Raw genomic sequence first — 57,671 nt, 5'->3', positions numbered from 1 at the left:
TCATTGGCTTCCAAATCAATATTATTATATTCAGCATGTTCTTTTGGAGGATATTCTTTCGTTTTATAAACTGTCCATAACACACTTAATAATAAAATTGTTCCTCCAATATAAAATGACCAAACAACCGAATCGGCAACTTTTTCACCTTCGGCAGGTATATTAGCCACATTCAATTTTGAGAGAATGTATGGTAACAATGAGCCGAAAACAGCCCCAAAATTTATCAAAGCACTTTGAACTGAATAGCCCAAATTTTTCTGATCATCGTCAACCATATCGCCCACTAGGGCTCTAAAAGGTTGCATGGTTACATTAAAAGAAGTGTCCATCAAAAGTAACATGATGGCACCAAATGCTAAAGCAGGGAGTAAATCAGTAAAGTATTCTGCATTAGGCATAAAATACATTGCTAAGGCCGAAATAATTGCACCGCCTAAAATAAATGGAACACGTCTTCCTAATCTAGTCCAAGTTTTATCACTTGATAATCCAATGATGGGTTGTACAAATAGACCGGCTAAAGGAGCTGCAAGCCAAAAAAAGCCGATGCTGTGAACATCTGCACCTAAAGCTTCTAAAATTCTACTGGTATTACCATTCTGTAGAGAGTAACCTATTTGAACTCCTAGAAATCCAAAGCTCAAATTCCAAATTTGCCAAAAACTTAATTTGGGTTTTTTCATTATCGTAATTGTTAATTAATATTACGATAAGCTATACTGCTTATCAAAACTTATGGGTTCGAAGTAAAAAATATAAGTCTTGATAATTAATTACAAATATAGTTTTTTTTTAAAGCGAAATTATTTTTTATAAAAAATTTTGAAAGTTATCTTTTGTAGTTAAAATTTTGAAAGTCAATAAAATCAATGGTTTGCGTGAACTATAACGTTGGCGTAGATTCTCGTTCAACTAAATGAGTTTCGATAACTTCCGTTCTGTAGTGCTCATCATCTTCGTCTTCACTCTCTAATCTTTCGATAAGCATTTTGGCTGCTTTTCCGCCCATTTTTATTCCGTTTTGACCCACAGTAGTGATGCTTGGAGTGGAGTATTTGGAGATGATTCCATCGGTAAATCCAATTATAGATAACTCTTCCGGAATTTTTATTCCTTTTTTAAGAGCGGCCTTTATTGCGGTTACGGCAAAAAGTTCATTTACGGCAAAAATGGCATCAATGCTTTGGTTGTTAACTAAGTTTTCTATTACTTCATCACAATTGTCAATGTCTTCTATTTTTAATATTAAATTGTCATCAACTTTGATATCATTTGCTTTTAAGGCTTTTATATAGCCATCTGTTCGCAATTTCCCTACACTCACATAATCAACGGTTGTAATAAGAGCTATTTTTTTTGCCCCCTTTTCAATTAAGGCTTGAACGGCTTGAAAAGCAGCTGAATTATCATCAATAATGACTTTGTCACAGAGAATATCGTTGGTAACTCGATCAAACATAACCACCGGCATACCCTGATTAATAACCTCTGAGATATGATGAAAATCTTTCTTTTGCTGAGTTTCTTTGGACAAAGACATGATAAAGCCGTCAATGCTTCCATTGGCCAGCATTTCCATGTTAATGACCTCTTTGTCAAAAGATTCGTCTGATAAACAAACGATAACGTTATAGCCATGTTCATTCGCAACATTTTCAACACCACTAATTACGGTTGCAAAAAAATGATGTACAATTTCCGGAATGATAATTCCGATTGTTTTCGTTTTCTTGTTTTTTAAACTTAAGGCGATATTGTTGGGCTTGTAGTTGTATAACTTGGCAAAAGCTTGTACTTTTTGACGGGTATCTTCGCTAATTTCAGAACTGTCTTTAAGTGATTTTGAAACGGTTGAAATGGATACATCTAATTCCTTAGCAATTTGTTTTAAAGTAACTTTTCTTTTCATGTTGTATTTAAGTCATTAGTAATTTGTGAATAAAGATAATTTTATTTTTTTAGAATCGGAATTTTTGACCTTAAAATAGCGAATATTGTAAAAGTTTTCAACACGAAAACGTTTTCGGAGCCTATTTAATAGGTCTTTGTTCAAAACATCATAAAATTTCCTTAATTTTATACCTCGAAGTAAAAAATATAAGCTCAAAACACAATTTTTAACCTAAACAAACTGTATGAAAACAATTTCTAAAAAGTTGTTATTTTTATTGCTTCTACTGCCCCTTAGCGTGCTGGCTCAGAGCACAGTAAGCGGGGTTGTGACTGACAAAGGATCAGCTCAACCAATGCCGGGAGTAAATGTAATTATTAAAGGCACCACTAAAGGTGCTACAACTGATTTTGACGGGAAGTATTCGCTGTCAAATGTAAAAAGTGGCGATGTGATTGAATTCTCTTACGTAGGATTCAAGCCAGTAGATGTGACGTATACTTCACAAAAATCAATCGATGTTTCTTTAGAAGAAGAATCAGCAAAACTGGAAGAAGTAGTTTTAGTTGGTTACGGAACTGTTAAGAAAAAAGATGCAACAGGTTCTGTAGTTCAAGTAACTACAAAAGATTTTAACAAAGGTGCTAACGTAACGGCGGAAAACCTATTAAATGGTAGAGTTGCCGGGGTGACTATTAACACTAGTGGACAGCCGGGCTCAGGATCTGCTATTAGAATTCGTGGTGGTTCCTCATTAGGTGCTTCTAACGATCCGTTGATAGTAATTGATGGTTTGCCAATTGGTGAAGTAGCCGGAGGTGCAACTTCTGTATTAGCATCTATCAATCCAAATGACATCGAGAGTTTTACCGTATTAAAAGATGCTTCTGCAACGGCTATTTACGGTTCTCGTGCATCTAATGGGGTGATTATTATTACTACTAAAAAAGGCGGAAAAGAATTAGCAGTTGAATATAATTTTCAATATGGCTCAGGTGAAGTAGCAAATAAGGTGGATGTTTTCTCTGGAGAAGATTATTATAAAATGGTGGAAGCAAACAGACCACAGTTTTTAAACAGATTAGGTGTAGATGATCCCAACAATCCTGGTGAAAAAATTTATTATGATACCGATTGGCAAGATGAAATTTACAGAAGAACTGATTTAGTTGAAAATACGTTAACAGTGAAGGGTTCATTATTCAAAAAAATCCCAACTCGTTTATCTGTAGGTAATACGTATCAGGAAGGTCTTCGTTTAACCAGTTCATATAACAGAAATTCGGCTAATTTAGCAATGAACCCAAATTTCTTTGAAGATCATTTAAAATTAAAATTAAATGCTAACTTATCGAATGAAAATAACAGGTTTGCAGATGGTGTAGAAGGTGGTGCAATTCGTTTTGATCCTACAAAACCTGTTTATGATTCAAATTCTGCTTATGGTGGTTTCTTTCAGTATACTGATGCAAATGGTCTTGCTTTAAATGGTGTAAACCGTAACCCGGTGGCTGCTTTATTACAAAGAAAGAACATTACAGAGGTAAATCGTATTTTTGGAAATTTCGAATTGGACTACAAATTACATTTCTTCGAAGATATGAGAGCGGTAGTAAATGTTGGATGGGATAAAAGTAAAGGTAGCGGCTCAAATGAGTTGTCTAAAGAAAGTCCTGATGGTCAACGTAATGGAAATACGGAAGCAATCTTAACCAATGGTAGCTATACTGAATTTACCAGTGAAAGAGAGAATACATTGTTAGATGCCTATTTAGTATACAGTAAATCATTAGAAAATTTCAGAGCTGAAGTAACAGGTGGTTATTCTTATCAAAAGTTTACCGGTTCAAGTTTCAGTTCAAAAGATTACAGAAGATATAATGATGCAGGGAATCAAAATAATTACTACACGGAAACTGATGTTGTTTTAATTGGTTTTTTTGGTAGAGCTAATTTAACTTTTAATGAGAAATATTTAGTTACCTTGTCATACAGAAGAGACGGTACTTCTAGATTCTCTGAAGACAATCGTTGGGGTAATTTCCCGGCTGCTGCTATTGCATGGAAAATGAAAGATGAATCATTCTTGAAAGATTCTAAAACTTTTTCTGATTTAAAATTAAGAGCAGGTTGGGGTATTACAGGTCAACAAGACTTAGGAGCGAGTAGATTTGATTATTTATCTACTATGTCGACAGGTCAGCCGGGTAATGATTATATGTTTGGTGGACAACCTATTGTTCCGGGATTCCCGAACTATACAAACCCTGATTTGAAATGGGAAGAAACAACAACTTATAACGTGGGTATCGATTACGGGTTCTGGAACAACAGAATTACAGGAGCTTTAGACTTTTTCTACAAACAATCAGATGACTTATTGGCAAGAGCTCCAGTGCCGGATGGTTCAAACTTTAGTAACGTTGGATCACAAAATATTGGTGCATTTACTTCTCAAGGGGTTGAGTTCGCTATTAATGCCTCTCTTTATCAAGGAGATGGTTTTAATTGGGATGTGAATTTTAATGCTGCCCATTTTAATACTAATATTGATAAACTAGCTGCCGGTATTGATATCGAAGTTGGTGGAGTTGGTTCAGGTACAGGAGGAACTATTCAAGTTCATTCAGAAGGATATACACCTTATTCATTCTTTGTTTACAAACAACTTTATGATACTGCCGGTACACCTATCGAAGGAGCATATGCTGATATTAATCGAGATGGTATAATTACTGCAGCTGATAGATATATCTATAAAAATCCGGATCCGGAAGCAGTCTTAGGTTTTGCCTCTAATATGAGTTACAAAAATTTTGATTTTTCATTTAACTTGAGAGCAAGTATTGGTAACCATTTATACAATGCAGTGAATGCAGGTAATGCTCAGTATGATAACATTGAAAGTACGCAGGTTGTAGCGAATTTACCAACGGCTGTGTTAGATTCTAATTTCAATACTACATCAGACGTTTTATATTCTGATTATTATATTGAAAATGCTTCTTTCTTAAAAATGGACAACATTACGTTAGGGTATACTTTTTCTAAAATCTTTAATGATAAAGCTACTTTACGTTTAAGTACCGGTATGCAAAATGTATTTGTAATCACAGAATATAGTGGTTTAGATCCTGAAGTTTTTGGTGGAATTGACAACACCATTTACCCAAGACCAAGAACAATATTATTTGGTGCCAACATTAAATTTTAAAAAAAACTATGAAAACAAAAATTAAATTATTAACCGCATTCTCAGTACTTCTTTTCTTAGGAGCGTGTACTGATGATTTGAATGTTACTCCGCAAGATGACAATTTGTTCCTTACGGATGACTTCTACACAACGGATGCCTCTTATAAACAAGGTTTGGCGGGGGTTTATTCAAATTTATCCTTAACTGGAACAAGTGGTCCTGGTTCTTCTTTTATTGAAGGATTAGATGCAGGAACCAGTCAATATGGTAGAACCTTATGGTATATGCAAGTATTGGCGGCAGACGAAGCAGTTTGGTCATATGAAAATGACCCGGGTGTTAGAGAAATTCAACGTAATATTTGGTCAGCTGAAAACCCAATTGTACGTGGGATGTTCGGTAGAGCTATGGTACAGGTTTCTTTTGCAAATGAATATTTGAGACAAACAACAGATGCTAAATTAGATACTAGAGGAGTTGGAGAAGCCGTTAGAGCTGAAATACCTACTTTTAGAGCAGAAGCTAGATTGTTGAGAGCATTGGCCTATTACCACTTGATGGATTTATATGGAAAAGCTCCTTTCTTAACAGAAGAAGATTTACCTGGTTTTACAGCTGGTCCTCAATATGACAGAGCTCAGTTATTTGCATTTTTAGAAGAAGAATTGACAGCAATCGAAGCTGATTTAAAAGCTCCGAGAACTAATGAACATGGAAGAGCAGACAAAGCGGTTGCTTGGATGATTTTAGCTAAAATGTATTTAAATGCTGAGGTTTATATTGGAACTCCAAAATATACGGAATGTATTGCTCAATGTAATAACATCATTGGTGGAGGATATTCATTAGCACCTAATTATCTTTATAATTTTATGTCAGACAGTGACACAAATAGTGCTAGAAATGAAATCATTTTTCCTTTAATTTCTGATGGTCAATATACTAAAAATTACGGACCAACAACAGTTATGATTAATGGTGAAGTAGGTTCGATTGAACAAAACGGTGTATCTCTTGGTGTTGGTGCCGGAGGTTGGGGTGGAGCTTTACGAGTTAGAAAACAATTTGCAAGTAAATTTGAAGATGCTATTTATAATGGTGATTCACGTAATACATTAATTAAAGCAAATCGTTCGGCTGAAATTGGTTCTATTTCTGATAGAGATTCAGGTTTTGTAATCACTAAATTTTCTAACAGAACTTCAAACGGTGGTCAGGGTTCAGATTTGACTTTTGTTGATACGGATTTTCCATTATTTAGATTAGCAGACGTTTATTTAATGTTAGCGGAAGCTCAAATGAGAAATTCCGGTGCTACGAATAGTTCTTTAGATCAAACAGGAATAGCTACACAACAATCAGTTGATTATATCAATGATTTAAGAGAAAGAGCCTTTGGTAATGAATCAGCTAATGTGTCTGTATCTCAAGTTTCTCTTCAATTTATTTTAGATGAAAGATTAAGAGAATTACATTGGGAATCTCACAGAAGACAAGACTTAATCCGTTTCAACAGATATACTGGCGGAAACTATAATTGGGCTTGGAAAGGAAATGGTTCTAATGGAATTTCAATTTCAGGTAACTTAAAAGTATACCCTCTTCCATCTCAAAGTTTAGCTGTTAATCCAAATTTAACTCAAAACCCTGGTTATTAATCATATCAATTTAAAAATTATTTAAAAATGAAAAATACATTCAAATTTTTATTCGCTTTTATCGCTTTTGCTGGACTTATGTCTTGTGAAGACGAAGAAAACTTCCAAATCCTTGATCCATCAGGGGATTTTGTAATAGTTACACCGGATGCTGGAACAAACATAGTTTTAGATCCAAATTTACAAACAAATCCAAGTATTACTTTAACTTGGTCTGCTGCTGATTATGGAACACCTACTGAAATTCAATATGTAGTTGAATTTGCAGCTGCTGGTACTGATTTCGCTGAACCGGTTGTTGCCGCTTCTACAACAAATACAAATGTAACTTGGAATGTGTTAGAATTAAATGGGGCTGCTGTGGCTGCCGGTTTAACTCCTTTCACAGAGGGTGGTTTAGATATTAGAGTAAAAGCTACTACTGGAACTACTGAAACTCAAGAAAGAATTTCGAATACGTTAACTATTTTTGTTACTGCATTCAGTACTGATTTACCAACAATCGCTGTACCTGGAAACCACCAAGGTTGGAATCCACCAACAGCACCAAAATTAGCTTCTTCAGGATTTGGTGAAACAGATTATGAAGGTTATATTTGGTTAGATGGAGGTTATAAGTTTTTAGCTCCTGATGCTTCTGGTGCTTTCAATTGGGGAAATACAGATTGGGGCGATGATGGTTCTTTCTCTGGTGTTTTAGTTGAACAAGGAGAGTCTGATTGTACATCACCGGCTGGTTACTATAGAGTTAAAGCGGATACAGAAGCCTTAACTTATTCTACAGAATTAACCAATTGGGGAATTATTGGTGCTGCAACTCCAGGTGGTTGGGATGCAAGTACTCCTTTGACTTACAATGCAACTACCCAAATGTGGGAAGGTATAGTAGCATTAAGTGCTGGAGAATTTAAATTCAGAGCTAATGATGCTTGGACCATTAATTACGGAGGAGATCCTGCTGCTATGTCACAAGATGGAGCTAATCTTTCTGTTGGTGTTGCCGGTACTTATTTGGTAAAACTTAATTTAAGTAGCCCAAGAGCATACACTTATGAATTAATTGCTCAATAATTTCTTTTTAAAATAATAAAAAGGGCTGTAAATCCTACAGCCCTTTTTTATCATTTAAATTTTCAGCTATGAAAAAATATTATTTCTTTACTTTTTTATTTTCTTTATTTTCAGGATTAGTTTTTGCTCAAGTAACAATTACTCCCTCCACGTTCAATGTAACGGATCAAATTACTATTACTGTATCAACAGCTGCCCAAGCCTGTAACCTTATGGGGACAAGTCCTGCAAAAGTTTATATGCATGCCGGTATTGGCGATGATACAAATGCTTTTGGTTATTCTGTTATTGGAACTTGGGGACAAGATAATGGCGTTGGGCTAATGACAAACAATGGAAATGGAACGTGGTCTATTACTATTACACCAAGTGTTTATTTTGGTTTAAATGGAACACAACAAGCAAATGCAACAAAACTAGGAATGGTTTTTAGAAATGCAAATGGTTCTCAAACCTTAAAATTACCACCATCATGCAGTGATTTTATTTTCAATGTGGGAACTTTTCAGTTAAACTTGACTTCTCCTGTGAACAATAGTTCAACTATCATAAATAGTGGAGGTAGTTTGTTAGTTTCTGCTACAAATACAGGCGGTAATGCCAGTTATGTTTTGAAAGCAAATGGAAATACTATCAATTCAAATGGAGCTACTGCAAATTATTCCTTTACACATTCACCTATTACTTCAAATCAAAATTACGAGTTGATAGTAACACAAGGAAGTAGTACAATTACAAGAACATTTAAAGTAATTGTAAATCCCGGTACTATTTCTCAAGCAATTCCTGCGGGTATGGAAGATGGTATTAATTATAATGCATCTGATCCAACAAAAGCAACACTGAAGTTAAATGCTCCGGGGAAAGATTTTGTTTATGTGGCAGGTAGTTTCAACAATTGGGAACCGGATGGGTCGTATGCCATGAAAAAAGATCCAACCACAAATATATTTTGGTTAGAATTGACAGGGCTTACTCCCGGACAAATGTATACTTATCAATATTGGGTGGTAGATCAAACACCAACCACTAATTCACCGGTTTTGGTAAAAACGGCAGATATGTATTCCACATTAGTTTTGTCACCTTATGATGACCAGTGGATTCCTTCTACAAGCTACCCAAATATGCCGGCGTACCCTCAAGGGCAAGAAAGAGAAGTTACGGTATTACAAACAGCACAACCGGTTTATCCATGGAGTCAAGCTACATTGAATTTTGTAAAACCGAATAAAGATAATCTTGTAGTATACGAAGTTTTAGTAAGAGATTTTGATGCGAATAGAACTTATCAAAATCTAATAGACAGAATTGATTATTTTAGAAATCTTAAAATTAATGCGATTGAGTTAATGCCGGTCATGGAATTTGAAGGAAATGAATCGTGGGGATATAACACCGCATTTCACATGGCTCAAGACAAATTTTATGGAACCAAAGACAAACTAAAAGAACTTATTGATTTATGCCATCAAAATGGTATCGCCGTAATTCTTGACGTAGCTTTAAATCATGCCTTCGGAAGAAACCCGGGTATAAGAATGTGGATGAGTGATGCAGATGGAGACGGTTGGGGACCACCGGCAAGTGATAATCCCTATTTTAATACTGTTGCAAGACACAGTTACAGTGTAGGGGATGATTTTAATCACCAATCAGCCTTGACAAAATATTACACAAAACGGGTAATCAAACAATGGGTAGAGGAGTATAAAATCGATGGATTCCGATGGGATTTAACAAAAGGTTTTACACAAGAATGTACTGCCGGAGATGATGCTTGTACAAATGGATATCGAAATGATAGAGTAGCTGTTTTAAAAGAATATGCTGATTATTCTTGGTCATTAGACCCAAATCATTATGTGATTTTTGAACATTTAGGGGCGGATAATGAAGAGCAACAATGGGCAAATTATAGAATTAATGAAGGTAAAGGGGTTATGATGTGGGGAGAACTTTGGAATCCTTACAAACAACTTATCAGTGGAAATTCAACAAATGCTGATATAACAAGAATGGGACATGTCAGTAGAGGTTTTACCGGAAAAAGATTAATGGGTTATGCCGAAAGTCATGATAAAGACAGAATTATTTATGAAGCAGTAACTTTTGGAAATGGTGGAGGAACCGCTCCTGTTAGTGGGAACTTAAACAATACAATTCCAAGAATGAAAGCAATTGGTGCTACCAGTATTTTAATTCCTGGCCCTAAAATGATTTGGCATTTTCAAGAATTAGGGATGGACGATTCTATTTTTACTTGCTCAGGAGGCAGTTCCGTAAATACAGATTACGATGCTATTCCAGGAGATTGTAAATTAGACACGAAGCCTCAGCCCCAATGGGTTGAAAATTGGTTAGGCGATGCTCTTCGCAATTCAGTTTACAATGCCTATGCAAAATTTATTAGTTTAAAGAAAAATGAACCGGTTTTTAATGGTGATTATTCTATTAGTCCAAATGGCAGTAATATTCGTCAACGAATTTATGTGTTCAATAATTCATTGCCATCTACACAGTTAAAAAATGTAGTTATTTTAGCAAACTTTTCTGTGGCTAGTCAAAATATCACCCCTGATTTCCCATATACTGGGACTTGGTATGATTTAATGACGGATGCTCCAATAAGCGTAACCAGCACAACGGCACAGATTGCATTAGCCCCGGGAGAGTTTAAAGTTTATGGGAACAGATTGCCAACGCTTAGTGCCGAAACTTTTGAATGGAAAGATGATATTGCAATTGCACCTAATCCAACTACCGAAACATTTTCTGTGACAGTTCCAACAGTAAAAGTTGAAATTTATTCAATTACAGGTCAATTAGTTAAAGCATTTCAAAATGATTTTGATACAAACTATCGTTTTGATGTAAGTGATTTGACGAAAGGAATTTATTTCGTAAAAATTAAAGATCAAAATGACCGTGAAAAATCAATGAAATTGCTAAAAAATTAAAATTTGAGTTAGTTAATATGATTATAATGCCATTAAACCCAGCTTTTTAGTTGGGTTTTTTATTTTTAATATTTTGCTAATTGATAGATTATGAATACTTTCGTAGTATGAATAAATCAGGTAAAAAACGCGTATTTAAAATAGTTAAAATTGCCGGGATATCTTTGGGAACACTACTGTTATTGCTTTTTTTGTTGCCAACAATTTTCCCTGAAACATTAACAAATCAAGTAAAAAAGTTTGCAAACGAGAAGCTTAATGGAGAATTGAGTTTTAAAGAAACTCACCTGTCTTTTTTTACTCATTTTCCTTCGTTAACCTTATCATTGGATGATTTTTTATTAAAAGGATCCGCACCATTTCAAAAAGACACGCTTATTGCCGCAAAGGAAGTGGCATTTGGTATAAATTTAAAGTCTGTTTTTTTTGATGAAAAAATTAAAATCGATAAAATTTTCATCTCAGAAGGCACTATTTTAATCAAAGTAAACAAAAAAGGGGAACCCAATTACAATGTTTATGTTTCAGATGAGGCAGAAACTGTTTCTGATTCAACTTCTGCATCTTTAAAGCTGGAACGAATAGATATCAAAAATACCAGGTTAGTTTATGATGATCAATCCACTAAAATTTTAATTAATGCAAAAGGCTTTAATTACATCGGTAAAGGTGATTTGGATAAAGCAGTTTTTGATTTGAAAACAAAAGCACAAATTGAGTCGTTTGATTTCAGTTTTGAAAATGAACAATATTTAAAAAACAAAAAAGTTAATGCTGAATTAATTACAAAAATAAACACCAATTCTCTTGCCCTTGTTTTTGAACAAAATAATTTAAAAATCAACAAATTGCCAGTTGAATTTAAAGGGAAATTCAACTTTTTAAAAAATGGATATGATTTAGATTTTAATGTAAAATCTCAGAATAGTCAATTAAATGACTTCTTTACAGCTTTACCACCAAGTTATATTAAATGGTTAGATAAGACAGAAATTAAGGGTAAAACAGATTTATTCTTTGAGTTGAAAGGGCAATACATTGCCTCTGAAAATAAAATGCCAAACGTTCATTTTAATATGAAAATCAGAGATGGTTATATCTCCCATCAAAAAACCCCTTTTCCTGCCGAAAATATATTTTTGAATTTTGATACTAAATTACCTTCTTTAGATCCAGAACAATTGGCAGTAAAAATTGATTCCATTTATTTTGATGTAGGGAAAGATTTTTTTAATGGAAATGTAATTGTTAACGGACTTTCAAAACCGAAAATTAATGCCCGAATTCGTTCTAAAATGGATTTAGCGAAACTGGATAAGGCTTTAGGTATTCAAAATATGGATTTAAAAGGCATTTTTACAGCAGATATTGTTGCAAAGGGCATTTATGATAAAGAAAAAAATCAATTTCCGGTAACCAAAGGAGATTTAGAACTTAAAAATGGACATATTAAATCAACCTATTATCCTAACCCTATTGAGAACATAAATTTTAAAGCAAAAGCATCAAATCAAACAGGTGAATTAAAAGATTTATCACTTGTCATTAATCCGGCATCACTCCAATTTGAAGGAAAACCAATTGCAATTAATGCATCATTTCAAAATTTTGAAGATATTTCGTATAATATAAAAGCGAAAGGTGAATTAGATATTGAAAAAATATATAAAGTATTTTCTCAAAAAGGTTTGGATGTAAGCGGATATGCTAAAATGGATGTCTCATTTAAAGGAAAACAAAGTGACGCTACTAATGGCAACTACAATAAACTGGAAAATAAAGGCATTCTTTATCTGAGAGATATAAAAACAACTTCTGATTATTTACCCAAACCGTTTATCATTAAAGAGGGCGAATTTGTTTTTAATCAAGATAAAATGAATTTCAAAAACTTTAAGGCAAACTATGGGCAATCTGATTTCATGATGAATGGTTACATGGAAAATGTGATAAATTTTGCCTTGTCTGATTCTGAAATTTTAAAAGGAACATTTGCAGTAGAATCTAATCTGATTCAAATAAATGAGTTCATGGCTTTTTCAGATAATTCAAAAGAATTGCCTGAATCCGCCGAAAGTGAAACTGTTTCTGAAAGTGGAGTGATAGTTATTCCGACTCAATTTAATTTTAATTTACTTGCAAAGGCCAACAAAGTTGTTTTTGATGAGATGAATATTGAAAATCTTTCCGGAAAAATGGTTGTGAATCAAAGGAAATTGGCTCTTCAAAACACTTCTTTTTCACTAATTGGTACAAAAGTAATTATGAGTGCTTTATATTTCAATGAATCTACAAACAAAGCAGATTTTGATTTTAAGATTAAAGCAACGGAATTTAATATTAAGAGAGCTTACAATGAAATACCTATGTTTCGTGAAATGGCTTCTGCTGCTGAATATGCAGAAGGTATTGTTTCCTTAGATTACAAAATAGCCGGAAAAATAGATGAAAATATGTCTCCAATATATCCTTCTCTCGTTGGTGGAGGAACACTTTCAGTCAAGAATGTAAAAATGAAAGGATTCAAATTATTTAATGCAGTAAGCAAAAAAACAGAAACAGATGCATTAAAAGACCCCGATGTTTCAAAAGTAGATATTAAAACGACTGTAAAAAATAATTTGATTAAAATAGAACGATTCAAGTTTAAGGTGGCAGGATTTAGGCCAAGAATTGAAGGAGAATCAAGTTTTGATGGTAAATTAAATATAAAAATGAGGTTGGGCTTACCTCCATTAGGAATAATAGGTATCCCAATAAAAGTGACCGGAACTCAAGAAAACCCTATTATTGGAGTTGGAAAACAGACGGAAAACCTTGAAGAAACGGAATACGAGGACGGAACTTCTCCTCAAGTCGTTCCTGAACAATTGCCTGAAACAATTAGGGACACTATTAAATAACAAAAAACCCGAATATTGCTATTCGGGTTTAAGTGGTACCTCCAGTCCCGAAGCTTCGGGAGAACTAGGGACACATGGATTTATTTTTTTTTAGAAAGTATATCAGATAGAATTTCAGGATTTGCAATTATCTTTTGAATAAATAATCTGCTTTTCATTTTTTTGATAAATTTTTCGAGATATAAAGCGTTATTTCTATCACTACATTCAAAACAAAATGCCAATTCCCAATCATTTGCAATTTTTGAATATGAATTTACATAGTTATGTTGGTTATGGTTTTTAACTCTTTCGTCCACATTATGAGTTTCTCCAATGTAATATTTTGAAGTAGTTTTTGAAAATAATATATAAACAAAGTGCGACATTATCTTTCTTTGAAAACAAAAAACCCGAATATTGCTATTCGGGTTTAAGTGGTACCTCCAGGGATCGAACCAGGGACACATGGATTTTCAGTCCATTGCTCTACCATCTGAGCTAAGGTACCGTTGCTAATGCGGGTGCAAATATAGTGCGATTTTTATTTTATCCAAAACAATTATAAAAAAAAATCTATTCGTATCTTCGCCTTTTTAAAATCTATCGGAATGCTTTTAGCTATTGATGTTGGAAATACTAGGATTAAAGGTGCTGTTTATGAGAGAAATACACTTATTAATCAATTTGTATTTTCAAGTGTAGAAGTTAAAAATTCCATTGAAAATATTTTAGAAAATAATCCAAAAATCACTGATTTAATTGTTTCTTCGGTTGGAAATGAAAATAGTATTGCTGTTAATTCGTTTTCAGAAAGGATTTCTATTCATTTTGTCTCTCATCAGGATATTTTTCCGTTTCAAAATAAATATGCAACACCAACTACATTAGGAATTGACAGAATGGTACTGGCAACAGGAGCTACTTTGCTTTTTCCCAAAAAAAATAAATTAGTTATTGATGCGGGTACTTGTGTTACATATGATTTTATAGATGATGAAAACAGGTATTGGGGCGGAGCTATTTCTCCCGGACTTCGATTGAGATACGAGTCATTGCATCAATTCACCTCAAAATTGCCATTATTAACCTTGGAAGAGCCTCCAAATTTTATTGGAAATTCCACAAATCAATCCATTCATTCCGGTGTTGTAAATGGATTAATTCATGAAATAGATGGGTTTATTGAGCAGTATAAAAACAAAAATGAAAACTTTACCATAATTTTAACGGGAGGAGACGCTGAATTTTTGGCAAAAAGATTAAAAAATACCATATTTGCCAATTCAAATTTTCTGTTAGAAAGTTTAAACCAATTTTTTCAATACAAAATCAACAATGATTAAAAAAATTCTTATAATTTTTTGCTTGATATTTTCATTTTTTTCTAATGCTCAAAATGCATCATCCTCACCCTATTCTTTTTACGGAATTGGAGATTTAGTGTTTAAAGGAAATGTTGAAACAAGGACTATGGGTGGAATAAATATGATAAACGATTCCATTCATATCAATATCAATAATTCTGCGAGTTTGTCTGATATTATGAATACAACTTTTACGATTGGGGGTAATTTAAATTATGTGAAGTATAAAACGGAAAACCAATCAGAAACGGCAAATAGAGCTTCCTTAGATTATATTGCCCTAGCTGTTCCAATTTCAAAACGATTTGGAGCTGCGTTTGCTGTAATGCCTTTTACTTCCGTGGGTTATCAAATTCAAAGTAATTATGTTGATGACAGTACGCCAATATCAAGATTCACAGGAAATGGAGGAACAAATAAAATTTATGGCGGTGTAGGTTATAAAATCAATAAAAATTTTCGGGTTGGGGCAGATATGAACTTTAATTTTGGTAATATTACAACCAAAGATATAAGTTTTCTGACGGGTATACAGTATGGAACGAGAGAATCAAACAGTAGCGAAATTACAGGATTTAATTTTAATACAAGTTTGATGTATAATACATTAATCAATAAAAAAACAACAATATTTGGAAGTTTGATTTATTCTCCCGAAAGCACTTTATCTTTGGCAAATGATAGAAAGATTGCGATAGTTCAGTTTTCAGAATCTTTTGGGGAATTAGTGGTTAATGAAGAAGATGTACCTGTCAACGATACTAAAGTAAAATACCCTTCTAAAATTGGAATTGGATTTGGTGTTGGGGAAGTGAGAAAATGGTCTGTTGGAGCAGAAGTTACATTTATGCAAGGCAGTAACTTTGGAAGTAGGTTTGATGATATAAACGATGCTTCCTATGAAAATGTTACAAAATACAGTTTTGGAGGTTACTATATGCCGGATTATAATTCCTTTTCCAGTTATTATAAAAGAATAACTTATAGAGGAGGATTTAATTATCAAAATACAGGATTAATTGTCAATAATGAGTCGATTAATAATTTTGGCATAACTTTTGGATTAGGTCTACCAATAAAAGGTTCGTTCTCCAATGTAAACGTTGGTTTTGAATTCGGTAAGCGTGGAACAACAAGTTCAGGACTAATACAAGAAAACTATTCAAACTTAAGTGTAAGTTTTTCATTGAATGACAAATGGTTTATTAAAAGAAAATATGACTAAAAGAGAAATTTTTAATATTATGAAAACTAAAGTAATTATTTTATTTGCCTTTATACTAGTAACGTTTAATGGCTTTGCCCAAAGTGCTGCAAACTGTGCAGAAAAACTATCAATTTTTGCTGAAATGGCAAAAACAAAAAACTATGGAGAAGAAACCTATAAACATCTTCAAGAGTTAAGAAAAGATTGCCCTTCCTTTAGTGAAGCTATTTATATTTATGGTGAAAGAATTATCAATTCCAGAATTGATAACGCTAAAACACCTGCAGATAAAGAAAAGGAAGTGCGTGATTTTATTAAATTACAAGATGAATTTAAAACTAATTTTCCTGCTAAAGCAAAAGGAATTGAAGTTAAAAAAGCAATGGTACTTTTTGAAAACAACAGTGGTACTTCCGATGAAGTTTACCAACTATTAGATTCTGCTTTCAAAAATGATAAAGATAATTTCAGTAATCCAAAAGCATTATATGTTTACTTTGAAATTTATGTGAATGATTTTGAAGCAAACAAAAACGGAATTAAATTACAAGATCTTTTCAATAAATATGACCAAGTTTCTGATAAAATTGATGAAGAAGAAAAAGGGGTTTCAGATGCCTTAGATGTTTTACTGCAAAAAGAAGAAAGTGGAACAGAATTAACTGATAAAGAGAAAAGAGCAAAAGAAAATCATCAAATTAATTTAGATGCTTTCGAAACTATTCATTCCAGTATGGATGCTAAGATTGCCCAATTAGCAACTTGTGAGCGTTTAATACCATTTTTGGGAGCTAGTTTTGAGGAGAAAAAAGGCGATGCTGAATGGTTAAAAAGAGCAGCAGATCGTTTAGACAAAAAAGGATGTTCATCTGACCCGTTGTTTTCAAAAATTTCAGATGCATTACATTCTTTAAATCCAACAGCTGAATCTGCCTATAACTTGGGAGTATCTTTTTACACAAAAAAGAATACTGCTAAAGCTTTAGAATATTTTAATCAGTCTGCTGAATTACAAAAAGATAACACTAAAAAAGCAAATGTTTATTACACAATTTCCAGAAATATTTATGGAAACGGGAACAAAGTTCAAGCAAGAGCATATGCTGAAAAAGCATTGGCGACAAAACCATCCTTTGGAGAAGCTCATGTTTATATTGCTCAATTGTATGCTAATAGTGCGAATGACTGTGGAAATGATCCATTTGAAAAAAGAGCAATTTATTGGTTAGCAGCTCAAACGGCGAGAAAAGCAGGAACAGCATCCGGAAATGCAGCAGCTTCCTCTTACGATAAATTGGCTCCTTCTAAACAAGAAATTTTTAACTCAGGAAGAGCGGGTCAAAGTATCTGTTTCAAATGTTGGGTTGGTAAATGTGTTACAGTACCAAATTTGTAACTAAATGCTTAGCATAAAAAAAATAATAAATTTCAGTGTCACAGCATTTGCTGTGACATTGTTTTTTGCATGTGAAAGTAATTTTAAAGAAATTCAGAAAATTAATATTTCTGAATTTATGGCTTCTGGAGAAGCGGATTCGGTGAATTTAAAATATACCGATTCCGGTAGAATCAAAGCCATTTTGATTAGCACGAAAATGTTTGATTACGGTACAGTTCAATACCCGTTTACGGAATTCCCAAAAGGAATAGAAGTAACTCTTTTTGATGAAAGAGGCAAAAAGAACTTCATCAATGCGGATTACGCAATCACTTTTAAGGGCACAGATATTATCGATTTACAGGGAAATGTAAAAATGACTTCTGATGGCGGGCAATTTTTAGAAACAGAACAGTTGTATTACGACCAAAAAAATGAATGGTTTTTTACGGAAAAAAAGTTTAAATTTACGGACCCTAATAAAGGACTTTCAACAGGTGAAGGTCTAGATTTTAGTAAAGATTTCAAACGAATTAATTTCCAAAAAGTGTATGGTTTGATAAATGATACTGAGTAAATCAAATTAAAAACCTTTAACCTAATACCTTTCATTAAATTATGACTTACCTTAAATACATACAATACTTTTATCTTTTTGCAGCAGGATTTTTTATTTACCAAGGATTTATAAATTTAAATTCTGAAGAAAAAAGTCCGTGGATGATGTTCTTTTTTGCGGCGATGGCTATTTTTATGTTTTTTTTCAGACGAAAGTTTATGAAGAAAATGAATAACCAAGATAAAAAGTAATTCTGTATGGAAGTCAGTATTATCATCATCTGTTTACTGCTTTCAGCATTCTTTTCCGGGATGGAAATTGCCTTTGTTTCCTCAAATAAAGTTTATTTGGGTATTGAAAAGCTACAAGAGGGTTTTGTTGCCAAAATTTTGACTAAAATTACTGAAAAGCCTTCCATGTTTATTGCTTCCATGTTAGTGGGGAACAATATAGCACTAGTTGTTTATGGATTTATGATGGGTGATCTGATTATCAAATTATTGTTTCCGGATTATTTAGAAATTCATAATTTGCCTTTTCAGATATTGATGATTCAAACCTTGATATCAACAGCTGTAATTCTTATCACAGCAGAGTTTTTACCGAAAGTATTTTTCCAAATTTACGCTAATAATTGCATGAAAATTTTTGCTGTTCCGGCCTATTTTTTCTATCAATTGTTATATTTTATTTCCGCATTCACTATCTGGATTTCAGATTTTGTCTTGAAAAAAGTATTTAAAACACAAGGAGATGAAACACAATTGTTTTTTAGTAAAGTAGAACTTGGAAATTTTATTTCAGAACAAATGAACTCTGTTGAAGACCACGAATCGGTCGATTCTGAAATTTTAATGTTTCAAAATGCATTAGAATTTTCCGGTGTAAAAGCCAGAGATATAATGATTCCTAGAACTGAAATTGCGGCAGTAGAAATTCATGATACCGTTAGTGAAATAAAACAATTATTTATAGAAACAGGTTATTCTAAAATTTTAGTATTTCAATCATCTTTAGATGATATCATTGGATATGTGCATTCTTTTGAACTTTTCAGAAAACCAAAAACAATTAAATCAGTAATGATTTCTGTTGAGTTTGTGCCTGAAACAATGTTTATCAAAGATGTACTCGATTTACTTACCAAAAAAAGGAAAAGTGTAGCCATTGTACTCGACGAATATGGCGGAACATCAGGAATGATTACAGTTGAAGATATAGTTGAAGAACTTTTTGGAGAAATTGAAGATGAACATGATAAGGATGAAACACTGGTTGAGGAGCAAATAAACGAGAAGCAATTCCGTTTTTCAACTCGTTTGGATGTAGAATATATTAATGAAACCTATAAATTAAATATACCTGAAGAAGATTCCTATTCAACTTTAGGAGGTTTTATTATAAATCATACCAAAGAATTTCCTTCTAAAGGAGAAAAAATTTCGGTCGAAAATTTTCATTTTGTAATTGAAGAAGCCTCGAATAGAAAAATTGAATTGGTGACTTTGACAATTACGAATTAAAGCATTACTGCTCATACTATTCCTATATTTAGGCTCACATTTTCTTAGTATTAAAGCCAATCTACTTTTATTTAAGTTGGAATAGAGTGGGACATGCAAAAATTACACAAATTATCTCGATTTCTTTATAATTATTTCATAGATAATTGTATTTTCGCAAACTGAAATAAAAATAAAACATAAATAAAATGGCGATTTTAGGAAAAATTAGACAACGTTCATTTATTCTAATTGTGATTATTGCTTTGGCATTATTCTCTTTTGTATTGGCTGACGTAATTCAAAGCGGTGGCTTTGCTCAAACTTCAACAAATGTTGGTAGTATTAATGGAAAGGATATTGCTTTCGAAGAATTCCGTTTGAAGGTGGGTAACACTGAAAAAGGGGGTCAAGGAATGTCTACCATTCAAGCAGTAAACCGTGTTTGGGATCAAGAAGTAAATGTTGCTCTTTTAACAGAAGAATTAGAGAAATTAGGTATTAGAATAAGCGAAAAACACTTAATTGAAACCTTGAAAAGCGATCCAAATTTTGGTCAAAATCCAAGTTTTCAAAATGAGTTAAAACAATTTGATATCAATAAATATAGAGAGTATATCAAAGCAAGTTCTAATCCACAAGAAGTGGAATATTTTGAATCTACTGAAAAGAATGCCAATATTAATTCAAAATATCAAATTTACAGCTCGTTAGTGAAAGGTGGATTTTTCACAACTCAAAACGATGCAAAATTTAAATATAACTTGCAAAATAATAAAGTTACGTTTGATTTCGTAGCGGTTCCTTTTTCTTCAATTAAAGACAGTGATGTAAAAGTTACGGATGAAGAAATAATCGAATACATGAAAAAGAACGAGAAAAAATATAAAGCAGAAGAAACAAGAGAGATTGAATATGTTGTAATTGAAGACAAACCCTCCGATGCGGATAAAACTGAAATTAAAAATAAAGTAGCTTCTTTATTGAATTCTAAAGTGGTTTACAATAATGAAACATCTACTAATGATACCATTGCAGGTTTTTCAAATACAAAAAATGTAATTGAATTTGTTAATGCAAATTCTGATTTTCCATATGATTCAACATATGTAGGTAAATCAGATTTACCTGCTGAACATGCTGAGCAAATTTTTAATTTACCGGAAGGACAAATTTATGGTCCTTATATATATGGTGAATATTATGCCTTAAGCCGTTCTATGGGTAGAAAAGCTGGAGCTAAAGCCAGAGCAAGCCACATTTTAATCAGTTTTACCGGATCAAAAGCTCAACCAAAAGAAGACAGAACAAAAGAACAAGCTAAAGTAAAAGCGGAAGAGTTATTAGGACAGATTAATGCAAACCCGGATTCATTTACCATGTTGGCATTTACAGCATCTGAAGACCAAGGTTCCGCTCAAAAAGGGGGTGATTTAGATTTCTTTGGTCCAGGTCAAATGGTTCCTGCATTTAACGATTTCGTGTTTAATAACCCAATTGGAAAAGTTGGTTTAGTTGAAACTGAGTTTGGTTATCATATTATTAAAGTGACGGATAAACAAGATGCAATCCGTTTAGCGACAATTGCTCAAAAAATTGAAGCTTCTGAAAAAACAGCTGAGGTTGCCTATACTAATGCCGTTAAATTTGAATTAGCAGCGACTGAAAAATCATTTGAAGCAGCTGTTAAAGAAGCAAAACTTACTGTTGTTCCTCCTGTTCGCGTAAAAGCGTTAGATGAGACATTAGGACAAATGGGAGCTCAAAGACAAGTAATTCGTTGGGCTTTTGAAAGTGATACTGAAGTGAACGACGTAAAAAGATTTGAAATTGCTAAAGTGGGACATTTAATTGCGAAACTTAAAAAAGTAAATGAAGAAGGTTTATTGAATATTGAAGATGCTCGCCTTCAAGTGGAACCAATCTTGAAAAATAAAAAGAAAGCCGAAAAAATAATGGCAAAAATGAAAGGAGCTACCTTGGAAGCTATGGCAACAGCAAATGCTGTTCAGGTTCAAAATGCTGCTGATGTAACGTTAGAGAATCCTGTAGTGGCTACTTTAGGTTATGAACCAAAAGTTGTTGGTTTTGCCTTTTCAACTCCTGCAAACAAGATTTCTGCTCCAATTGAAGGAAATGCAAGTGTTTTTGTTGTTAAAACAACTAAAGTAACAAAAGCATTGCCAACTCAAGATTATTCCGCTCAACTCAATGCGTTAAAATCTCAAAATGCATCGGGTGTGAATCGCGTATTCTCAGCCTTAAAAGATAAAGCAGAAATTAAAGACAATAGATTCCAGTTTAATTATTAATTCAAACTGTATGTTTAAAAAAAATCCCAACCGATAAGTTGGGATTTTTTGTTTTTATAGCTGGATATGCAAATTCGAGAGAGCAGAAGTTTCTATTTTAAAATCATATCATCATAACGAATAACTGTATCAAAACCTCTTTCTTTAAAATAGCCGGAAGGATTCTCCTTTGAAATGGCTAATACAAAATCTCCGCCCCAAGCACCTAAACTTTTGATTACACCTTTATAATCATCAAAAAAAGCTTCTTTAATGGTATTCATCTCTAAGACTTCACTAAGGATGCTTTCATGCTTTTCCATTTCATAAGCAAAGGTTTTTAAATCAGCAGTTGATAAAACGGACTTAGTAATGGCGTTTATTTTTTCAATCGTTTTTCCAATTTCATTTTGCTTATTGATGTAATTTGCAATTGCCGATTTACTACTTTGCTTTCTATTCAAATACACAAAATATAAGTGATTTCTAAATTCTGGATAAAAAGCTACTTTTTTATAATTGGGTTGATTATTTATTAATTGATAGATAATCGGATTATCTTTTTTAGCACAGGCAATATCATAACCGCTTCCTCCAAAACTTCGTTGTAATAATTCAAAGGCATCAAGCTCTAACCATTGTCCAATGTTATTAATTAGTGTGGAAGAGGTGCCTAATCCCCAGTTTTTTGGGAAGGATAAATTTGTTTCGATAGTATAGCCATTATTTCCTAACAGAAAATCCGGTTTCATCTGAAAAGCTTCGTGTAAAATTTCAATCAATGTTTTATGAATAGGATTGTCGCTTATCGTTTTATTCTCCTTAACGATAGAATCAAAAGAAAACACCTCTTCAAACCAAGTGCTTCCATCGGCATCAATGCTTTTCCAACTAATTTCGTTTGCTTTGCCGGGTTCTACCAATAATTTTTGGCCAAATTTTGTAGGCAATGCCAAGGCAAGTGCTCCATCTAAAACGACATATTCTCCGGTTAGAAGTAATTTTCCGTTGCTGTAAAAAGTTTTTTTCAAGGTGATTTATTTTCCGTGAGTAATTCTTATTACTTCTGAATTACGGTCATCAATTATTATTAAAAATGTACCTCCTTTATAACCTTTTGGAAGAATCCCTGAGATAATCCAATAGTTATTAATATGATGAATATCATAGGGTTTTTGCTCTAAGATTGAAGTTTTATCAAAAATATTGAACAAAATAGTTTCAGCAATAGAGATTGCAGATAATGAGTCTTTTATTATCGTTTCTTTTTGACTGAAGTTGTTTACAGATTTTTTTGATAAAGCAATTTCTAGTTCATTTTCTGCAATAATTCTATTATTATTTTTTTGATTATTCAGATTTTGTGAGGTCAACATTTGACAAAAAATAAAACAGAATAAAAATAGATTAACAGATTTTGAATTGAAGTTTTTCATAACAATTTTAAAATCAATCCCATTCATTACGAAGTTTTTTTTGTAGAACAACAGCATCTTCTTCAATTTTATAAAAATACGAAATAAATAAATAAATTGAAAGGCTTTTTCATAGCTACTTTCTAATTTGTTCTAAATATTCTGCTACTGACGCATGCGAAATAGTATTGTCTTTAAAATACCCCTGAACTTTTATTCGTTCTTCAGCCGTTGCATGGTATTGATTTAAAATATTATTTAAGTGCATTTTCATATGTCCTTCCTGAATTCCTTTGGTTGTGAGTGAACGCAAAGCAGCAAAGTTTTGTGCCAAACCAACAGCGGCAACTACTTGCATGAGTTCCTTTGCAGAAGGTTTTTCAAGTATTTCTAAATTCAATTTAACTAAAGGATGTAAAGAGGTTAATCCACCAACTGTTCCTAAAGCCAAAGGAATCTCTAGCCAAAAACTAAAAATACCCTTTTCAATTTTTGCATGCGATAAACTGCTATATTTCCCGGTTCTACTCGCATAAGCATGAGCCCCGGCTTCTACGGCTCTAAAATCATTACCTGTCGCTAAAACAACTGCATCTACACCATTCATAATGCCTTTGTTGTGGGTAACGGCACGATAGGGTTCGATTGCTGCTATTTGCACGGCACGAACAAATTTTTCGGCAAATTCCGTTGGGTTTTCGATGTGTTTTTCGGCTAATTCTTCAATAGAACAGGAAACTTCTGCTCGAACAATACAGTTGGTTACATAATTGGAAAGAATACTCATGACTACTTCAATGTTTTTTTCTTCTTCAGAAAAAGCATCAAATTTCTGAGCTTCAGCTTTTAGGGTTTTGGCAAATTGTTCCAAACAAGAGTTGATAAAATTAGCCCCCATACTGTCTTTTGTTTCAAAAGTGGCATGCAGTTGGAAATAATTTTCTAAATCGGAGGTCTTGTCTTTTAAGATAATATCTAAAATTCCGCCACCTCTTTTTTGCATGTTTTTAGTAATGCTTTCGGTTTCAGAATAAAATTTTGCTTTCGTTTGATTAAAAAAAGAAACCAATTTTGAAGTATCACCTTTGTATATAAAGTGTACTTGACCTATTTTCTCAGTATTCAAAACAGTGGTTTTAAATCCGCCTCGTCTTGACCAAAATTTAGCTGATTTTGCGGCCGCTGCAACCACCGAACTTTCTTCAATAACCATCGGAACTGTATAATTCTTTCCATTGATGTTGAAGTTGGGAGCAATTCCTAACGGTAAATAAAAATTGGAAATGGTGTTTTCAATGAATTCATCATGCAATTGTTGCAGTTTTTCATCACTATTCCAATAGTTTAGAAGTAATGCAACGGCAACTTTGGGTTCAGAAAAATAGTTTTGAGCAATCCAATCGATTTTTTCAATCTTGGATAATTTTGAAAATCCGGAAACTTCGTGGTTCATGGTTGTTGCTTAAATCTTATGTAGTGCAAAGATAGTAGTTAAGAATGTATAAAATCAGAGTGAATTCTTGTATTTAATAAACCCAAAAACAATTATTTCTTTTTTTTGTAAATTGACTTTAAAGATGATAGTATATCCTTTGAAAATGTAATCTCGAATTAACTCATCATCAAAATAAATTGATTTCCTGAAATTAAAAGGAGTTTTTAAATCTTTTGAAATGTTTCTTAATAAATCGTTTTTGAATTTTCTTGCTGCTTTTGGTTTGTCTTTTGCAATGAATACAACTTGTTCAGATAGATTATTAATGAATTTTTCAGAAAATCTAATCTTCATATGTTGAAATTATTTTTTCCATAACCAAATCTAATTCTTCCATAGAAATACATTTAGATTTTCCGCTCTCAATGTTTTTAAGTTCCTCTTCAAGAATTCTTTTGTTTTTTTCAAAAGAAGGATCCTCTTGAATGATTTGCACTTCATTCTCTGAAAATGAACTCAGTAATTCAAGAATTTTAGATTTTAAATTGGGTTGAAATTGAATTCGAATAGTTTCCATCAGGATTTGATTAATACACAAATTTAATAAAAATTAAAATTAGAATGTATTTTTTTTAAAATCTCAAACTTTTTAAAAAATCTAAAAATGCTATTTAACACATAAAAGGACGAATTATTCCATTTTTTTCACTAAAATTGAACGTTTTTTTAACATGCCGACTATGAATCATTTTAATAAAGTAATTTTCTTGTTTCTATTTATTTCTTTTGCTGCAATTGGGCAACAAAAAATAACATTAGAAGACATTTGGGCTTCTGGTGCTTTCCGAACTAAAGGAATGGATGCTCTTCAGGCTATGAAAAAAACGAATCAGTATACGGTTCTTAATTTTGACAGAGCTTCAAAAACGTTTCAAATTGATTTATATGATTTTGCAACATTAAAAAAAGTAAGCACATTAGTTGATTCTAAAAATCATGTTGAGTTATCATCTATTGATAGTTACACCTTTAATGAAGCAGAAACGCAATTGTTGATTGCTTTAAATTCCGAGCAAATTTATCGTCATTCTTCCGTTGCCGATTTTTATATTTATGATATTGCTGCCAAAACTCTTCAAAAAGTAGCCGATTATAAAATTCAGGAACCTACTTTTTCTCCGGATGGGAAGAAAATAGCATACGGTTATCAAAATAATTTGTATGTTTTTGACATTGCTTCCAAAAAGCATACTCAAATTACCAACGATGGTAAGAAAAATGCAATCATCAACGGTATAACGGATTGGGTGTATGAAGAAGAATTTGCTTTTGTTAGAGCCTTTGATTGGAACAAATCCGGTACACATTTGGCCTATGTAAAATTTGATGAATCAAATGTGCCTGAGTTTTCAATGGATGTTTTTGGGAAAGAATTATATCCATCACAAGAAGTTTTTAAATACCCCAAAGCAGGTGAAAAAAATGCATTGGTTTCGTTACATATTTATGATGTAGTAGCCAATTCAACAAATACAATTAATTTAGGTCTGTATAACGATTTCTACATTGCTCGAATGAAATGGACGAATGAGGCTAATTTTTTAAGTATTCAGGTATTAAACCGTCATCAAAACAATTTGGATTTACTTTTTATAGAGGCAAAAACGGGCACAACTAAAGTTGTATTAAATGAAAAGGACACAGCCTATGTAGAGGTAACCGATAACCTGACTTTTTTGCAAGACAATAGTTTTATTTGGACCTCAGAAAAAGATGGTTTTAATCACATTTATCATTACGATAAATCCGGAAAACTTCGCAATCAAATCACCAAAGGGAATTGGGAAGTAACTTCTTATTATGGTTTTGATGAAAAAAACGGACAAGTTTATTATCAATCAGTTGAAAATGGTTCCATAAATAGAGATGTTTATAAAATTAAATTAGACGGGAAAAATAAAGTTCGATTAACGCAAAAGACAGGAACAAATAAGGCAACTTTTAGTCCCAATTTTCAGTTTTTTATCAATTCATTTTCTAGTACTACAGAACCAACTGCCTATACGTTGCATGAATCAAAAGCTGGAATGCAAGTGCAATCCATTGTTGATAATGCCGAATTAGCTACAAAATTGGAGAAATACAATCTTCCCACTAAAGAATTTTTTGAATTAACAACCGAAAAAGGGCATAAATTGAATTCTTATATCATCAAACCAAAGGATTTTGATGCGTCAAAAAAATATCCGTTGTTATTATTTCAATACAGTGGACCGGGTTCACAGCAAGTGGCAAATCAATGGTTAGGAGCAAATGATTACTGGCACATGATGTTGGCTCAACAAGGCTATTTAGTAGCTTGTGTGGATGGCCGAGGAACCGGATTCAAAGGAGCAGCTTTCAAAAAAGTGACTCAAAAAGAATTAGGAAAATACGAAGTGGAAGACCAAATTGATGCAGCAAAAGTTCTTGGAAATTATGCTTATGTGGATAAAGCAAGAATTGGAATTTGGGGCTGGAGTTACGGTGGATTTATGTCGAGTAACTGTATCTTAAAAGGAAATGATGTATTCAAAATGGCAATTGCAGTTGCTCCGGTAACTAACTGGCGTTTTTACGATTCAATTTACACCGAACGATACATGCAAACACCACAAGAAAATGCTAGTGGTTATGATGATAATTCACCTATTAATCATGTGGATAAACTAAAAGGAAACTATTTAATTATTCACGGAACGGCCGATGATAATGTACATTTTCAAAACGCAACCCGCATGATTCGAGCCTTGCAATTAGCCAATAAACAATTTGATCAAGCCATTTATCCGGACACCAATCACGGTATTTATGGTGGAAAAATACGCTTACAATTGTATACTAAAATGACAAACTATATTAACCAAAACCTTTAATTAACCAAAACAAATTTTATGAGTGAAGTAGCAGTAAAATCAGGACATCCAAAAGGACTTTGGGTATTATTCGGAACCGAGATGTGGGAGAGGTTCAATTTCTATGGGATGAGAGCCATTTTGACCTTGTTCATGGTAAACGCTTTAATGAAAAATGAAGCTGAAGCTTCGTTGATATATGGTGGTTTTCTAGGGCTTTGTTATTTGACCCCAATGTTAGGCGGTTTTATTGCTGACCGATTTTTTGGAAATAGAAATTGTATTCTTTTAGGTGGTTTAATGATGGCAGTAGGACAGTTTTTGTTGTTTCTAAGTGCTAGTGTTTTTGGGACTAACCTTTCTTTAGCAGATACATTATTATGGTCAGCACTGGGAATAATTATTTTTGGGAATGGTTTTTTTAAACCAAATATTTCCTCAATGGTGGGTAGTTTATATCCAAAACAGGAAAAAAGTAAATTAGATACAGCTTTTACTATTTTCTATATGGGTATCAACATGGGAGCTTTTTTAGGTCAATTAATTTGTCCAATTGTAGGTGATGTTAAAGATGCTGATGGAATTAGAGATATTCATGCGTTTAAATATGGATTTTTAGCTGCGGCAATTGCAATGTTAATTGGTACCGCAATATTTTATTTTTTAAAGAATAAATATGTGGTTACTCCGGAAGGAAGACCAATTGGTGGTTTGCCTAAACACAACGTTAATGATGATTATGAAGAAGGAGAGTCTCAAAAAGCAATTTTCTCTCAAACAGCTTTAATTGGAGCTGTTGTTGGTTTCATTGGATTGGGGTTAGTTTTTCATTACTTGTTTGATCAAAACATTATTTATTCGATTATTTATGCCAGTGGTATTTCATTGGCGGGTTTAATTATTTCCGATTCTTCTCTTACAAAAGTTGAGAGAGACAGAATCTTAGTAATTTATATTGTAGCCTTTTTTGTGATATTTTTCTGGGCTGCTTTTGAGCAGGCGGGTTCTTCACTAACATTTATTGCAGATAATCAAACGGATAGAAATTTCTTTGGATATAATATGCCGCCTTCTATGGTTCAAATTTTCAATGGTTTATTTGTGGTAATTTTTGCCGTTCCGTTTAGTTTACTTTGGGATAAATTAAGAGCCCACGGAAAAGAACCAATTTCACCCGTGAAACAAGCCGTTGGATTAGCTCTAATTGCTTTAAGTTATTTCATCATAGCTCATAATGTCAAAGATTTAGGTAATGATGGTTTGTTAGCTATTAAGTGGTTAATATTATTATACTTAATTCAAACGTGTGCCGAATTATGTTTGTCTCCAATTGGATTATCATTAGTGGGTAAATTATCTCCAAAACGTTTTGCTTCTTTGTTATACGGTGTATTTTTCTTGTCAAATGCTGCAGGTTATGCGTTAGCGGGTACTTTAGGTTCGATTTTACCGGCAACCGGTGAAAAATTCAACAAAGCGAAAGACATGGGTATCGATTTACAAGCAGTTTTAGATAAAACAGTTACCCCAACAGCCGAGCAATTAAAATTATTGGCGGACAATCAAATTAGTCCAACAAATCCTGTTTTTGCTGGTTTTGAAATCAATAATTTGTTCGAATTCTTCATGGTTTTCGTAATTCTATGTGGATTAGCAGCTGTTATTTTAATGGCTCTTACTCCAAAATTGAAAAAAATGATGCACGGTGTTCGTTAATTAGTTTTTAAAAATATTTTCATATCTTTCAAACCTGCGAAACATTCTCGCAGGTTTGTTATTTAATCTAATAATTTATGTGGAAAAGTCATCCTAAAGCACTGCCGTATTTGTTTTTGTCTGAAATGTGGGAACGTTTCGGGTATTATTTAATGATTGGTATTTTTACTTTATACCTTAAAGATGTTGAAGCCGGTTTTGCTATGACCGAAAAAGAAGCATCCGATTTATACGGAACATTTATTGCATTGGTTTTTCTTACCCCTTTTATTGGTGGGTTAGTAGCGGATAGATATTGGGGGTATAAAAAATCAATTGTTATTGGTGGATTGATGATGGGTGCCGGTTATTTTATGATGGGAATTCATAATATAACGGTGCTTTATATTGCGATGACTCTAGTTATCGTTGGGAATGGTTTTTTTAAGCCTAATATCTCAACCTTATTGGGTAATTTTTATAATGAAGATAAATTCAAAGAAAAAAAAGATGAGGGTTATAATATATTCTATATGGGAATAAATATTGGGGCCTTTATTTGTAATTTCTTTGGTGCAGCTTTAAAAATCCTTTTTGGTTGGCAATATGCTTTTATGGCTGCTGGAGTTGGTATGTTTATTGGAGTTGTTGTTTTTATTTTAGGAACAAAGCATTATGGTAATAAAACAGAAAAGAAAGGTGTTCAAGAGGGCGATATGCCCTTTTATAAAATTGTTTTATTTATTTTACTGCCATCAGCACTTTTCGGAATAATAGGTTGGTTTATCAATGGTGTTCAATCGGATGCAAACCCAAATTGTTCAATTTTTGGTTCTGATAGTACAGATGCTTTTATTTTTGCTTGTATACCGGTTATTTTCTTTTATGCCAGTTTATATTTCAAAGCTAAAAAAGAGGATAAAAGACCAATTGGAGCATTGTTAACCATATTTGGCGTAGTTATTTTGTTTTGGGCGGTTTTTAAATTAAATGGTTCAGCATTAAATAATTGGGGTGACAAATATACCGACAGAGAGCTAACCGGTGTTTCCCAAACTATTGCTTCAAAATTAGTTTTAACAGACACATTGGTATACAAAAAAGATTCGGTAGCTCTCTATGATGAAGCTTTCAGAATTCAAAAGAAAGAGGGAAAAGTTATAAAAGTTGTTGATTATCCGTTGTATTTTAGAAACGTTAAAAAAGAAAAACTACCCGAAGAAGGAAGTAAAATTTTTACATGGTCAGCTAATTTAAGCCAATCCATTAATCCGGGTTGGGTAATCCTTTTAACACCACTTGTGGTGGCTTTTTTCACTTTTTTAAGAGGCAGGAAGAAAGAACCTTCAACACCTACAAAAATTGCATTCGGATTATTAATTTCAGCTTTATCTGTTTTAGTCATGGTGGCAGCTGTGAATATGGGAGGGAATGGTTCTGAAAAAGTAAGTGTTTGGTGGTTAGTGGCAAATTACGGAGTCATAACCATTGGTGAATTGTTTCTGAGTCCTATGGGATTATCGGTTGTTTCAAAATTGAGCCCAACCAATATTACTTCGCTCATGATGGGAGGGTGGTTTTTATCAACGTCAATCGGAAATAAATTAAGCGGTGTTTTAGCCAGTTTATGGGATACCTATGATAATAAAACCGATTTCTTCTGGATAAATTTCGGATTATTGATGTTTGCAACTTTACTCATGTTTGTTCTTTTGAAACAACTGAATAAAGTCATGAAAGAAAAAGGAATCAATTAAAAAACACATAAATGTATACACTAGAAGAAATTCATAGTTTTAAAGGAAAGTACCCAAAACAATTGTGGTACCTTTTCTTTAGTGAAATGTGGGAGCGTTTCAGTTTTTATGGAATGCGGGGCATGTTGGCCGTATTTATGGTGAGCCAGCTGATGATGGATGAAAAAACGGCGAACTTACAATATGGAGCTACTCAAGCATTTGTTTATGCCTTTACATTTATTGGAGGTTTATTTGCGGATAAAATTTTAGGATATCGTAAATCACTTTTTTGGGGTGGTTTGTTAATGATTGTCGGAAGCATTATTTTGGCAATAGACCCTAAACAATTTTTCTTTTTCGGAATCAGTTTTACAATAATTGGCACTGGATTTTTTAAACCAAATATTTCTACAATGGTTGGAAAACTCTACAGAGAGGATGATAATCGCAGAGACGCTGGTTTTTCTTTTTTCTATATGGGAGTAAATCTAGGAGCATTATTGGGTGGTTATATTTGTATAGCTGTGGCGAACGGAACATTGTGGGAATCATTCATTCCGGAGCATTTACGATGGAATATTGCTTTCGGATTTGCTGCAGTAGTGATGATTGTGAGCTTACTTACTTTTACGCAAACCCAAAAAACATTAGGAGAAATAGGTCTTTCTCCTCTGGCACACTTAGAAAAATCTAAAAGGAGAACCCTAGAAATTGCAACTTATATTGGCTCATTAGTAATCATTCCAATCATTATGACCATGGTTGCTAAAACGGAATATACCGATTATTTTATGTTTATAATCGGACCATTAGCCTTACTGTATTTGTTTTTTGAAATGAGAAACTTTTCTTTAGTGGAAAATAAAAAATTATTCGCAGCCTTAGTCTTTATACTATTTTCAATCTTCTTTTGGGCCTTTTTTGAGCAAAGTGGAGGTTCCTTGAGTTTATTTGCAGCCAATAATCTTGACAATACAGTTCTTGGAGTTAAATTAGATCCAAATGGAGTAAATAATTCTTCAAATTCCTTTTTTGTCATTGCCTTTGCTGCATTAGTAGGAATGGCTTGGCTTTGGATGAATAAGCGAAAAATTGAGCCAAATACGGTAGTCAAATTTGGTTTAGCTTTTCTTTTCTTAGCGGGTGGATTCTATGTGTTTTATTATACAAAATTCTTTTCAAACTCGGAGGGGATTACTTCTTTAGATTTATTTACAATGGGTTGGTTGGTAATTACTTTTGGGGAATTGTGTTTATCACCCATCGGAATGTCGGCCATGACAAAACTTTCTCCTCAAAAAACACAAGCGGTTATCATGGGAATGTGGTTTTTAGCGAGTGCCTACGGACAGTATTTTGCCGGTATTCTTGGAGCGAATATTGCTGAAGCTTCTGAAAATTCCTCAAACTTTGACAAATTAATAGTATATGCTGACGGTTATAAAGATTTAGCTATCTATGCTTTAGTTTTTGGATTAGTTTTAATAGCAATTTCACCTTTTGTGAAAAAATTAATGCAGGATGTGAAATAATTATTTTAAATTTCGGCATTATTTTTGAAATTCAACTTATAAAAAAGCGTTATGAAAAAATTACTTTTTGCTCTTTTACTAATTATTACAACGGTTTCATCACAGGCTCAGGAAATTAAATGGATGACGCTTGATGAAGCATTAGCGTTACAAAAGAAAAACCCGAAACCAATATTTATGGATGTTTATACGGATTGGTGTGGACCTTGTAAAATGTTAGACAAAAATACGTTTCAAACCAAAGAAGTTTCAGAATTTATAAATGCAACATATTATGCAGTTAAATTTAACGGAGAAGGAAATTCGGAAGTGAATTATAAAGGAAAAAAATATACAAATCCAGGCTACGATGCTACCCGCAAAGGGAGAAACAGTATGCATGAATTTACAGGCTTTCTTAATGTTGAAGGTTATCCATCAATGTATATTTTAGACAAAAAAGGAGATATAGCGAAAGTGATTGTAGGATATTATCAACCGGAACAATTATTAGCGGAATTAAAAACGGTGAAATAAATGAATAAGATTATTTTATATTTTGTCTTTTTTTGGTCTCTTCAAACATTGAGTGCCCAAGAATTAAAGTGGCAAACAGATATTAATAAGGCGATAGAACTTTCTACACAAAGTAAAAAACCCCTTATGTTATTTTTTACAGGGAGTGATTGGTGTGGATGGTGTATTAAATTGCAAAAAGAGGTTTTCCAAAAACCTGAATTTGTAGAATGGTCAAAAAAAGTGATTTTAGTTGAATTGGATTTCCCTAAAAAAATGCAGTTAGAAGCAAGCCTAAAACAACAAAATGATCAATTGCAACAAATATTTCAGGTGCAAGGTTTTCCAACAATTTGGTTTGTCAGTCCGCAGAAAAACGGAACTCAAATTAATTTGCAACAATTAGGTAACACCGGTTATGTAGCCGGAGGTCCTGAAAAATGGTTAGAGGTGGTAAATCAATTTATGCCTAAATAAGTTAGTTTAATTCAATCTTATAATATCCCTTTTCACTGGTTGAGTGGAAAGGGATATTTTTTTGTGAACAGGTTTTTTGCCAAAGATCATGTAAGTATTTCTTATTACTGCCATCGGCAATAATAATAGTCGGATTTAATTCATCAATTACACGAGCCAAATTTATTTTTGGAGATTGTGTTAACAAGATTAAATTTGGTTTTAAAGGAATGTTATAGATCCCTTTTTCATCAATAATTAATAGTTTTTTATCATTTACTTGTAAAATATTTTGAACCTTAGCAATGGAATCAATTTGACCAAAATTAGCTTGAAGATAATTTTTAATGGCATAATTAGTTTCAATTTCTTTTTCGTTACTGAATAGGGTAATGGAGTTATCTGTTTTTTTTGCCAATATTGTTTGTTTGGGGTATTGAAAGATAATAAACTCATTTTTTGACTTATGATAGGCAATAGAACCAATAAGCGATAGTTGAAATGAAATGATGCAAATTAAAGCAAAAACTATTCTATTATATTTTGGCTTCTTAAGCCAAAGTATTATTCCAATTATGGCAAAAAGTGAGCTAAAAAGAAGGGTTAAGTTGAATGGAATTCCTTTGATTATAAAATCTTCTAAAGAGGAAATAAAGGCCACATAACGATTCATTAATCCCACGAGATAAGATAGTAGTTGAATGAAAATTTCAGTTGGAATGCTTATTACAACAAAAAGCAAAGCAATCATTCCGCAAACTAATATGAGCGTTAATAAAGGTATTACCACCAGATTTGTTAGAAAAAATAATCCGGGAAATTGATGAAAATAATATAAACTCAATGGGAGCACACCAATTTGGGCAGCAAAAGAGACCGTTAGAATTTCATAAAAATACTGAACAATTTTATTATTCGATTTCCATAGTTTGGTAAATAAAGGTTGAATGGTTACAATTGAAAATACGGCACAATAGCTCAACTGAAAACCTACATCAAATAAGAAATTTGGTCGAATAAGTAATAGCACTAAAATGGAGGAACCCAATGTTCTGTAAATATTGTGTTCACTTTTCATATACATTCCAATAGTGATAAAAGAAAACATTGTAACTGCCCGTACAACAGATGCCGACAATCCGGATAGTAATGCAAAAGACCAAAGAATAAGCATAAGCAAAATAGGCAATATGATTTTGCCATATCGAATCCGCTCTAATGGTTTAAATAACGTTTTAAAAAAGAATAATAATATACCGATATGTAAACCCGAAATGGCTAAAACATGAATAGCTCCGGCTTGTGAATATTGATTATTCGTTTCCTGATCAATGTTTTGGCGTTGACCTAAAAATAAAGCTTTGATAATTTCGAGTCGGTCTATCGGTATCTTAGAATTCTCAAGTTTCGTTATAATGGTATTTCGAATTTTTTCCAGTTTGTAATTTAGATGCTTTTCATGTCCAATAACCCGGTAATTATTCCTCTCTAAATATAATTGATGATAGACATCTTTTTTTTCTAAATAAGCAGCATAGTCAAATTGATAAGGATTATGTGGCCTTGTAATTGGTTTTAAATAAGCATAAGCTAAAACGACATCACCTATTTGAAATTCTTTTTTAGCATCCTTTTTAGATAAAACAATTAATAATTTACCCGTTTTGTCAATTTTATCAACTGTTTCTACCTCTAAAAAATACTTATAAACATATTGATTAGGCCTAATTTTTTCTGAAATAACACCACTGACAAGTGCTCTTTCATGCTTGAGATTATTTGAGTAATGGTGTTGTTGATTTGGTTTGGAATGCAAAGTGTAAACCATAAAACCAACAAAAAAACTTAATAAATAAGCGGATAAACCAAAATAGAAACGGAAGGTTGCTTTTTTATTGGAAAGCCAAAATAACAACAAAAAGGGAATGAATAAAATCGAAACAAGAAGACATGTCGAATTAATGTCGGGTTTAACTTCGTTTGAAGCCAAAATTCCCAACACAACACAAAGCGTGATGTTTAAGGTTGGAAATTTAATTACCCTCATTGATACGAAGGTAATAAAAAATTTAATTAATCAGAAAAAAATTATAATTAAAAATATTCGTCACCCAAAATCCGGTTGGCTTGAGCAAAAGTTCTTTGGTAATAAGGTTCTTTTGTAGAGGATATAATAACACCGCGTTGAACAGAGGAATGAATAAAAATAATTTCGTCATCTTTAACTTCTGTAACTAATCCGACATGGTTAATTACACTCCGACCATTTGTTCTGAAAAACACCAAATCACCTTTTTTTATTTCATTGCGATTTAGTTTTTCGCCCACTTTTGACATATCGTTTGAACTTCTGGGAAGTGAAACATCATAGGTTTTAAAAACAGTTGTAACCAATCCCGAACAATCCATACCGGCAGTGGTAGTGCCGCCACCTCTGTAACGAACTCCGTTATATTGCATGGCAGTATTGATTAATTGTTTGATAAAATAAGAGGTGTTGTCATTATCTGCAACAAAATCAGTATCCTCAACATCAGTAATTTTATGTTTTTTTTCCGATTTTGTATTTTCTGTTCCTTTTTTGACTGAAGAATTAGCAGCGGATTTGTTAGTCGAAGCTGTTGCCTTGTTTGGTTGAGGTGCTTTGTAAATTCCTTTTTTTTGAGCTTCTTCTTTAGAGGTAACAATAACAGAAGTAGTGGGTTTACAACTCACTAAAAACAGCAACAAAAAGGTTATTAAAACAGTATTCTTCAAGAAATTTTAATTTTTACAAAGTTAAAAAAAACAATTTAAAATCAGGCAATTGAAGCAAAAATAAGTTGGGCAACTTTTTCACTTGCTCCTTCTCCTCCTAATTTTTCTTCTAAAATTTCATATTTTTTAAGGAGCTTTTGACGGTATTCTGAATTTAGAATTTTAGTCAATTCAGCTTTGATTCTTTTCGAATTACATTCACCTTGAATTAATTCGGTAACCACTTCTTCATCCATGATCAAATTGACAAGTGATATGTATTTCAAGGTTATTATCCGTTTTGCAATTTGATAAGAAACCCAATTCCCTTTGTAACAAACTACTTCTGGGACTTTAAACAAAGCGGTTTCCAAAGTTGCTGTTCCGGAAGTGACCAAAGCGGCATGTGCCACACTCAATAAATCATATGTTTTATTCGTAATGAAATGAACGGCTTTATTAGTCAAAAATTGTTTATAAAAGTCAAATTCTTGTCCGGGAGCACCGGCTATTACAAATTGATAATCCGGAAAATCAGGGACAATCGCCAACATTTCATGCAATAACTTGCTGATTTCCTGTTTTCTACTTCCCGGTAATAGAGCGATGATTGGCCTTTCATCTAAATTATTTTCTTTTCTAAAATTTCCGTTTTCAATTTTAACACGGTTGTGAATGGCATCAATTAGTGGATGTCCAACAAATTCGACCGGAAAATGATGTTTCTTTTCATAAAAATCTTTTTCAAAGGGTAAAATAACATAGAGTTTATCGAAATCTCTTTTAACTGCTTTGATTCTGTTTTCTTTCCAGGCCCAAATTTGAGGAGAGATATAATAGTGTGTTGGAATACCTTTCTTTTTAGCCCATTCGGCAATTCGCATATTGAAACCGGGATAATCAATAAAAATAAGCACATCGGGTTGAAATTGTTCAATATCTTTTTTACAAAAACTAATATTATTTACGATGGTTTTTAAATTAAAGAGAACCTCCGCAAATCCCATAAAAGCTAAATCCCGGTAATGTTTCACCAAAACACCGCCTGCTTTTTGCATTAAATCGCCTCCCCAAAACCGAATAATGGCTTTTGGATCTTCTTTGTATAATGCTTTCATCAGATTTGAACCATGTAAATCCCCTGAAGCCTCTCCTGCAATAATATAGTATTTCATAAATTATACAAATAAAGTAGCTATCGTTAAAGCAATTGTTGCTAAAACGACTCCTCGTGCCATAACATCTTTTTGAAATTTTAGTAATAAAAAAAATAGAGCAACATTGATAACAGCTCCTAAAGCAATTAGTTTGCCTAAAGAGTTTTGGGATTTTAAAATGGTTATTCCTTCCAGAAAATCATACGAAGTGAAAAAAGTAATAAATAGGAATACCCCAAGTATTGCTCCGATTATCCCCAATAAAAAACCGATAAATAAGTCTCTTTTTTGCATTATAATTCAAATTTATAAGTGTTTAGTTTTTGAATGGCATGATGAGCCGTTAAATCAAATTGAACCGGAACAATTGAAATATAACCTTGTTCAAGTGCCCATTCATCTGTATCTTCTCCTTTATCTTGATTAACAAATTCGCCGGTTAACCAATAATAATCTTTGCCTTGCGGTGTTTTTCTTTTGTCAAATTTTTCCATCCACAAGGCTTTTGCCTGCCGACAAACTTTCATTCCTTTGATTTCTTCTTCTTTTAATTTCGGAAAATTTACATTTAAAATCACACCATCCGGTAATCCATTTGATAAAACTTCAGAGGTGATTGTTCGTATAGCCTTTTTAATTGGTTCAAAATCTGCATTCCAATCATAATCTAATAGCGAAAAACCAATAGCCGGTATTCCTTCAATTCCGGCTTCAACAGCAGCACTCATCGTTCCTGAATAAATAACATTAATAGATGAATTAGAACCATGATTTATACCGGAAACGCACAAATCGGGTTTTTGTTTCAAAATTTCGTTTACCGCAAGTTTCACGCAATCTACCGGAGTTCCGGAACTACTGTATTCTCCTTTTAATTCGCTATCGAAATGAACTTTATTGACAAAGATAGTATTGTTAATAGTAATAGCATGACCCATAGCACTTTGAGGACTGTCAGGTGCGACCACAACGACATCGCCTAAGGTTTTCATTACGTCTATTAAGGCTCTGATGCCCGGAGCCGAGATGCCATCATCATTTGTTACTAAAATAAGCGGTTTTTTCATTGTATGGGTAGCTTTAAAGAGAAGTCATATTGGTTAAAAAAGTAAATAATGCGAATAAAATTACAAAACTACAGGTAACAAAGCATAACAAAAACAAAATTAACTCTTTTTAAGATTTGTCAGCATGACAATTTTCATAACTTTGTTCGGTAATGTTATTATTTTCACATTAATTTACACAAAATATAGATCTAAATCAGAGTTGGCATAGTTTTTAATGCTGCATACTTAGAAATAAAATGAATACAATTTTGCTATTTATGAAAAGAAACTTCAAATTGGTATTGTTGGCAATAGTTTTGTCAGCTTCACTACTTGCTTTTAAAGCCACAGAAAATAATATCAGTAGCAGTGCTGATCCGGAAAAAGACAAACTTTTATTGGAATTATTAACTTTTGTAATCGAAAGAGGACACTATAGTCCGGTCGATATAGATGATAATTTTTCAAAAGGAGTTTATAAAGATTATGTGGAAGCATTAGATCCTTCAAAACGGTTTTTTATTCAATCGGATATTGATGAATTCGCTGAATACGAAACAAAAATTGATGACCAAATCAAAAATAAAGACTTAACTTTCTTTGAGTTGACCTATTCTGTTTACTTAAAAAGAATGAATGAAAGTCAAAAATATTACAAAGAAATTTTAGAAGAACCATTTGATTATACGGTTGATGAGACTATCAATACAGAATATGAAAAATTGCCGTATGCTAAAAATAGTTCGGAATTAAAAGAGCGTTGGAGAAAACAAATTAAACTTTCAACATTATCTTCTTTAACAGATAAAATGAAATTGGAAGAAGATAAACTAAAAGGGACCGACGCTAAAAACGACTCAGAAAAAAAGGAAAATAAAGCTAAAGTAGATGCCAAACCGAAAAGTTTTGAAGAGCTTGAAAAAGAAACCAGAGAAAGTTCATTAAAATCGTTGGATGACTATTATACATTTATAAAAGAATTAGACCGCAATGATTGGTTTGGTGTTTTTGTAAATGCCATTGCTTCTCGATTTGACCCGCATACCAATTATATGGCCCCGGATGATAAAGAACGTTTTGACGTAAGCATCAGCGGTAAATTTGAAGGAATTGGAGCCAGATTACAAAAGAAAAATGATTTAACGGAAATCACGGAATTAATTTCCGGTGGACCGGCTTGGAGAGGAAAAGAATTGGAACCGGGTGACATAGTATTAAAAGTGGCTCAAGGCGACCAAGAACCGGTAGACATCGTCGGTATGCGATTAGATAATGTTGTTAAAAAAATTAAAGGTCCTAAAGGAACGGAAGTTCGTTTAACCGTTAAAAAAGTGGATGGTTCGATAAAAGTAATTTCCCTCATCAGAGATATGGTTGAAACAGAAGAAACCTATGCGAAATCAAGTGTGGTGGAACGAAATGGTATGAAATACGGAATTATTTATTTACCTAAATTCTACATTGATTTTGAAAATAATGACGGACGCGATGCCGGGAAAGATGTTGCCATCGAAGTGGAACGTTTGAAAGCCCAAGGAGTAAAAGGTATCATTATGGATGTGCGTGATAATGGTGGGGGTTCCCTGAAAACAGTGGTCGACATCACCGGATTATTTATAGAGCAAGGACCGGTAGTTCAAATTAAATCCGCCGGAACTAAAAAAGAAGTATTGTTTGATCGTGATGCAAAAATTCAATGGGATGGACCTTTAGTGGTAATGGTCAATAATTTTTCTGCTTCTGCTTCTGAAATTTTAGCAGCAGCGATTCAGGATTATAAAAGAGGTGTAGTGATTGGGAGTAAACAAACCTATGGAAAGGGAACAGTTCAAAATGTTATTGATTTAAACCAGTTTGTTCGTGGAAATACGTTAGGGGATTTAGGAGCTTTGAAAACTACAACTCAAAAATTCTATCGAATCAATGGAGGCTCAACTCAATTAGAAGGTGTTTCCAGCGATGTTGTCATGCCGGATCGTTATTCGTACATCGACATAGGAGAAAGAGACTTGGATAATGCCATGCCTTGGTCTAAAATTGATGAAGCACAATATTCGGTTTGGAATAAGCAAACAAATTTTGAGAAAGCAATTGAAAACAGTAAAAACAGAATGGCCGGTGATGAGCATTTTCAATTAATTGATAAAAGTGCTAAATGGACCAAAGTGCGAAGAGATGCGGTGGTATATAGTTTAAAATTAGATGCTTTTTTGGCTGAACAAAAAGCAGTAGAAGAACAAGGAAAAGTATTTAAACCAATTACGGATTATAAAAATGACTTGTTGTTCAAAGCTATTCCGGAAGATGAAGTCGTGATGAAAAAAGATGAATCATTTAAAGAAAAAAGAGAACGTTGGTTTGAAAGTTTATCTAAAGATATTTATGTAGAAGAAGCCTTGAATGTTCTGGATGATTTACAAACCAAACCGGTAGTAAAAGGAAAAGTGGATTTAAAGAAAAAGGAAAAAGTAGTAAAATCTTAACCGGCAAATTGTATCTTTGAGCAAAAGCCGAATAAAATTTGCTAATGTCCAATACAAATCAATCGTTAACAGCTATAGCACTTCAGAAATTCAAAAAGAATTTTTGGGGTGTTTTTAGTTTGGGTTATATTGTGTTAATGATTTTTTTAGCCTTGTTTGCCTATGTAATTGCTCCCGATAATTCGGAAAATGCTAATCAAATGCATTTATCCATTCATTCAAAATCACCCGGTTTTACGGTGCAAATGCTTTCTATTCCTTCTTCAAAAATAGAGGATAAAACTATCAAAGGCTATTTTTTCGGGCACCCCAACCAAGTGACGGAAATCCCGATTTCATCCTATCAAATAAAAGACAATAAACTGCAATATGTTGAATACACAGAGGATAAAACCTTGCGATTAGTAAAAGAAATTACGTTAGATAAATTTATAGATTACAACTCCTTCGAGCAGGTTGAACAAGAACTTATTACCAACAAAAAGTTCTACTTAGGAACGGATAAATATGGTCGCGACTTATTGAGCAGAATGTTAGTGGGTTCGCGGGTTTCCATTTCCATAGGTTTTGTGGCGGTATTAATTTCAGTGGTTGTTGGATTGTTTTTTGGTGCTTTAGGAGGCTATTATGGTGGAAAAATCGATGCGTTAGTGATGTGGTTGGTCAATATAATTTGGTCCATTCCAACATTATTATTAGTGATTGCAATAACATTAGCACTGGGAAAAGGGTTTTGGCAAGTTTTCGTGGCTGTAGGTCTAACCATGTGGGTTGAAGTTGCCAGAGTTGTCCGTGGACAGATTATCAGCGTAAAAGAAATGCAATATGTTACGGCTGCTCGTGCCTTGGGATTTTCAAACGGAAGAATTATCCTGAATCACATTTTACCAAATATTATGGCTCCTGTGATCGTTATCTCTGCAGCTAATTTTGCTTCCTCCATTTTAGTAGAAAGTGGATTGAGCTTTTTAGGACTCGGTGCACAGCCTCCAATTCCAAGTTGGGGAAGTATGATTAAAGACCATTACAGTTATATTATTCTGGGGAAACCCTATTTGGCTCTGGTACCGGGAATAGCAATTATGTTGATTACATTAGCATTTATGATGACCGGAAATGCCCTGCGTGATGCCTTAGATGTCAAGTCTTAATTAAAATACAGTATTAATGAAAAGTTGTTTCCTAATGATTGCCAAAAGACAAAATTGGTTTCGCCTTTTTTTTATGATGATAGGAATTGTTCTTTTTGGATGCAAAATGGATAATCAGGAAAGAACGGAATTACCCCAAGAAATAAACCGGCAAACAGTTACAACGGATTTTGATTTTTATCCTACTTCCACAACTAACCAAATTATAAAGCACGATTTTTATAGGTTATCTTATTCTGAAAAGAATGAACAAGCAGAATGGGTTGCCTATGAATTAAAAGGAAATACCTTCCAAAATAATTACAATCGACCTTATTTTGTGGCAGACCCATTAGTAAAAACCGGTTCTGCCGACTGGAAAAATTACAAGAACTCAGGCTATGATAAAGGTCATTTGTGTCCGGCAGGCGACATGAAGTTTTCTGAAAATGCTTTTGAAGACACCTTTTATACCTCTAATATTTCTCCTCAAAAATCGGATTTTAATGCCGGAGTTTGGAATCGCTTAGAGCAAAAAGTGCGGTATTGGGCAGATAAATACGACGGGATTTATGTAGTGACGGGAGGCGTATTAGAACCAAATTTAAAGACTATTGGAAGAGAAAAAGTAGCAGTTCCTGATTTCTTTTATAAAGTATTATTAGATGTTTCTAATGATAATCCTAGAATGATTGCTTTTTTAGTGCCACATCAAAACAGCGATAAACCGCTTTATGAGTTTGTAATTGCTGTGGATGAATTAGAAAAACGGACAGGAATTGATTTCTTCTGCAATTTGCCCGATGAAATTGAAAATAAATTAGAAAAACAAACCGACTATAAAACGTGGAGTTTTTAACGAAGAATTTACCATTCGTTAACTTTATTGGCATCTAATTTTAGAAAAACAAAAAGCAAAATAGTAAAGGCCCACAAACTGGAACCTCCATAAGAAAAGAAAGGCAGTGGCACTCCAATAGTCGGAAATAATTTAATAAGCATCGTGATATTTACAAAAATATGTGTAAATAAAATGGAAGCTACGCAATAGCCATAAACACGACTGAATTTTGTTTTTTGTCGTTCAGCCAAATAGATGATTCTGAAAAGTAAAGTAACAAAAAGTAAAATAACGACGGTACAACCAATAAAGCCCCATTCTTCACCAACGGTAGTAAAAATATAATCGGTGTGTTGTTCCGGTACAAATCCACCTTTGGTTTGAGTTCCCTCCATAAAACCTTTTCCAATAACTCCACCGGAACCTATAGCAATCATGGACTGATTTAAATTATAACCTTCATTTTTTAAATCGACAGTGTCACTGAATAAAACGTTAATCCTGTCTTTCTGATGTGGTTCCAGTACATTTTCAAATACAAAATCAACCGACAATACAAATGATGTGGCGGCTACAAATACAATTAAATAGGCGAGGGGTATTCGGTTTATTCTTCTGGCTCTCAAATAATGCAAAATCATAATAATTACAATAACCACAATGAGATAAATGGGCTGTATTAAAAGGGCTGCAAAAAATAAAACTACTGCTAAAAATCCGGTCCACAAATACCACTCAGGCAAACCTTCCCGATTTAAAACCAAAAACAATGAGAAGAATATCATGGCACTTCCGGCATCAGGCTGCATCAGAATTAATAAAACCGGCAATCCAATAATAGCAAAGGCAAGCAGTTGATGATTGGTGTTTTTCAAAAAAACCTGCGAATCACTTAAGTATTTTGCTAAAAGCAATGATGTTGCCGTTTTGACAAACTCAGACGGTTGAAAACCAAATGAACCAAAACCATACCAGTTGGTCTGACCTTTTACGGTTTTTCCAAATACGAATAGTCCAAGTAAGAGAACGATTCCTAAAATGTAAAAAACAAAAGAAAATTTCTCGTAAATTTTGGCATCTATGGTAAGCACAACAATAATGACCGGAATGGTCAATAAAATAAAAATAAGTTGCTTTCCATAATAATCACCAAAATCAAATTCAGTAAATTCAATAGGAATCGAAGTAGAAAAAATATTTAACCAACCCATAAACACCAAAAGACCATAAATTAGTACGGTCGTCCAATCTAAATTGCTGGCTACACTTTGATTTTTCATTATTTATTAATTGAAAACGGTTGTCCGCTCAACACTTTGGCATACTCACTTTCCAAACTCGATTCTAACATTCTTTTTTCTAAATCTGTTCGGGAAATTTTCCCTTTAAGATATTTTTCAATCATTAAACTGGAAATTGGTCCGGCAATTCTTGCTCCCCAATAACCGTTTTCCACAAACACTGCAATGGCAATTTTAGGATTGTCCTTTGGTGCAAATGCCACAAAAATAGAATGGTCAGTCAACTGAACCCGCTGTCCGTTTATTTTTGTAAAGTTTTCCGCCGTTCCTGTTTTTCCACAAATATCAATTCCGTCAACTTTTAATCGTGAAGCAGTTCCTAAATTGTATACGTCAAATAAACCTTCAATTACAGGAGGAAAATATTGTTTGTCAATCGTGGTTTGGTGCTTGGTCGTAAACTTTTTATCGATAGTATGATCTTTTATCTTTTTGATGATATGAGGGGTGTAATAATAACCTTGATTGGCAACGGCACACATCACGTTGCACAATTGAATTGGCGTCATTAAAACTTCTCCCTGACCAATCGAGTTAGAAATAATTGTAGTGCTTTTCCAACCGCCTGCTGAATAATATTTATTGTATAATTTTGAAGTAGGAATACTTCCTTTTCTTCCGGGAGGTAAATCATACCCCATAAAATTGCCTAACCCAAAACTTTTTAAATGATTACTCCAAACATCAACGCCATCTGCCGGATTTGGATATTTTTGAATGGTTTTCAAATAAATATTGGCAAAATAGGTATTACAGGATTTGTATATTCCATCATGCAATTGAGAAGGTCCGGAATCGTGACATTTCATAAATCGATTGCCATAACTAAATCCTCTTCGACAGAAAAAAGTGGTTTGTTCGTCAATTACTTCTTCTTGTAAAGCAACCAAAGCAGTAAGTATTTTAAAGGGTGAGCCGGGAGGATATTCCGCCAAAAGACCTCTGTCATAAAGTGGTTTTGCAATACTATCATTGTAAAGTGCCGTGTAATTTTTAGAACGCATTCTTCCCACCAAAAGAGATGGGTCATACGTTGGGGCAGAAATTAATGCTAAAATCTCACCGGTTTTTGGTTCAATGGCTACAATTCCACCACGTTTATTTTGCATCAGTAATTCGCCATATTTCTGTAATTCCATGTCAAGGGAAAGGGTAATGTCATCACCTTGTTTGGAAAGAGTATCGAAAACACCTTCTTTGTATGGACCTATATCGCGATTAAATTTATCTCGTTGAATATATTTAACTCCTTTTTGACCTCTTAAAAATTCTTCATAATATTCCTCAACACCTTGTTTCCCAATTAAATCACCACTTTTGTAGTAGGGATTTTTTTCAATCATGGCAGGACTAACTTGTGTGATAAAGCCAAAAACATTCGCTCCTATATTGGCTTGATAATCCCGCAAGGATCGCTTTTGAATATAAAACCCTTCAAATTTTCTGATTTTCTCTTGAAAAGCAGCATATTCTTTTTTATTAAGTTGAGGTAAAAAAACGGAAGGGAGGCGAGGACTGTAAACAGTTGCCTTTTTTATTTTTTTGTCAAATTCCTCTCGGGTAATGCTTAATAAATCACAGAATTTTAAGGTGTCTAAATTTTTAATTTCCCTCGGAACCACCATAATATCATAAGACGGCTGGTTGGCAACCATGAGTTTTCCCTTCCGATCATAAATATAACCGCGTTCCGGATATTCATATACAATTTTAATGGCATTATTCTCTGATTTCAGTTTATATTCATCGTCAATTATTTGCAAATAAAACAACCTCGCTAAAACAACAAGGGTAGCAAATATAATTAAAGAGGGTAGAATAGCTTTTCTCAATTCTTCTTACTGGGCTTAAACAAATAAATGAGTAGGATACAAAGGGCAAGTGTAAAGATAGTACTCAAAACCGTTCGAAGCAATATATTCCAGAAAAAACTAAAGCGGAATATTTCTAATAAAAACAAAATAATATGATGCGTCAATACGGAAATTAAAATAAACGAAAAGCGTTCTGGGGTTAAACGCTCATTAATTTTAACGGTTTGATATTCATAACTCAAACCAAAAGAGAATTTAAAAAAGGAAGGCCGTAAATAAGCTAATGTCACACAAGCGGCAGCATGAACGCCACCGGAATTACTAAACATGTCCATCGTGATTCCCAATAAAAAACTGGCTAGTAAAAGACCGTTTTTATTCCCGTTAACCGGATATAAGATAATAAACAAAATATAAGGATACGGATTAATGAAACCCAAAAAATTAATTTTATTGAATATAGCGACTTGAGCTAAAATCAATAAAATGAAACGGATAATATTGACGATAACGGCACTACTCATCTTTATTTTGTGCTTCTAATTCTATCACTTCTTTCCGGTCTTTATTTTCAATGATGTAAACATGACCTAAACTCGTCATGTCATTAAATAATTTCACATCAATCGTAAAATAATTTGTTTTATTATCAGTATAAATTTTGTGAATAGTTCCAATGTTAATGTTTTCCGGAAAAATAATGGACTGGGCTCCTGTTACAATAGTATCTCCTTTTTTAACCGTAGCTAGTCGTGGAACATCAATTAACTGAACATAACCTGTGTTTTTTCCATTCCAGGTTAAAGTACCGAAATGACTGGTTTTTTTAATTTTTGCATTGATTTGAGATTTCACATTCAACACACTGATAACGGTAGCATAATTTTTAGAAGTATGCTCAACAATACCGATAATACCTTTACTGTTCATCACGCCCATATCGGGTTGAATACCATTTAAGCTTCCTGAATTGATAGTTAGGAAGTTCTCATGAACATTATAAGTATTATTAATGATTTTAGATTGGAATACTTTGTAATTTCCAAAGCTGCTCAATAATTCCTTGTCAATTACTTTTGTGGTGTCTTTAAAATTGAAAAGTAAACTTTTTAAACGGGCATTTTCATTGGCTAATCCTTCGTTCTCCGTTTTTAAATTCAAATATTCGTTCACGGAATTAATGCGTTCATACACGCCTCCCGTCACAAAATTAGCTGAAGAAATAACCTGACTGCGATGAAAAGAATGCGATTGTATCGTCAAAACCAACGAAACCACTAAAAGCAGCAAAAACAGTAACCGTGTACTGTTTTTAAAAATATAAACAAATAGCTGCTGCATAGTTCAGAGATTCAGTTACGTAATTCCGTTTATTAAAAAAAAGAGCAGTATAAACCGTATTATTTGATTAAAATACTTCTGAATCTGGTAATGTTTTTCAACGCAATTCCGGTACCTCTAACAACAGCTCGCAACGGATCTTCTGCAATATAAACAGGCAAATCCGTTTTTAACGAAATTCGTTTGTCTAAGCCGCGTAACATCGAACCACCTCCGGCTAAATAAATCCCGGTATTATAAATATCGGCGGCTAATTCCGGTGGAGTTTGTGATAAGGTTTCCATTACAGCATCTTCTATTCGTTGAATCGATTTATCTAAGGCTTTGGCAATTTCACGATAAGAAACATCAACCTGTTTCGGTTTCCCGGTCAATAAGTCACGTCCTTGCACTGACATTTCATCCGGTGGAGTATCTAATTCTTCAATGGCAGCACCAATTTCAATTTTTATTTTTTCAGCAGTACTTTCTCCCACAAATAAGTTGTGTTGCGTACGCATATAGTAAACGATATCATTAGTAAAAACGTCCCCGGCAATTTTCACGGACTTGTCACAAACAATTCCTCCTAAAGCAATAACGGCAATTTCAGTTGTTCCTCCTCCGATATCCACAATCATGTTTCCTTTTGGTTGCATGATGTCAACGCCAATACCGATAGCGGCAGCCATAGGCTCATGAATCAAATAAACTTCTTTTCCGTTTACGCGTTCACAGGATTCTTTTACCGCACGCATCTCTACTTCGGTAATTCCGGAAGGAATACAAACCACCATGCGTAAAGCCGGTGTAAACAAACGCTTCTTTAAGGCAGGAATACTTTTGATAAACATGCTGATCATTTTTTCTGAAGCATCAAAATCAGCAATAACCCCATCTTTTAAAGGGCGAATGGTCTTTATGTTTTCATGCGTTTTACCTTGCATCAAATTAGCTTCTTTTCCTACAGCTATAATCTTACCCGATATCCTATCACGAGCAACAATCGACGGAGAGTCAATCACTACTTTATCATTATGAATTATCAAAGTGTTCGCGGTTCCAAGGTCAATGGCGATGTCCTCGGTCATGAAATCAAAAAATCCCATACGTTTGTTTAGGGTTAAATAGGTTTATAAAATTCTAACGTACAAAGGTAAAAAAATTAATGTTTAAAATGACGTGTTCCTGTAAATACCATTGCAATTTTATTTTCGTTGCAATAGTGAATGCTTAACTCATCTTTAATTGATCCACCGGGCTGAATAACAGCCGTAATTCCTGCATGATGAGCAATTTCTACACAATCCGGAAAGGGGAAAAATGCATCACTTGCCATCACGGCTCCTTTCAAATCAAAACCAAATGAAGTTGCTTTTTCTATGGCTTGTTTCAAAGCATCCACGCGTGACGTTTGTCCGGTTCCGGAAGCCAATAATTGTCCATTTTTTGCAAACACGATCGTATTCGATTTAGTGTTTTTACAAATTTTGGAAGCAAATAGTAAATCTTCAATTTCCTGATGAGTAGGGGTTGTCAAGGTAACGGTTTTTAATCCTTCTTTATTGTCTGTCAAGTTGTTTTTATCTTGAACTAACAATCCGTTTAAACAAGTTCTCACTTGTTTGTTGGGTAAAGCAACGTCGTGTTGCACTAAAATGATTCTGTTTTTCTTTTCTTCTAAAACGGCAAGGGCTTTTTCATCATAGGCGGGAGCAATAACTACTTCACAAAATAATTGATTGATTTCTTTTGCTGTTGCTTCATCAATTTTCCCGTTGGCAATCAAAACGCCACCAAATGCAGAGGTTGGATCACCGGCCAAAGCAGCTAAATAAGCTTGTTGCATCGTGCTTCTGGTGGCAATTCCACAGGCATTATTGTGTTTTAAGATGGCAAAAGTAGGGGCGTTGTGTTTAAATTCTAAAATCAAATTCACTGCAGCATCAACATCCAATAAATTATTATACGAAAGTTCTTTGCCGTGTAATTTGGTAAACATGCTGTCAAAGTCGCCAAAGAAAAACCCTTTTTGATGTGGGTTTTCGCCATAACGAAGCACTTGTCCGTCAGCAATACTGGCTTTGTATATCGTTTCATCGGTGTTGAAATAAGTAAAAATAGCCGTATCATAATGAGAGGACACATGGAAGGCTTTGGTGGCTAACAAACGTCTTTGCTCTATAGTAGTCGCTCCGTTTTGAGCGGAAATTAATTCCAGTAAATAGGCATATTCATGAACAGAGGCCACAATAACCGTGTCTTTAAAATTCTTGGCGGCAGCACGAATCAATGAAATACCACCAATATCAATCTTTTCAATAATATCCGTTTCAGATGCACCGGAAGCTACCGTTTTTTCAAACGGATATAAATCTACAATAACCAAATCAAGTTGCGGAATTTCAAAGGCTTTCATTTCCTCCACATCACTTGGATTATCCTGACGGTTCAAAATTCCGCCAAAAACTTTCGGATGTAGTGTTTTTACTCGCCCACCTAAAATGGATGGATAGGAGGTAACCTCTTCTACAGGAACTACCGGAATACCTAAGTTTTTAATAAATTCTTCGGTTCCTCCCGTAGAATAAAGAATAACATTTTGTTGGTGTAATTGCTTGACAATAGGTTCTAAACCCGTTTTGTCAAACACCGAAATTAACGCTGATTGAATGGTTTTTGTCGTATTCATTGTGTTGTTGTTTAGAAGGGGCAAAAGTACTATTTGTAGACCTAACTTTCAAACGATTTGCGTATTACTTTTTATCCTTTTTTTGTTCCATTTTTTGTCAATCCGCAAAAGACGAAGTTAAAATAGGATTTTCCTGCAAAGCATAACAAAACCACTCACCGCCTTTTTTGTCAATCCGCAAAAAGACGAAGTCGAAATAGGATTCTCCTGCAAAGCAGGACAAAAAACCAATCATTTTCTGTAACAATTTCCCAATTTAAACTACCAATCACTATATTTACATTTACAAAACAAAACAATGCTGCTCTACCTTCGTTTACTCAAAGAAAGTTTTAGTTTCGCCATGAATGCCTTGCGTAACAATAAACTTCGTACTTTTTTGTCGTTACTCGGAGTAACCATTGGCATTTTTTCTATCATCGCAGTATTGGCAGCGGTGGATTCCTTAGACCAAAAAATTAAAGCCGACTTAGGCGATTTAGATAAAAATACCGTCTATTTAATGCGTTTTTCCTTTGGTCCTTCCGAAATTCCGCGTTGGAAAAGAGAACAATTCCCGGATGTGACCTTTGAAGAATTCGACTACTTGAAAAAATCACTAAATGGGGTCGATAAAATGGCTTTTAATTTATTCACCGGCAATGAGAATGTAAAATTTGAAGAGCGAACGGTAAGTTCCGTTCGGGTAACTCCCACTACCGAAGAATTTGAAGGTATTGACGGGATTAAAATTGAATATGGTCGCTTTTTTAATGAATCAGAATCTAATTCCGGTACGGCCATTGTCATATTAGGATACGAAGTAGCAAACGGATTGTTCGACTCCTCTGAACAAGCGATTGGAAAGAAAATAAGAATGTACGGGAAACGTTTTACAGTCATTGGAGTAACAGAAAAACAAGGTTTCTCTACTTTTGGCGACAGTCGTGATAATGCTGTTTTTATTCCCATGAATTTCATCCGTAGGTTATATGGTGAAAACAACGAAAATATAACACCTGCCATCTTAATCAAACCTGAAAAAGGAATTGATATGGAAGCTTTCAAAGGTGAAATGACGCAAAAACTGAGAAACTACAGAGGGTTAAAATCTTCTGAAATAGACAACTTTTTCATTAATGTGCTTTCCGGATTTACAGACATGATTGACAATATCGTGGGGCAAATGAATGTTGTGGGATGGATTATCTCCGGCTTTTCCCTGTTAGTAGGTGGTTTTGGAATTGCAAACATCATGTTCGTTTCCGTAAAAGAGCGAACCAATTTAATCGGCATCCAAAAATCATTGGGAGCTAAAAACAGATTCATCTTATTTCAATTTCTGTTTGAAGCCGTAATCCTATCCGTCATCGGAGGAATCATCGGATTAATAATGGTGTGGTTAATTGCCATGATCATGACAAACGTATTGGATTTCGAATTCATTTTGAGTTTTGGCAACATGATGTTGGGTGCCGGTTTAGCCGGAATCATCGGACTCATTTCCGGAATTATTCCTGCCATATCCGCTTCTAAATTAGATCCGGTTGAAGCCATTCGAAGTGGAATGTAAAACTGAGATTCCCTGTAATAACCAAAAAGAACTTTCAAGTACCTTGTCGTTAACTATAGCGAAACTTATTTTATAATTCTTTCCATTCCTTCAGCATAACAGGTTCAAACTTATTCGTTTTTACAATATGAGTAAGATCCAATAACATCTTTTCAAGATTTTGTATTGAAATTTTTTCTTTTCTTGTATCGATTTTCTTTGTCAAGTAATTTGGCCCTAGCTCGATGTTTTTATATTTCAATTCATTAAATTTTTCCGAGAATTGTTCATGGGTTAAATTAAAAGTAGAACAGTAGGTTGTAAATTCTGCAATAGTCGGTTTTGTAATATCAATGTCTATAAGTAGTTGAATACCGTTTATTTCTGTAAATGGAACATAGTCTTTTAAACTGTTGTGATTGGTAATTAAAGTTTTTTTAGAAAAGCCAATTTTTTCTAATTCTGAAAATGGATTTTTGCATAGTATTCTTTTTAGATACCTTCTTTTCCTATTCCAATCATAAATCCAGGTCCCAATTATAAAAAGCGGACATAATACAATTGTCATAATTAAAATCAACACTAGCCATTTTAGCGTTACTTCTTTATAAAAGAAATATAAATAAACTAAAAACCCTATGGTTAAAAAGCCACTAATCCAAAAGTAGCTCTTTATTATAATTCTTTTATTTATTCTTAAAAGTTCGCTCATATCACGATAAAACTTAGCCCATGGACAAATTTGGATTTGATTGTTTTATTTTTATTTATTGATTAAAAAGCCTATTGAATCCGCTCGCTCTCAAACCAAAGTCTCCAAATATAAAGTTTAATGTGTGCATCACGCTCGCACTCGCCCTTACTTTTTAAATATACCGTCTTCAAAATAGTAAACGTCTAATAATTTACCTTCTATATCATAATTATTTAAGGTGCCGGTGCCGTTTAACATAGTTCCTTTTCTAATTTATTTCCTTTGCCGTCAAAGCAAGAAACAATTTCTATAAGTTTCTCCAAGCTCCGCAAAGTCTTCATAGCAGCAACGCTCCGCAAATGTCTCCCGACTTTGCGGAAAATATATTATTCATATCTGCTCTGTTTCATAACCGCATTCGGATTCAATTCACTTCTCAAAGAAATCTCTACTAATTCCACAGAAACAATTCCTTTGTTATTTACATAATTTGAAGCACTTGAATAAACCCGATCTCGCAGCCTATAATTTCCCCAGCCCCCGAACTCTTCCTCTTTAGCAACTCCCTCAGCAAATACCCGCTGCGATTTATAGTAAAAAAACCCCTAAATAACAAGCTATTTAGGGGTTTTTAATAGTCAACTTTTCTTATTGTAAAATAATTTTTTCAGAATAAGATAAATTATCGCCTTCTAATTTCAATACATAAACACCGGATTGTAAACCTTCGAGATTAATACTCGTTTGTGTTGAAAAGTCAATAGAATTAGATAAAACTTTTCGTCCATTTAAGTCGTAAACGGCTACATTCAAATTACCTGAAAAGTTTTCAATTGAAATAGTGACAACGCCATTAGATGGATTTGGATAAAGTTTTATCCCTTTATTTAGAGTCACATCATTAGAAGAAAGTGATGTTGCGGTAAAAGTTCCGGAGAAAAGACCTCTTCCGTATGTTGACGCAAAAACAGTATTATCATTTCTTAAATCTAAATCCGTAACTTTCACATTACTCATTCCATTATAGGATTGATTCCAAGTAGGGGTTGCAGCACTAAAATTATTAGTAAACCAAACTCCTAACTCAGTTCCTATAATAACTTCGTTAGCATTAAGTGGATTTTGTAAAATACACTTAACAGGTAGATCTGGTAAATTACCTTCTTTGTTTTGCCATGTTACACCGGCATCAGCACTATACCAAACACTAACCACATTATAATTGTGCATTGTTACAAAAATATCATTTTCTGAAGAACCATATTCAACATCTGATATACTACCTACAAATTCAGGACCTGTAATATCAGACCACAATGCAATGCTATTAGCTGCTGTAATTTTTAATAGCTTTCCTAATCTTGTTCCAACCAATAGAGTTGTTGAAGTAGTCGTATAGGGTGATACAGCAAAGGCAGTTGGTCGTGAGGTTAATAATGCATTTGTTAAATTAACTCGGTTTATAATACCCGATTTAATGTTTTTATATCTTCTAATCTGATTAGTTGTTGTTGTAGAATAATCAGAATAAAGAACATCTTGATTAGTATCTAATACCATTGGAGCTATAAAAGCACCATTTGTATCACTTGAGGCATCATTGCTCAATGTTCTGACTGTACCGGATGGAATTGGTCTTAAATTGATATTACTATTGTAAACATAATTAGAAATATAATATTTATCAGCACCTTGATCAAACATTGTAAACGCTCCGTCTCCTCCTTGTGACCTAACACTTGCGTTAATACCCGCAGAAGCATTACCAAAGTATTGTGTGCCATTATCTTGAGCACCGGCAGCGAAGTAATCATCACCGGTTAATCCACTCACAGCAGCAGTTGGTGAAACACCTACACTATAAAATTGTGTAATATTTAAACCGAGATTTCTGGCAGTAGTTGTTGTACCTCCATTAGTAGAAAAATATACCCCACCATCGTTACCAAACAATAATTTATTTGATGCTCCATGGCCAAAAGCTAAACCGTGTTGATCTGAGTGTACGTCTTGGTAACCAAAACCACCATACCAATGCGAAAACTGATTCCAGGAAGTTCCACCGTTTGAGGATTTAAATAAATCTATACCACCGGTATATAAAATTTGATCGTTAGTAGGATCCACTTCTAACATTAAATCATAGAAAGCTTGACCTCTACAAAAATCGTTTGCAGGAATTCCTGAATCAGCATCAATAGGTAAAGCTAGGGTAGAGGTAGTGGTAAATCCGTTAGTAGTACCAATCATGGTTACTCCTCCTTCAGTTAATTCTGCTAAAACATAGACTTTATCTGCAGTTTGATTAGATACTGCAATCTGTGTTCTGTCTCCCCCGGATATCGTATACTCATCAACAAATGTATTTCCATCAGTAGAAGAAAATATTTTTCCTCCTCCATCTCCAAAAACCACACTATTTATAGTTGCTAACCAAATTTTATTGTCGGAACCAATTTCAATATTGTTTGGACAATGTTTGTTTCCGGTAGCGGTTAACGGTAATGAAATTTCTGTAAAAGTAGCACCACCATCAATTGATTTATATAAACCAAAATCTGGACCTCCTAAATAGGTCGTTGCATTTGCAGAGCCATAGAATGAATCTCCGGCGGCAACATATATTTCAGAAACTCCACCATTATTTCTTACTTTTATATCATTTATATGTTGTTGACCAGGCAAAACATTTCCTGTAAAACTTCCCGTACTTGGATTTAAAGTTCCATTCACTGGTCCTGAACTCAAAGCAGCTTCTAAAATATCTCCATCAGCTTTAGAAATCATTACAGAAGGGATAACTATAGTAGCATCAGTTCCACCCATTGGAATTGGTGTACCATCAATATTATTCATCATAATAACACCTATAGCACCTGCGTCTTGTGCCGCTTTAACCTTTAATACAAACGTACAAGTCCCTCTTCTTATTAATGCAATTTTGCCACTAAGTGCCGCACCATTTGTTATTGTTTGACAGCCATCACTTGTTGGAGCTGTATTATCAGCGATTAAAACAATATCTGCAGTAATTGGAGAGGTGATTTCTGTTCCAAAATTAGCTGGATTTGTAGGATATGAAGGATAATTACCTGCAATCAATGCAGGACTATTAATAGTAACATTTGATGCTGAAACAAAATCTAATGGTCCGGAAATCCCACCAAAAACCTTACTCCATGTATTTCCACCATCTGCAGACTTCCAAACACCATCACCGTTTACATCACCTCCCACATAAGACTCTCCTGTGCCAACGTAGAATATGTTTGTGTTGTTAGGGTCATAGGTAATCGTTGAAACGGCTAAGTTATCAGGAATATTAACGCGAGTCCAAGTTGAAGAGGGATTAGAAATATTTGTGTTTTTCCACAAACCTCCACTAACTCCTCCTGCAAATACCGTCTCATTTGTAGCATCATTAGGATCAAACATAACAGCTCTAACTCTACCACCTACATTATTAGGACCTCTTTCTATCCAATTATTATCAGAGCCGTCACCTGGCGTTCTGCCTGAAAGTAATAAACTGTCACGCTCTTGTATTAATTGTTGTCTTAGTTTAATTAATTTAGCTATGTCTGGTTTTCCTGTTTCAGGATTCATTGTCAATTCCCATTCCTGTTCATAATACTTATTAGGCGGAATTCCAATAGCCTTTCTCTCTTTTTTAGGGAGAAGCATTACTTTTTTAAAAGGACTGTTTTTAAGAAAATTTTCGTGTTTTTTTCTCAACATTTCAATTTCTTCATCTACAATTAGTTCTTTTTTTGATACAGAAGCTACTTGAATTTGATCAGTTTTGCTGCTAATTTTAGTATTTTCATTATTCAAATCTTCATTTTCTTCTGCTGTTGTTTTTATTTCCGAAGAAGTAATAGTTTTTTCACTATTCTCTTTTCCTTGAATAGTGGTTTTCTTCTCAGAACAACTAATACTTAAAATAAAAACAAGACTTAATACTAAAAGGAATTGTTTTTTCATGGTTATTTTCGATTAAATTTGTTTTAATTCTAACAAAAATAGTACTTTATACTAATTTTCAAATTTTTTTATTGTTTTTAAATTAAAATAGTACGAATTAGGACAAAACATCCTACAATTGCTAGAGTTTCGTTGGGCTTGCAAAGCCAACAATGAAACTCCTGTTGAACGGAACCGATTCATCGTTCGTCCACTATGAGTTTTTCGTCAAGAGGGATGATTGAAGTGTAAGAGGATGAGAGGGCCTCTTTTTTTTGTGTAGTTATCGCTTGGTTTTCAACGTGTTTTCCTTTCCCGAGGCTTCGGGATTGAGTGTAATTTCCCTTATCTAGCTCACCAAAGTCTTCCTCATAACACAGTAGTCTGCGATTGTCTCAACTTCGCAGCCTCTAATTTTCTCTGCCCCGAACTCTTCCTCTTTAGCACCTCCCTCAACAAATACCTCTGATTTCGCAACAAAACTTTACCACTGAAAATTATTTACTTCAAATCATCTTCTACTAAATATATTATAAAAAAAATGGATTTATTTTACTAGTTTTTATCATAGAATGCGGAGCGGGATGTGTCAGCCCTATTATCAATTACATATACAGCACGTGTAAGCCTTATTTCATTGGTTATTATTCTATCTCCTTTACTTCCATCTTTCAGAATACCGCCTTTGGCTATGATAATTTCATCTTTTATAATACCATTAAAATAATTTACTCCCAGCTTATCAAACTTTATATCATATAAAGGGATTACTCTATTTGTTTCCGCTACAAAAGTATCTGTAACCATTTCCTTTAAAAGTTTGTTGTCTTCAATTGGTTTTTTTGTCAACCAAAAAGAATACTCAAGAAACCTTGCTTTTTGATAATCACTTAAACTTGTAGTAATTGTATCAAAATCGCTTTTAAAACTAATTTGCCCATTATAACTTTCATTAACATAAACTGTATCAGGAAAAATAAATTTTATGTCTTGATAAGCTGATTTTTGATTTACTTCAACCTCTTTTCTGCATGAAATACAAAATATTATGCATATTGAAAATAAAATGTTTTTTGTCATATTTATTGTTGCAATAGTGAATTAATTATTTCTTTTAGTTCCTTTTTATCTTTAACTACTTGTTGTTGTGCTCTCTTTTCACCTACATCCGCACGAATCCATTCGTGTGGTTACAACCCTTTAACAAAATTTTACTATAGACTTCGCAGCAAAACCAAACGCTTTACATCGTAATTACCATGCCAATAAAACACCCTAGTTCAATCATCTAAATATAATTGATTTTTTTTCAAAACGCAGAAATTAAAAAAATT

General features: G+C 33.5%; 44 protein-coding genes and 1 tRNA gene (1 of these 45 running past the window's edge). 22 read left to right on the top strand and 23 right to left on the bottom strand.

Annotated elements, in window-relative coordinates:
- Both C0512_RS02530 and C0512_RS02525 read right to left on the bottom strand, forming a co-directional pair.
- Positions 1 to 686 carry the 5' portion of an SLC45 family MFS transporter gene (locus C0512_RS02530; RefSeq protein WP_290858621.1) on the bottom strand. It extends 643 nt beyond the left edge of the window, so only the first 686 of its 1,329 coding nucleotides appear in the window; it begins with the start codon at positions 684 to 686; the stop codon falls past the left edge of the window.
- A gap of 200 nt (positions 687 to 886) precedes the next feature.
- Positions 887 to 1,912 carry a LacI family DNA-binding transcriptional regulator gene (locus C0512_RS02525; protein WP_290858619.1) on the bottom strand — a complete coding sequence of 342 codons (1,026 nt, stop codon included), beginning with the start codon at positions 1,910 to 1,912 and terminating at the stop codon, positions 887 to 889.
- 226 nt (positions 1,913 to 2,138) lie between these two features.
- Between C0512_RS02525 and C0512_RS02520 the strand changes: the two genes are divergently transcribed.
- The 5 genes from C0512_RS02520 (at position 2,139) to C0512_RS02500 (ending at position 13,682) form a co-directional block, all read left to right on the top strand.
- Positions 2,139 to 5,108, top strand: coding sequence for a TonB-dependent receptor (locus C0512_RS02520; protein WP_290858617.1), 2,970 nt, complete (start codon positions 2,139 to 2,141; stop codon positions 5,106 to 5,108).
- Between the two features lie 8 nt (positions 5,109 to 5,116).
- On the top strand, positions 5,117 to 6,748 hold the full coding sequence (locus tag C0512_RS02515; protein ID WP_290858616.1) for a RagB/SusD family nutrient uptake outer membrane protein: 1,632 nt from the start codon (positions 5,117 to 5,119) through the stop codon (positions 6,746 to 6,748).
- A 27-nt stretch (positions 6,749 to 6,775) separates the two neighbouring features.
- On the top strand, positions 6,776 to 7,819 hold the full coding sequence (locus C0512_RS02510; protein WP_290858615.1) for a SusE domain-containing protein: 1,044 nt from the start codon (positions 6,776 to 6,778) through the stop codon (positions 7,817 to 7,819).
- Between the two features lie 68 nt (positions 7,820 to 7,887).
- Entirely contained in the window at positions 7,888 to 10,779 is a 2,892-nt protein-coding gene (locus tag C0512_RS02505) for an alpha-amylase family glycosyl hydrolase (RefSeq protein WP_290858613.1), read from the top strand.
- A 107-nt stretch (positions 10,780 to 10,886) separates the two neighbouring features.
- Complete coding sequence (locus C0512_RS02500; RefSeq protein WP_290858612.1) at positions 10,887 to 13,682, top strand: AsmA-like C-terminal region-containing protein; 2,796 nt, start codon at positions 10,887 to 10,889, stop codon at positions 13,680 to 13,682.
- Between the two features lie 80 nt (positions 13,683 to 13,762).
- Here the strand turns inward: C0512_RS02500 and C0512_RS02495 are convergent, their stop codons facing one another.
- Together C0512_RS02495 and C0512_RS02490 are read right to left on the bottom strand one after the other, a co-directional pair.
- Complete coding sequence (locus C0512_RS02495) at positions 13,763 to 14,050, bottom strand: GIY-YIG nuclease family protein (RefSeq protein WP_290858611.1); 288 nt, start codon at positions 14,048 to 14,050, stop codon at positions 13,763 to 13,765.
- A gap of 49 nt (positions 14,051 to 14,099) precedes the next feature.
- Positions 14,100 to 14,172, bottom strand: a tRNA-Phe gene (locus C0512_RS02490).
- A 100-nt stretch (positions 14,173 to 14,272) separates the two neighbouring features.
- Between C0512_RS02490 and C0512_RS02485 the strand changes: the two genes are divergently transcribed.
- The 7 genes from C0512_RS02485 to C0512_RS02455 all read left to right on the top strand — a co-directional run bounded on the left by C0512_RS02485 (position 14,273) and on the right by C0512_RS02455 (position 21,986).
- The gene (locus C0512_RS02485; protein WP_290858610.1) at positions 14,273 to 15,007 is read left to right on the top strand and encodes a type III pantothenate kinase; all 735 of its coding nucleotides are present in this window, start codon (positions 14,273 to 14,275) and stop codon (positions 15,005 to 15,007) included.
- Between the two features lie 22 nt (positions 15,008 to 15,029).
- Positions 15,030 to 16,253 (top strand): hypothetical protein, encoded by a 1,224-nt coding sequence (locus C0512_RS02480; RefSeq protein ID WP_290858609.1) that lies wholly within the window; start codon positions 15,030 to 15,032, stop codon positions 16,251 to 16,253.
- A 19-nt stretch (positions 16,254 to 16,272) separates the two neighbouring features.
- Positions 16,273 to 17,631 (top strand): lipopolysaccharide assembly protein LapB, encoded by a 1,359-nt coding sequence (locus tag C0512_RS02475; RefSeq protein WP_290858608.1) that lies wholly within the window; start codon positions 16,273 to 16,275, stop codon positions 17,629 to 17,631.
- 4 nt (positions 17,632 to 17,635) lie between these two features.
- Positions 17,636 to 18,190, top strand: a complete 555-nt coding sequence (gene lptC, locus C0512_RS02470; RefSeq protein WP_290858606.1) for an LPS export ABC transporter periplasmic protein LptC — start codon at positions 17,636 to 17,638, stop codon at positions 18,188 to 18,190.
- A 41-nt stretch (positions 18,191 to 18,231) separates the two neighbouring features.
- Positions 18,232 to 18,423 (top strand): hypothetical protein, encoded by a 192-nt coding sequence (locus C0512_RS02465; protein ID WP_290858605.1) that lies wholly within the window; start codon positions 18,232 to 18,234, stop codon positions 18,421 to 18,423.
- 6 nt (positions 18,424 to 18,429) lie between these two features.
- The gene (locus C0512_RS02460; protein WP_290858604.1) at positions 18,430 to 19,695 is read left to right on the top strand and encodes a hemolysin family protein; all 1,266 of its coding nucleotides are present in this window, start codon (positions 18,430 to 18,432) and stop codon (positions 19,693 to 19,695) included.
- A gap of 188 nt (positions 19,696 to 19,883) precedes the next feature.
- The gene (locus tag C0512_RS02455; RefSeq protein WP_290858603.1) at positions 19,884 to 21,986 is read left to right on the top strand and encodes a peptidylprolyl isomerase; all 2,103 of its coding nucleotides are present in this window, start codon (positions 19,884 to 19,886) and stop codon (positions 21,984 to 21,986) included.
- Between the two features lie 92 nt (positions 21,987 to 22,078).
- On the opposite strand, the gene C0512_RS02450 is transcribed toward C0512_RS02455, so the two are convergent.
- From C0512_RS02450 to C0512_RS02430, 5 genes are all read right to left on the bottom strand, one after another.
- Positions 22,079 to 22,996, bottom strand: coding sequence for a GYDIA family GHMP kinase (locus C0512_RS02450; protein ID WP_290858602.1), 918 nt, complete (start codon positions 22,994 to 22,996; stop codon positions 22,079 to 22,081).
- Positions 22,997 to 23,002: 6 nt separating this feature from the next.
- A complete protein-coding gene (locus tag C0512_RS02445) occupies positions 23,003 to 23,428 on the bottom strand; it encodes an NTF2 fold immunity protein (RefSeq protein WP_290858601.1) in 426 nt (141 codons plus the stop codon).
- 88 nt (positions 23,429 to 23,516) lie between these two features.
- The gene (locus C0512_RS02440; RefSeq protein ID WP_290858600.1) at positions 23,517 to 24,833 is read right to left on the bottom strand and encodes a hydroxymethylglutaryl-CoA reductase, degradative; all 1,317 of its coding nucleotides are present in this window, start codon (positions 24,831 to 24,833) and stop codon (positions 23,517 to 23,519) included.
- Between the two features lie 54 nt (positions 24,834 to 24,887).
- Positions 24,888 to 25,169 (bottom strand): type II toxin-antitoxin system RelE/ParE family toxin, encoded by a 282-nt coding sequence (locus tag C0512_RS02435; protein ID WP_290858599.1) that lies wholly within the window; start codon positions 25,167 to 25,169, stop codon positions 24,888 to 24,890.
- Positions 25,159 to 25,392 carry a hypothetical protein gene (locus C0512_RS02430; RefSeq protein ID WP_290858598.1) on the bottom strand — a complete coding sequence of 78 codons (234 nt, stop codon included), beginning with the start codon at positions 25,390 to 25,392 and terminating at the stop codon, positions 25,159 to 25,161. Before C0512_RS02430 ends, C0512_RS02435 begins: the two co-directional genes overlap by 11 nt.
- A 163-nt stretch (positions 25,393 to 25,555) precedes the next feature.
- Between C0512_RS02430 and C0512_RS02425 the strand changes: the two genes are divergently transcribed.
- The 6 genes from C0512_RS02425 to C0512_RS02400 all read left to right on the top strand — a co-directional run bounded on the left by C0512_RS02425 (position 25,556) and on the right by C0512_RS02400 (position 33,647).
- On the top strand, positions 25,556 to 27,730 hold the full coding sequence (locus C0512_RS02425; RefSeq protein WP_290858597.1) for a S9 family peptidase: 2,175 nt from the start codon (positions 25,556 to 25,558) through the stop codon (positions 27,728 to 27,730).
- Between the two features lie 18 nt (positions 27,731 to 27,748).
- Positions 27,749 to 29,425, top strand: coding sequence for a peptide MFS transporter (locus C0512_RS02420; RefSeq protein ID WP_290858596.1), 1,677 nt, complete (start codon positions 27,749 to 27,751; stop codon positions 29,423 to 29,425).
- Between the two features lie 77 nt (positions 29,426 to 29,502).
- The gene (locus tag C0512_RS02415; RefSeq protein ID WP_290858594.1) at positions 29,503 to 31,161 is read left to right on the top strand and encodes a peptide MFS transporter; all 1,659 of its coding nucleotides are present in this window, start codon (positions 29,503 to 29,505) and stop codon (positions 31,159 to 31,161) included.
- Positions 31,162 to 31,172: 11 nt separating this feature from the next.
- A complete protein-coding gene (locus C0512_RS02410) occupies positions 31,173 to 32,675 on the top strand; it encodes a peptide MFS transporter (RefSeq protein ID WP_290858593.1) in 1,503 nt (500 codons plus the stop codon).
- A gap of 51 nt (positions 32,676 to 32,726) precedes the next feature.
- Positions 32,727 to 33,191, top strand: coding sequence for a thioredoxin fold domain-containing protein (locus C0512_RS02405; RefSeq protein ID WP_290858591.1), 465 nt, complete (start codon positions 32,727 to 32,729; stop codon positions 33,189 to 33,191).
- The gene (locus tag C0512_RS02400; RefSeq protein WP_290858590.1) at positions 33,192 to 33,647 is read left to right on the top strand and encodes a thioredoxin family protein; all 456 of its coding nucleotides are present in this window, start codon (positions 33,192 to 33,194) and stop codon (positions 33,645 to 33,647) included.
- Position 33,648: 1 nt separating this feature from the next.
- On the opposite strand, the gene C0512_RS02395 is transcribed toward C0512_RS02400, so the two are convergent.
- The 5 genes from C0512_RS02395 to surE are packed head-to-tail and all read right to left on the bottom strand — an operon-like array spanning position 33,649 to position 38,586.
- A complete protein-coding gene (locus tag C0512_RS02395; protein ID WP_290858589.1) occupies positions 33,649 to 35,673 on the bottom strand; it encodes a ComEC/Rec2 family competence protein in 2,025 nt (674 codons plus the stop codon).
- Positions 35,674 to 35,720: 47 nt separating this feature from the next.
- Positions 35,721 to 36,383: a C40 family peptidase gene (locus tag C0512_RS02390; RefSeq protein ID WP_290858588.1), complete on the bottom strand. Its 663-nt coding sequence runs from the start codon at positions 36,381 to 36,383 to the stop codon at positions 35,721 to 35,723.
- Positions 36,384 to 36,424: 41 nt separating this feature from the next.
- Positions 36,425 to 37,537 (bottom strand): lipid-A-disaccharide synthase, encoded by a 1,113-nt coding sequence (lpxB, locus tag C0512_RS02385; protein WP_290858587.1) that lies wholly within the window; start codon positions 37,535 to 37,537, stop codon positions 36,425 to 36,427.
- A gap of 3 nt (positions 37,538 to 37,540) precedes the next feature.
- Positions 37,541 to 37,813 carry a hypothetical protein gene (locus C0512_RS02380; protein WP_290858586.1) on the bottom strand — a complete coding sequence of 91 codons (273 nt, stop codon included), beginning with the start codon at positions 37,811 to 37,813 and terminating at the stop codon, positions 37,541 to 37,543.
- Positions 37,813 to 38,586, bottom strand: coding sequence for a 5'/3'-nucleotidase SurE (surE, locus tag C0512_RS02375; protein ID WP_290858585.1), 774 nt, complete (start codon positions 38,584 to 38,586; stop codon positions 37,813 to 37,815). Before surE ends, C0512_RS02380 begins: the two co-directional genes overlap by 1 nt.
- A 239-nt stretch (positions 38,587 to 38,825) precedes the next feature.
- Here surE and C0512_RS02370 point away from each other — a divergent pair, with 239 nt between their 5' ends.
- From C0512_RS02370 to C0512_RS02360, 3 genes are all read left to right on the top strand, one after another.
- Positions 38,826 to 41,051, top strand: coding sequence for a carboxy terminal-processing peptidase (locus C0512_RS02370; RefSeq protein ID WP_290858583.1), 2,226 nt, complete (start codon positions 38,826 to 38,828; stop codon positions 41,049 to 41,051).
- Positions 41,052 to 41,095: 44 nt separating this feature from the next.
- Positions 41,096 to 42,202 carry an ABC transporter permease gene (locus C0512_RS02365; protein WP_290858582.1) on the top strand — a complete coding sequence of 369 codons (1,107 nt, stop codon included), beginning with the start codon at positions 41,096 to 41,098 and terminating at the stop codon, positions 42,200 to 42,202.
- A 106-nt stretch (positions 42,203 to 42,308) separates the two neighbouring features.
- Positions 42,309 to 43,040: a DNA/RNA non-specific endonuclease gene (locus C0512_RS02360; RefSeq protein WP_290858665.1), complete on the top strand. Its 732-nt coding sequence runs from the start codon at positions 42,309 to 42,311 to the stop codon at positions 43,038 to 43,040.
- An 8-nt stretch (positions 43,041 to 43,048) separates the two neighbouring features.
- Here the strand turns inward: C0512_RS02360 and rodA are convergent, their stop codons facing one another.
- The 6 genes from rodA to purH are packed head-to-tail and all read right to left on the bottom strand — an operon-like array spanning position 43,049 to position 50,149.
- Positions 43,049 to 44,302 (bottom strand): rod shape-determining protein RodA, encoded by a 1,254-nt coding sequence (rodA, locus tag C0512_RS02355; RefSeq protein ID WP_290858581.1) that lies wholly within the window; start codon positions 44,300 to 44,302, stop codon positions 43,049 to 43,051.
- The gene (mrdA, locus tag C0512_RS02350; protein WP_290858580.1) at positions 44,302 to 46,155 is read right to left on the bottom strand and encodes a penicillin-binding protein 2; all 1,854 of its coding nucleotides are present in this window, start codon (positions 46,153 to 46,155) and stop codon (positions 44,302 to 44,304) included. The genes rodA and mrdA overlap by 1 nt, the downstream gene beginning before the upstream one ends.
- A complete protein-coding gene (locus C0512_RS02345) occupies positions 46,152 to 46,661 on the bottom strand; it encodes a rod shape-determining protein MreD (RefSeq protein WP_290858579.1) in 510 nt (169 codons plus the stop codon). The genes mrdA and C0512_RS02345 overlap by 4 nt, the downstream gene beginning before the upstream one ends.
- Entirely contained in the window at positions 46,654 to 47,478 is an 825-nt protein-coding gene (gene mreC / locus C0512_RS02340) for a rod shape-determining protein MreC (RefSeq protein ID WP_290858578.1), read from the bottom strand. The genes C0512_RS02345 and mreC overlap by 8 nt, the downstream gene beginning before the upstream one ends.
- A gap of 59 nt (positions 47,479 to 47,537) precedes the next feature.
- Positions 47,538 to 48,566: a rod shape-determining protein gene (locus C0512_RS02335; protein WP_290858577.1), complete on the bottom strand. Its 1,029-nt coding sequence runs from the start codon at positions 48,564 to 48,566 to the stop codon at positions 47,538 to 47,540.
- A 56-nt stretch (positions 48,567 to 48,622) separates the two neighbouring features.
- On the bottom strand, positions 48,623 to 50,149 hold the full coding sequence (gene purH / locus C0512_RS02330) for a bifunctional phosphoribosylaminoimidazolecarboxamide formyltransferase/IMP cyclohydrolase (RefSeq protein ID WP_290858576.1): 1,527 nt from the start codon (positions 50,147 to 50,149) through the stop codon (positions 48,623 to 48,625).
- A gap of 298 nt (positions 50,150 to 50,447) precedes the next feature.
- On the opposite strand from purH, the gene C0512_RS02325 reads away from it, so the two are divergent.
- Positions 50,448 to 51,701, top strand: a complete 1,254-nt coding sequence (locus C0512_RS02325) for an ABC transporter permease (RefSeq protein WP_290858575.1) — start codon at positions 50,448 to 50,450, stop codon at positions 51,699 to 51,701.
- 70 nt (positions 51,702 to 51,771) lie between these two features.
- On the opposite strand, the gene C0512_RS02320 is transcribed toward C0512_RS02325, so the two are convergent.
- From C0512_RS02320 to C0512_RS02310, 3 genes are all read right to left on the bottom strand, one after another.
- Positions 51,772 to 52,392: a hypothetical protein gene (locus tag C0512_RS02320; protein ID WP_290858574.1), complete on the bottom strand. Its 621-nt coding sequence runs from the start codon at positions 52,390 to 52,392 to the stop codon at positions 51,772 to 51,774.
- A gap of 630 nt (positions 52,393 to 53,022) precedes the next feature.
- The gene (locus C0512_RS02315) at positions 53,023 to 56,358 is read right to left on the bottom strand and encodes a PA domain-containing protein (protein WP_290858573.1); all 3,336 of its coding nucleotides are present in this window, start codon (positions 56,356 to 56,358) and stop codon (positions 53,023 to 53,025) included.
- Between the two features lie 534 nt (positions 56,359 to 56,892).
- Positions 56,893 to 57,417: a hypothetical protein gene (locus C0512_RS02310; protein WP_290858572.1), complete on the bottom strand. Its 525-nt coding sequence runs from the start codon at positions 57,415 to 57,417 to the stop codon at positions 56,893 to 56,895.
- Between the last annotated feature and the right edge of the window lie 254 nt (positions 57,418 to 57,671).

Origin of the sequence: Flavobacterium sp. (assembly GCF_013822155.1) — a bacterium.
Lineage (GTDB): Bacteria > Bacteroidota > Bacteroidia > Flavobacteriales > Flavobacteriaceae > Flavobacterium.
Note: the sequence above shows the minus strand (reverse complement) of the source record. Positions and strands in the feature narration are given on the sequence as shown.

Coding starts and splice junctions, on each gene's coding strand:
- C0512_RS02500 (WP_290858612.1), top strand. CDS start 10,887: ATGAATAAATCAGGTAAAAAACGCGTATTTAAAATAGTTAAAATTGCC.
- C0512_RS02410 (WP_290858593.1), top strand. CDS start 31,173: ATGTATACACTAGAAGAAATTCATAGTTTTAAAGGAAAGTACCCAAAA.
- C0512_RS02315 (WP_290858573.1), bottom strand. CDS start 56,358: ATGAAAAAACAATTCCTTTTAGTATTAAGTCTTGTTTTTATTTTAAGT.
- C0512_RS02510 (WP_290858615.1), top strand. CDS start 6,776: ATGAAAAATACATTCAAATTTTTATTCGCTTTTATCGCTTTTGCTGGA.
- C0512_RS02425 (WP_290858597.1), top strand. CDS start 25,556: ATGAATCATTTTAATAAAGTAATTTTCTTGTTTCTATTTATTTCTTTT.
- C0512_RS02525 (WP_290858619.1), bottom strand. CDS start 1,912: ATGAAAAGAAAAGTTACTTTAAAACAAATTGCTAAGGAATTAGATGTA.
- C0512_RS02440 (WP_290858600.1), bottom strand. CDS start 24,833: ATGAACCACGAAGTTTCCGGATTTTCAAAATTATCCAAGATTGAAAAA.
- lptC (WP_290858606.1), top strand. CDS start 17,636: ATGCTTAGCATAAAAAAAATAATAAATTTCAGTGTCACAGCATTTGCT.
- C0512_RS02435 (WP_290858599.1), bottom strand. CDS start 25,169: ATGAAGATTAGATTTTCTGAAAAATTCATTAATAATCTATCTGAACAA.
- C0512_RS02420 (WP_290858596.1), top strand. CDS start 27,749: ATGAGTGAAGTAGCAGTAAAATCAGGACATCCAAAAGGACTTTGGGTA.
- C0512_RS02310 (WP_290858572.1), bottom strand. CDS start 57,417: ATGACAAAAAACATTTTATTTTCAATATGCATAATATTTTGTATTTCA.
- C0512_RS02325 (WP_290858575.1), top strand. CDS start 50,448: ATGCTGCTCTACCTTCGTTTACTCAAAGAAAGTTTTAGTTTCGCCATG.
- C0512_RS02345 (WP_290858579.1), bottom strand. CDS start 46,661: ATGAGTAGTGCCGTTATCGTCAATATTATCCGTTTCATTTTATTGATT.
- C0512_RS02475 (WP_290858608.1), top strand. CDS start 16,273: ATGAAAACTAAAGTAATTATTTTATTTGCCTTTATACTAGTAACGTTT.
- C0512_RS02485 (WP_290858610.1), top strand. CDS start 14,273: ATGCTTTTAGCTATTGATGTTGGAAATACTAGGATTAAAGGTGCTGTT.
- purH (WP_290858576.1), bottom strand. CDS start 50,149: ATGAATACGACAAAAACCATTCAATCAGCGTTAATTTCGGTGTTTGAC.
- C0512_RS02445 (WP_290858601.1), bottom strand. CDS start 23,428: ATGAATGGGATTGATTTTAAAATTGTTATGAAAAACTTCAATTCAAAA.
- C0512_RS02395 (WP_290858589.1), bottom strand. CDS start 35,673: ATGAGGGTAATTAAATTTCCAACCTTAAACATCACGCTTTGTGTTGTG.
- lpxB (WP_290858587.1), bottom strand. CDS start 37,537: ATGAAATACTATATTATTGCAGGAGAGGCTTCAGGGGATTTACATGGT.
- surE (WP_290858585.1), bottom strand. CDS start 38,586: ATGAAAAAACCGCTTATTTTAGTAACAAATGATGATGGCATCTCGGCT.
- C0512_RS02405 (WP_290858591.1), top strand. CDS start 32,727: ATGAAAAAATTACTTTTTGCTCTTTTACTAATTATTACAACGGTTTCA.
- C0512_RS02520 (WP_290858617.1), top strand. CDS start 2,139: ATGAAAACAATTTCTAAAAAGTTGTTATTTTTATTGCTTCTACTGCCC.
- rodA (WP_290858581.1), bottom strand. CDS start 44,302: ATGAAAAATCAAAGTGTAGCCAGCAATTTAGATTGGACGACCGTACTA.
- C0512_RS02465 (WP_290858605.1), top strand. CDS start 18,232: ATGACTTACCTTAAATACATACAATACTTTTATCTTTTTGCAGCAGGA.
- C0512_RS02430 (WP_290858598.1), bottom strand. CDS start 25,392: ATGGAAACTATTCGAATTCAATTTCAACCCAATTTAAAATCTAAAATT.
- C0512_RS02365 (WP_290858582.1), top strand. CDS start 41,096: ATGTCCAATACAAATCAATCGTTAACAGCTATAGCACTTCAGAAATTC.
- mreC (WP_290858578.1), bottom strand. CDS start 47,478: ATGCAGCAGCTATTTGTTTATATTTTTAAAAACAGTACACGGTTACTG.
- C0512_RS02320 (WP_290858574.1), bottom strand. CDS start 52,392: ATGAGCGAACTTTTAAGAATAAATAAAAGAATTATAATAAAGAGCTAC.
- C0512_RS02370 (WP_290858583.1), top strand. CDS start 38,826: ATGAATACAATTTTGCTATTTATGAAAAGAAACTTCAAATTGGTATTG.
- C0512_RS02360 (WP_290858665.1), top strand. CDS start 42,309: ATGGATAATCAGGAAAGAACGGAATTACCCCAAGAAATAAACCGGCAA.
- C0512_RS02515 (WP_290858616.1), top strand. CDS start 5,117: ATGAAAACAAAAATTAAATTATTAACCGCATTCTCAGTACTTCTTTTC.
- C0512_RS02400 (WP_290858590.1), top strand. CDS start 33,192: ATGAATAAGATTATTTTATATTTTGTCTTTTTTTGGTCTCTTCAAACA.
- C0512_RS02415 (WP_290858594.1), top strand. CDS start 29,503: ATGTGGAAAAGTCATCCTAAAGCACTGCCGTATTTGTTTTTGTCTGAA.
- C0512_RS02335 (WP_290858577.1), bottom strand. CDS start 48,566: ATGGGATTTTTTGATTTCATGACCGAGGACATCGCCATTGACCTTGGA.
- C0512_RS02460 (WP_290858604.1), top strand. CDS start 18,430: ATGGAAGTCAGTATTATCATCATCTGTTTACTGCTTTCAGCATTCTTT.
- C0512_RS02495 (WP_290858611.1), bottom strand. CDS start 14,050: ATGTCGCACTTTGTTTATATATTATTTTCAAAAACTACTTCAAAATAT.
- C0512_RS02455 (WP_290858603.1), top strand. CDS start 19,884: ATGGCGATTTTAGGAAAAATTAGACAACGTTCATTTATTCTAATTGTG.
- C0512_RS02505 (WP_290858613.1), top strand. CDS start 7,888: ATGAAAAAATATTATTTCTTTACTTTTTTATTTTCTTTATTTTCAGGA.
- C0512_RS02380 (WP_290858586.1), bottom strand. CDS start 37,813: ATGCAAAAAAGAGACTTATTTATCGGTTTTTTATTGGGGATAATCGGA.